Here is a 57,671-nt window from a genome sequence, read left to right on the forward strand (position 1 = left end):
CCATCGAGGGGGACGACACCAGCGTCATCCGCCTGTCGACCGGCCGCGGGATCCGCGTCACCTCCGCGCTGACCCTGTGCGCCGTGCAGGACGAGGACCCGTACGTCCTCATCCGCGGCACCCGCGGATCGGCGAAGTTCTTCTACACGGAGGACATCGTCGAGACCGCGGACCGTCGCGTCGAGTTCGGCCGCGTCGACCTCGTCGAGAACCTGCTCGACCACCGCGACCACGGCACGCCGATGCTCGCTCCGCTGCACGAGACGGGAGCCTTCGTCCGCGTGATGGACGCCGTCGCCGACACCGAGCCCGTCGCGATCGACGCGGCTCATGTGACCTGGAACGACGCCGGCCCGTCGCCGCGGGCTGTCATCACGGGCGCGCGGGACGCCGTGGAGCGGGCGGTGGACGCCGAGGCGACCTTCGCCGAGCTGCACGTGCCGTGGGCAGCGAAGACCGAGCCCGCTGTGCTGGCCGACCTCGCAGCGTCGGGCGAGTCGCGGCATCCGGTCGCCGTCCTCGTCGACGGTGCGGACGTGACCCGCTCGTCGAGCCCGCGCCCCTACCTGCACCCGGTGCGCACCCCGAGCGGCGTGGTCGTGTCGGACACGCACCCCGCCGACCACGACTGGCACCTCGGCATCAGCGTGACGCTGCAGGACGTCTCGGGCGTCAACTTCTGGGGCGGCCGCACCTACACCCCCGGGCGCGACTACGTCTGGCGCGACGACCACGGACGCATCGTCGCCACGCGCGTCGAGGGAGCGGCATCCGCTCTCGAAGCCGAGTTCGCGTGGATCGGCCGCGACGGTGCGCACATGCTGACCGAGCAGCGGCGGATGACGGTGGCCGATGCCGGGCCCCGCGCGAGCGCCATCGACCTGACGTTCTCCCTCGAGACGCGGTCCGGCACGCTGCACCTCGGCGGGCCGGGCAGCAACGGCCGGGTCGGCGGCGGCTACGGCGGACTCGCCTGGCGCCTGCCGGCCGCGACCGACGTCGACGTGCGCACGGCTTCGGCGCGCGGCGAGGACGCCGTGCACGGCACCGTCGCGCCGTGGCTCGCCTGGTCGGCGGGGTTCCCGACCGGCACCGCGACCGTCGCGATGGCGCCGCTCGACGAGGCCTCCGCCGCCGACCCCTGGTTCGTCCGGGTCGCGGGCTACCCCGGGATCGGCGCCGCTTTCGCCTGGGACCGGGCGGTCACCCTGACGCCCGGCATCCCCGTCGCCCGCTCGTACCGCCTGCTCGTCGCCGACGGCCGCCTCTCCGACGCCGAGGTCGTCGCCGCCCTTCGCCTCAGGTGAGCCTCGCGCGCGCGCGGGCGCGGCGCGGGCCCGGGGCGGGGCGGCGTGAGGCGGCAGGGCGTGCGAGGCGCGCCGGGGCGGGCGAGGCGCGCCGGGACGGGCGGGCGCGCGCGAGGCGCGCCGGGGCGAGCGGCGCGAGGCGTGCGAGCGGGCGCGCGGGGGCCACTCCCCCGTGTCCACATCATGTGCTCGCGCCGAGAACACACGTTCTGCACCGTGCACGACGTGTGTTCTCGTCGAGAGGACATGATCTGGACAGCAGGATGCCGCCCACGCCCGAACCCCGCGCACGCCCGAACCCCGCACACGCCCCGAACCCCGCGCACCCCGCGAACCCCGCGCACATCCCAACCCCGCACACGCCCGAACCCCGCACACGCCCGAACCCCGCGCACGCCCCGAACCCCGTGCACGACGAAGGCGGCGACCCCGAGAGGTCGCCGCCTTCGCGTTCGGGCTTACTTGATGCCGGTGGTGGCGATGCCTCGGATGAGGAAGCGCTGACCGAACAGGAAGGCCAGGAACACCGGCACGAGCGACACGACCGACATCGCGAACATCCCACCGAAGTTCGATGCCCCCTGCGCCGACATGAACTGCCGGAGCGCCAGCGGCACCGTGAACAGGTCGGGGTTGTTCAGGTAGATGAGGGCGCCGAAGAAGTCGTTCCACACCCAGACGAAGGTGAAGATCGCCGTCGTCGCGAGGGCCGGGGTCATCATCGGCAGCAGGATCTGCAGGAAGATGCGTGCGTGTCCGGCACCGTCGATGCGGGCGGCCTCGTCGAGGTCGCGAGGGATGCCGCGGATGAACTGCACCATCAGGAAGATGAAGAACGCGTCGGTCGCGAGCGCCTTCGGCAGGATGAGCGGCCAGAACGTGTTCACCATGCCCAGCTGGCTGAACATGATGTACTGCGGCACGATCACGATGTGCACGGGGAGCATGATCGTCACGAGCATGATCGCGAACATCGTGCGCTTGAAGTGGAAGTTCAGCCGGGCGAACGCGTACGCCGCCATCGAGCACGAGATCAGGTTGCCGACGATGGAGCCGGCGACCACGACGATCGAGTTCCACAGGTACGTGCCGAACGAGGGCGAGAGGGCGTTCCAGCCTTCGGTGTAGTTCGACACCTCGAACGACAGCGGCCAGAGGCCCGGCAGGCGGAAGATCTCGTCGTTGGGTCGCAGCGAGCTGACGACCATCCACAGGAGCGGATAGAGCATCAGCGCTGACGTCGCGATGAGGAAGACGTGGCGGGCGACGACGCTCACCTTCGAGCGTCCGCCGAGGCCGGCGTTCTGCCGCCGCCGGATGCGCTGCCGTTCCTGGGCGAAGCGCCGGTCGCGGGTCGTGATCAGTTCAGTCGTCATAGAACACCCACAGCTTGGAGAGAGCGAAGTTCACGGCCGTGAAGCCCGCGATGATGGCGACCAGCAGCCAGGCCATGGCCGAGGCGTAGCCCATGTCGAACGCCGTGAACCCCTTCTGGTAGAGGTACAGCGTGTAGAAGAGGGTCGAGTCCGACGGTCCGCCGGATCCGCCCGAGATGATGAAGGCCTGCGTGAAGGCCTGGAACGCGCCGATCATCGACAGCACGAGGTTGAAGAAGACGATCGGGCTCAGCAGCGGCAGCGTGATCGAGAAGAACTGGCGCGCGGGGCCCGCACCGTCGACGGATGCCGCCTCGTAATACATGACCGGGATCTGCCGGAGGCCCGCGAGGAAGATGACCATCGGGGCGCCGAAGCCCCACACGCTCAGCAGGATGATGGTCGACAGCGCGGTGTCGGGGTTCGAGATCCAGCCCGGCCCTTCGATGCCGAAGACGGCGAGGAACTGGTTGACGATGCCGTCGACGCCGAAGATCTGCTTCCACAAGATGGCGACGGCGACCGACGAGCCCAGCAGCGACGGAAGGTAGAACATCGAGCGGTAGAACGCGAGCCCGCGCAGCCCCTTGTCGAGCAGCAGCGCGACGCCGAGGGCCGCAGCCATCGCGAGCGGGACGCCGACTAGCACGTAGACGAAGGTCACACCGAGGGATGCCCCGAGTCGGGGATCCTGCGACATGCGCACGTAGTTGTCGAGCCCGATCCACTCCGGAGCGTTGAACAAGTCGTACTTCGTGAACGACAGGTAGAGTGACGCGAGGATCGGCAGCACCGTCACGAGGATCAGTCCGAGCAGCCACGGGGCCAGGAAGACGAGGGCCGCCTTCGTGTCCTTCGGTCGCTCGCGCGGGCCGCGTTTGCCGCCGCCTCGGCGAATCTGCGACAGCTCGCTGATCGCGCTCATCCGGGTCCTCCTCGACACTTCCGACGATCGTCTGCGACCGCCGTGACCACGCTCAGAAAGCGCTTTCTGTGACGATACACTATCGAGCGGAGCGCACAAGCGATCCCCGAAGACGAGGAGCCGCGATGGCCGATTCCGCCCGTGACGACGAGCAGCCGCAGCGACTCGGCCCCATCGCCGGATACCCGGACTGGCCCGCCTTCCTCGAGCGCGAGCCGGTGCGGCAGAGCGGTCCTGAGATCCGCCGCGTCCTGGCTTCGGTGCTCGGCGTCCGCCACGCCGCGGCGAGCGGCATCCGGGTCGACCGGGAGTGGCGCACGGACGGCGTGCACGGCCGCGAGCTCTCGTGGCAGCTCCCCTACGGCCCCCGCACCCGCGCCTGGGTGCTGCGCCCCGACGACGACCGTCGCGGCCTCCCCGGGCTGCTCGGCCTGCACTGTCACGGCGGCGTCCGTTCGGTCGGCGCGGAGCAGCTGCTCGAGACGGACCAGGCGCCGCACCCGTCGGCATCCCGTCTGCGCGACAGCGTCTACGGCGGCCTCGCTCCCGCGAACGACCTGGCGCGCGACGGCTTCGTCGTCCTCGCGCACGACACATTCTCGTGGGGCAGCCGGGCCTTCGACCTGTCGCACCCGACTCCGCGCCTGTCTGGACTGATCGCGGCGCGCGAAGCGCTGTGGCGCGAGGAGGGCGTGACCCCGACCGAGGCGGAGCGGTTCGATGTCGTCTCGTCGCTGCACGAGGACTCCCTCGCCAAGGCGGCGGGCATGCTCGGCACCTCGCTCGCGGGCGCCGTGATGACCGAGGACATCGCCGCCCTCGACGTGCTCGCCGGCCTCGATGAGGTGGATGCCGACCGTCTCGGCACGTTCGGACTCTCAGGCGGCGGCGGACGCGCCGTGCTGTTGCGGGCGCTGGACGACCGCGTCCGGGCGACCGTGGTGACGTGCATGATGGCGACGTTCGCCTCGCTCGTGCCGCGCGAGCTCGACACCCACTCGTGGCTGCTCAACAGCCCCGGGATCCGGGCGGCGGGGGACCTGCCCGAGATCGCGGCATCCGCTGCCCCGCGCGAACTGCTGGTGCAGTACGGGACGCAGGACCCGCTGTTCCCGATCGAGGGCATGCGGGACGCGGATCGTGCGCTGGCCGGGACGCCGGGCTACCGCGGGACGTTCTTCGACGACGGTCATGTCTCGAGTCCCAGGATGCAGGACGAGGCGCGGACATTCTTGGCTGCGACGCTCGCGGCGTGACCCAAGCGAGATACAGCGGTCGTTGACAAGGTCGCGGCTCCGGCGCTACCGTCCGTCAGTAAGCGTTTTCTCAGTGGTGAGGGAACGCGCGAGAAAACGTTTGATCCGCGAAGGAGCGGCATGACCTCGATCACCTCCGGCCCGACCCGACTCGAACGCACGGCCGCCGGTCGATCGACACTCCGCTCTGCCCGGATCATCCCTGTCCTGCTGCGCGCCTTCCGCCGCCGCACCGTCTGAGAGGAACCCCATGAAGAACCGACGCCTCCTCGCCTTCGCCGCTGCCGGCGTGGCGCTGGCCGTCACGCTGACCGGTTGCGGCGGTGGATCCGGAGCCGGAAACGGCGACGAGCAGATCACCCTCCGCTTCGCCTGGTGGGGCAGCGACGAACTGAACGCCATCAAGGCCGAGCAGATCAAGCTGTTCGAAAAGGCGAACCCGAACATCAAGGTCGAGGGCGAGCCCAGCGAGTACAACGGCTACTACGACAAGCTCGCCACGCAGGTCGCCGGTGGCGGCGCCCCGGACGCGCTGCAGATCACGTACGACGCCCTGCCGCTCTACAAGAGCAAGAACGCGATCGCCGACATCACGGGCGACATCGATCAGTCGAAGTTCCAGGCGGGTTCGCTCGACGCCGGCATCATCGACGGCAAGCTCTACGCTCTGCCGACCGGTGTCGGCTCGCGCGGCATCATCGTCAACCCCGCTGTGTTCGAGAAGGCGGGCGTAGCGATCCCCGACGACACCTCCTGGACGTGGGACGACTACATCGAGATCGCCAAGGAGATCTCCGACAAGGCCGGTGACGGCACCTACGGCTCGTCCGCCATCTCGAACGACCAGTCGCTCATGGCGTTCGCACGCCAAAACGGCGAGGACCTCTACACCGCGGACGGCAAGTTCGGCGTCAGCGAGGCCACGGCCGAGAAGTTCTTCGAGTTCTCGAAGGATCTGCAGGACTCCGGCGGCTCGCCCGACGCGTCGACCGCTGCTGAGGACGCGTCGGCGTCGCTCGAGCAGAGCCTGATGGGTCAGGGCAAGGTCGGCATGACGTTCGCACCGCTGAACTTCATCGGCATCTACGCGGGCGCCGCGGGCCAGGAGCTGAAGATCCTGAACGTCCCCGGTGACAGTGCCGGCAAGGTGGGTCTCGTCATCCAACCGACCGTGCAGTACGCGGTGTACTCGAAGTCGAAGTACCCGAAGGAGGCGGCCAAGCTGATCGACTTCCTGCTGAACAGCGAGCAGGCCGGTCCGCTCAACAAGCTGACCCTCGGCATCCCCGCCGACCCGACCGTGCTCGAAGCCATCACGCCCGATCTGACCGACTCCGAGAATGAGCAGGTGGCCTTCATCGACCGCCTGTCGAAGGCCGGTGGCACGCCGCAGAACCCGATCGCGCTGCCGACCTCGCAGCTCGGCCCGATCATCACGAAGCTGCTCGACGACGTCACGTTCGACAAGACGACCCCCGCGGATGCCGCGAAGGAGCTCGTCTCGCAGGTCGAGACGGCACTCGCCGCGAGCTGATCGACGGATGCGGCGGTCGGGATGTCCCGGCCGCCGCATCGCCATGTGCGGGATGAAAGAGGGATGCCGATGACCTACCACCTGGCAGGAGACTCGACCGTCGCGCCGATGAAGGCGGGTGAGGAGCCCATGGCCGGCTGGGGCGAATGCCTCGACGAGTTCGTCTCGGAGGAGGTGCGCAATCACGCGTTCGGTGGGGCGACGACAGAGTCGTTCCTCGCGAGCGGGGCGTGGGATGCGCTGCTGACCGATGTCGTCCCTGGCGACACCGTCGTCATCCAATTCGGGCACAACGACCAGAAGCAGCCGGAGTCGCTCGCCTCGCGCGGCGGCTACACCGATCGGCTGCATCGGATGGTCTCCGAGGTCCGCGCTCGCGGGGCCCGACCGGTACTCTGCACGTCGTGCGAGCGGCGCTGGTTCGACGGGGATCGCGTGACGCCGACGCACGGCGACTATCCGAACGCGGTCCGCGACCTCGCTGCCGCCGACGGCGTCGACCTCATCGACCTCACGGCGTTCACGACCTGGCTCTACGAGGACCTCGGGGATGAGGCATCCGCTCGTCTGCTCTCGCACTACGCGCCGGGCGAGACCGCGGCCTGGCCGGACGGTCTGATCGACGACACGCACTTCCGCGTCGACGGGGCACGACGCATCGCACGGTTCGTAGCGCAATGCCTGCGTGCGATCGAGCGACGCGACGGGGATGAACCCGCGAAGGGGTCGACCTTCACGGCGTGACCAGCATGGCCCTATGGTGACAGCATCATCCACATCCCGGAGGAAACCCTGATGCGCACCATGGTCGGCACCGCCCTGATCCTCGTGGGCCTCGCGCTCGTCGTACTCGCGCAGGTGAACCTCTCCGCCCAGATGGACCGCGTCGACCGCGAGGGCACCGCGGGCAACCTCTTCGCGCTCGACGTCTTCTGGCTCGGCCTCGCCGGCGTCGTCGCTGTCGTCTTCGGCGTCGCAGCGCTCATGGCGCGCGGGCGCGCAGCTGCCTCGACGGCCTGACGTCGTCGGCGCCGGATTCGGAGATGTGTCTCGGATTCGGATGGCCGGGCCGGTTCTGATCCGAGCTCGACGCACGTGTCCGAATCCGCGGCGCGACGCCCACTCCGCGCGCCCGCGCCGCGCACGGCACTTCGCGCCCCGAACGCAGCCTCAGCCGAACGCGCGCGCCACCGGCCGCCGCACCCCGGCGAACTCCACCGTCGGCCACGCCGGATCCACCGTCAGCACCTCGATGCCCGACTCCGTGACGAGCACGGTGTCCTCGACCTTCGCGCCGGGCGCGCTCGGGTTCCATGCGAACGCGTGGTTCGACACGACGGCATCCGTCGTCAGGGTCGTCGCGCGGGGGTCGCGTCCGGCGTACCCGGTCGGTCCGCCCTGGTGGTGCTTCGTCCACTCGTCCGCATCGAACCCGGATGCCGCGTATCCGGCGGTCCCGGCCGCGAAAACGTCGTTCAACCGGGCACCTGGACGGGTCGCGGCGAAGAACGCCGCCTCGACCTCGAGGATGCGCGCATCGTCGACCCCCGCCTCGCCGACCCAGCGGGTCGCGTTCGCGATGAGCCCGTGACGCCGGCCGCACACGACGAGCATGGCGCGGCGCCCGAGCACGCCGACGGTGGGGAGCGGATGCCGGTGGGGCAGCCGCTCCTCCCCCGCGACGAGGATCACGAGCGGGTCGATTCCCCGCGCGGCGAGTCCTGACGCGAGCTCGGCGGCGGCGGCGCGTTCCGTCGACGACGCACTCAGCCCGGTGGCGACCGCCGTCAGCACCTCCGCCGTCTCTCGCCCCAGATCCCGGTAACGATCGGCCTCCGCGGGCAGGAGCGACGCCCGCGCCGCGCGCAACGCCGGAGCGACCTCGGCCTCCGTCATCCCCGACCCGGCCGCTTCGAGCACGGGCTGGTGCCACGGCACACGGACCACTCGGTCGGCATCTTCCGGCAGCAGTTCCTCCGCGATGAGACGGTCCGCCTCGTTCGCGCTCACGAACAGGGTGTCACCGTCGTCGTCGATGCGCACGGCGAGGACCGGCGGGCCGGCGAGGGACACGTGCGTGCGGGCGCCCTCGAGGTACCAGGCGAGCGCTTCGTGCGACGAGACCACGAGCGGGCGACCACCGGCATCCCGCCGCACACCAGCCATCCGCTCACGTTTCGCGGCGCGGTCAGCAGCAGATCCGGACATCGTCGTCTCCCGTCATAAAACGTTTCCTCGCATAGTATGGCCAGACTGGCGCACGCACGGCGCACGCCGGAAGGCGCGAAGGGGAGCCGATGGCAGGGCAGAAGCAGACCACGATCACCGACGTGGCCAAGCACGCCGGCGTCTCGCTGGCAACCGTCTCCCGCGTGATGAACGGCAATGCGACCGTCGATCCGGCTCTCGCCGAACGGGTCCGCGCCTCAGCCGCAGAGCTCGGCTACTCCGCGAACCCGCTCGCCCGCAGCCTCGTCCTCGGCAAGACCCAGACGATCTCGGTCGTCGTCCCCGACCTCTCGAACCCGACGTTCCAGGGCATGCTCCGCGGCCTCAGTCGCGCCGCCGTTGCCGACGGCTACCACGTGCTCGTCGCCGACTCCGATGAGCACGAGGACCAGGAGCGCCTGCTCGCCCTCGAGTCCCGCCGCCGCTCCGACGGCCTCGTGCTCTGCGCTCCCCGCATGTCGGATGCCGCCCTCGCCGAGGTCCTCGCCGAGGTGGCGCCCGTCGTGCTCGTCAACCGCGCCGGCGACGCCCCCAGTGTCGCGGCCGACTACCGCACCCCGCTCCGCGAGGTCATCGACCACCTCTACGGTCTCGGCCACCGCCGCATCGCCTACCTCGCCGGCGCCAAGCGCAGCGCGTCGAACGCGCAGCGCCTCGCCGCGCTCGACGACGCGCGGGCCACCCTCGACGGCTGCGAGATCGTCGAAATCCCGGCGGGCGTCGACTTCGCGGCCGGCGCAGGCTCTCTGGACGCCGTGCTCGACTCGGGCGCGACCGCCGTCCTGGCCTTCAACGACCTGTCCGCGATGGGCCTGCTCAGCGCCGCGACCGAGCGCGGCCTGTCGGTGCCGGGCGACCTCTCGATCGCGGGCTTCGACGACATCCCGTTCGCGCGCTACACCTCCCCCGCGCTGACGACCGCCGCCGTGCCGACAGCTGAGCTCGGCGCCCTCGCGTGGCGAGCACTCCGCGCCCTGCTGCAGGGCGAGTCGCCCGACGCGACGCACACCGTCGTCCCTGAGGTCATCCTCCGCGGAACGACTGCCGCGCCTGCTCGCTGAACTGGGCGCCTGAAACGATCCACAGGGCGCCGAGAACATTCCTCGCAGTCCTGTCGATATCCGTGCTACCGTCTGAGAAAACGTTTCCTGAGCCTATTTCCCGGCTCGGAGGAGTCCGGCACGAAGGAGAGCCATGACCACCCGGTACGCCCTCGTCGGCGCAGGCCACCGCGCACAGATGTACGTGGACGCCATCGCCGACGACTACCGCGACCGCGCCGACCTCGTCGCGATCTGCGAGCCGAATCCGACCCGCGCGCAGTTCTACGTTGACCGCCTCGCCGGCCACGGCCTCGCCGCTCCGAGCACCTGGCAGCCCGACCAGCTCGAGGAGATGATCCGCGCCGAGCGCATCGAGCGGGTCATCGTGACGGCGCGCGACGACCTGCACGCCGAGCTGATCGTCCGATCGATGGATGCCGGGGCCGACGTCGTCGTCGAGAAGCCCCTCACCATCGACGCGGCCAGCGCCGCCGCGATCGAGGCGGCCGCTGAGCGCACCGGACGGTCCGTCGTCCTGACGTTCAACTACCGCTACGCGCCGCGCAACACCGCCCTTCGCCAGGTCATCGCCGAGGGACGCATCGGTCGCGTCACCTCCATCGATTTCTCCTGGATGCTCGACACCCAGCACGGCGCGGACTACTTCCGCCGCTGGCACCGCGAGAAGGAGCACTCCGGCGGCCTTCTCGTCCACAAGTCCAGCCACCACTTCGACCTCGTCAACTGGTGGATCGGGCAGCGCCCGCGCCGTGTCTTCGCCTCGGGGGCCCTGCGCTTCTACGGCGCCGAGAACGCCGCCGCCCGCGGCCTCGGCGACCGCCCCGACCGCGGCACGCACGACGGCGAGCGCGATCCGTTCGAGCTCGACCTGCGCGGCGACGAGCGCCTGCGCGCTCTGTACCTCGACGCCGAGCAGCACGACGGCTACGTCCGCGACCGAGACGTGTTCGGCCCGGGCATCACGATCGAGGACAACCTCGCCCTCGTCGTCGACTACTCGGAGGGGGCGACCCTGTCGTACTCCCTGAACGCGCACGCCCCCTGGGAGGGGTACCGCGTCGCGATCAACGGCACCGAGGGCCGCGCCGAGCTCGAGGTCGTCGAGCGGGGCGCCGTCCTCGTCGGCGACGGACTCCACCCGGTCGTCGACCCCAGTGCAGTGCAGGATGCCGAGACGTCGAGCCTCCGCCCCATGGGCGAGCGCCTGCTCGTGCAGCGGCACTGGGAGGAAGCCGTCGAGGTCCCGATCGTCTCGGGCGAATCCGCCCACGGCGGCGGCGACGCCCTGCTCCTGGCCGACGTCTTCGCCGGCCCCGTGGACGACCCGCTGGGGCGCCCAGCCGACTGGACCGACGGCGTCCGTTCGATCGCCGTCGGCATCGCCGGCAACCGCTCGCTCGAGACGGGCCTGCCCGTGCAGGTCGCCGACCTCGGCGTCGCGATCCTCCGCGATCCTGCAGCCGGACACACCTCATGAGCCGCGTCGTCGTCACCGGCGGCTCCGGCAGGCTCGGCCGCAATCTCGTCGCCGGCCTCGCGGCCCGCGGGCACGAGGTCGTCTCGCTCGACCGCGCCCCCTCCGACGACCTGGACATCGACGGGGTCGAGCAGATCTCGATCGACCTGCTCGACGCTGAGGCGACCCGGAGTGTGCTCTCCCGAGCGAAGGCCGACTCGCTCGTCCACCTCGCCGCGATCGCCGTGCCGTTCAGCGCCCCCGAGGACATCATCATGCGCACGAACACGGGACTCGCGGTCTCCGTCCTCGGCGGAGCGGTGGATGCCGGCATCGGACGCATCGTCGCGGCATCCAGCCCCACCGTGCTCGGTTACGGCAACCCGTCGGGCTGGCTGCCCGACTCCCTGCCGCTCGACGAGGAGACCCCGGCGCGGCCGTGGAACGCCTATGCACTGTCGAAGCTCATGATCGAGCAGACCGTGTCGATGCTGCACCGCCGCACCGGCGACGACGTCCGCTACGCGACGTTCCGCCCCTGCTACGTCATCGCGCCCGAGGAGTGGGCGGGCGCCCCGACCCAGCAGGGCCACACGGTCGCCGAGCGCATCGCCGATCCGGCGCTGTCGGCTCCAGCGCTGTTCAACTACGTCGACGCCCGAGACGTCGCGTCGTTCACCGACCTGCTGCTGGCGGCGCTCCCCGACATCCCGAACGCCGAGGTGTTCTTCGTCGGCGCCGACGACGCGCTGGCCGATGCTCCCCTGGCTGAGCTCCTGCCCCGTTTCGTCCCCGGAACCGACGACCTCGCTCGCGCACTCACCGGAACCTCCCCCGCGTTCTCGAACGCGAAGGCCGCGCGCGTCCTCGGCTGGCGACCGCAACACTCTTGGCGCGGCGAGCTCGCCGCAGCGTCGTCCACCCTCGATCGAAAGGACGTGCCGGTATGAACTTCGACGGCATCCTCTTCTTCCCCGTCACCCCCTTCGACTCGGATGACCGCGTCGAGACCGACCTCCTCACGCAGCACGTGAGCGCAGGGGTGGATGCCGGTGCCGGCGGCGTCTTCCCCGCGTGCGGCACGGGCGAGTTCCACGCCCTGTCCGCCGGCGAGTCGGCGCTCGTGGTCCGCACCGCGGTCACCGCGGTCGCCGGTCGCGTCCCCGTCATCGCCGGAGCCGGCGGCCCTCTGGGCCACGCGATCGAGGTCGCGCGCTCCGCCGCCGACGCCGGCGCCGACGGGCTGCTCGTCCTGCCGCCGTACCTCGTGGGCGCCCCGCAGCGCGGGCTCATCGCCTACGTCGAGGCGATCGCCGCGGCATCCGATCTGCCCGTCATCGTCTACCACCGCGGGTCGGCGGCGTTCACGGCCGAGTCGATCCGCACGCTCGCCGCGAACCCGAAGGTCGTCGGTTTCAAGGACGGCGTCGGCGACATCGGCGCGACCCAGCTGATCGTCCGCGCCGTCGCGGATGCCGGGCGTGAGGATTTCGCGTTCTTCAACGGCCTGCTCACCGCGGAGCTGACGCAGGGTGCGTACCGCGGGATCGGCGTGCCGCTCTACTCGTCGGCCGCCTTCGCGATGATCCCCGAGGTCGCGAACGCCTACTACCGCGCGTACGTCGACGGTGACGAGGCGCGTCGGATGGCGATCCTCGACGGCTTCTACGCCCCGCTCGTCGCGCTCCGCGACGAGACCCCCGGCTTCGGCGTCTCGCTCATCAAGGCGGGACTGCGTCTCGAGGGGCTGCCCGTCGGTTCGGTCCGCGCTCCGCTGGTCGACCCGACCCCGGCGCAGGAGGCCCGACTGGCCGAGATCCTCGCGGCGGGCCGCGCACTGCTGTGACCACGATCGCCTCCTTCGACGCCCGGCTGATCAGGGTGCCGCTGACGCGCCCGTGGGCGGCGGACGTCACCTCGGTCGGCGTCATCGCGACCCACGTGGTGCGCTCGGACGGCGCCGAGGGGTGGGGCTTCTCGTGGACCCCGCAGATCGGCGCTGAGGCGGTGCTCGCACTCCTGCAGCACGACATCCCTGCCTTCGCCGTCGGCCGCTCGGCCGAGCCGGCGGAGGTGTGGCTCGAGCTGTGGCGACACCTGCACGAGGCGGGTGGCGGCGGTCTCACGACGATCGCGATCGCGGGGCTCGACCTCGCGCTGTGGGATGCCGCGGCGCGCGCCGCCGGCACCTCGGTGTCGACGTCGATCGGTCGGCGCCGTGAGTCGGTGCGCTCCTACGGGAGCGGCATCAACCTGCACTACGAACTCGACGATCTGCTTGCGCAGGCGCAGCGCTGGGTGGATGCCGGTTTCGACGCCGTGAAGATGAAGGTCGGCAGCCCCGACCTCGCCCGCGACGTCGACCGCGTCGCCGCGGTGCGTGACGTCATCGGGCCCGACCGGGCGCTCATGATCGATGCGAATCAGCGGTGGGACCTCACCCGGGCGACGACCGCCGTCGAGGCACTCGCGGCATCCGGTATCGCCTGGATCGAGGAGCCGCTCCGCGCCGACGACCTCGCCGGCCACATCGAACTCGCTCGTCGCCTTCGATCCGGGTCGGCCGTGCCGATCGCCCTCGGCGAGAACGTGCACACCCGCTACCGCTTCGACGACTTCGTCCGCTCGGGCGCTGCGCAGGTCGTGCAGCCGAACATCGTCCGCGTCGGCGGGATCACCCCGTTCCTCGAGATCGCGAGCGACGCGCACGCCGCCGGCGTCGACCTGCATCCCCACCTGCTGCCCGAGCTCTCGGGCCAGCTCGCAATGACCCTGCCGCAGGAGGTCCTCGTCGAGGACATCGAGGATGCCGCGTTCGGCGCCCTCGGTGCGCTCGACGCCCCCTCCCCCGTCACCATCACCGACGGAACGCTGACCGAGGTGCCCCACGAGGGTCTCGGCCTGCGCTTCACCGACCCGGAAGGACTCCGATGACCACGTCACCCGAAGAACTCGCCCGCCTCACCGACGCCGCCGCGGCCGCCGCGCCGATCTGGCGCACGTCGTCCGCCGACGATCGCGCGCGCTGGCTGACGGCCGTCGCCGACGCCCTCGACGCGCACGCCGACGAACTCGTCGCGATCGCCGACCGCGAGACCCGTCTTGGGGCCGTCCGCCTTCGCGGCGAGGTCGGCCGCACGACGGGGCAGCTGCGCCTGTTCGCCTCGGTCGTCCGCGAGGGCTCTTACCTCGAGCTGACCGTCGACGACGCGGATGCCGCGGCCACTCCGCCCCGGCCGGAGCTGCGTCGCCTGCTCGTCGGCGTCGGCCCGGTCGCCGTGTTCTCGGCATCCAACTTCCCGTTCGCGTTCTCGGTCTGCGGTGGCGACACCGCCTCGGCGTGGGCGGCGGGCAACCCGGTCATCGTGAAGGCGCACTCGGGGCACCCCGAACTGTCGGAGCGCACCGCCGCGATCGCGATCGACGCGCTGACGGCCGCGGGCGCTCCCGCCGGGTCGCTCGCTCTCATCGAGGGCCGCGAGGCGGGCAACGCGCTCGTGCAGCACCCCGTCATCCAGGCCGCCGGGTTCACAGGCTCGCTCTCGGGCGGACGTGCACTGTTCGACCTCGCGAGCGGGCGCCCCGACCCGATCCCGTTCTACGGCGAACTCGGCAGCGTGAACCCCGTCGTCGTCACGACGGGCGCCGCAGCGGCTCGCGGCGCGGTGCTCGCGACTGGACTCGTCGGCTCGTTCACGCTCGGCGCGGGGCAGTTCTGCACGAAGCCCGGTGTCGTGTTCATCCCGCGGGATGCCGGTATCGAGCAGCTCGTGGCGGACGCCGTCGCCGGTGCTGCCGGTGGACCGCTGCTCACCGAGCGCATCACGACGGCCTTCCCCGACGGCATCCGCGAGCTCGAGGCCGACCCGTCGGTCGAGGTGCTCGCCCAGGGCGCCGAGACGCCCGACGGTGCCCGCCCCGTGGTGTTGACGACGGATGCCGCGGCGGTCGCCGACCGTCCCGAGACGCTCATCGCAGAGGTCTTCGGGCCGGTCACCCTGCTCGTCCGCTACAGCGACGAGCACGAGCTCGTCCGCGCGCTGCGCGCCGTGCCGGGAAGCCTCACCGCGACCCTGCACAGCGAGGCAGGCGAGGACGTCGCCGAGGTGCTCGAGCTGCTGCAGCTGCGCGCCGGACGCGTGCTGTTCGCGGGCTGGCCGACCGGCGTCGCGGTGACCTGGTCGCAGCAGCACGGCGGACCGTGGCCCGCGACGACGTCGCTCCACACCTCGGTCGGCGCCACGGCGATCCGCCGGTTCCTGCGGCCGGTCGTCTTCCAGGATGCGCCCGACGCGCTGTTGCCCGAGGCGCTCCGTGACGCGTCGCTGGCGCGGCTGCCGCACCGCCGCAACGGCGTGCTGCAGGTGCCGTCCGCATGAGCGCGGCGTTCGACCTCGTCCGCGGGCACGTCGATGCGGGCCGGCTGCCGTCGGCCGTGCTCGGTGTGGCCACGGCCGAGGGGACGGTTGCGCTCGAGGGCTTCGGGGCCGCGGCATCCGATCGGTACCCGCTCTTCTCGATCACGAAGCCCCTGCTGGGGATCGCCGCGGCGCGGGCGATCGAGCGCGGGCTGCTGACGACCGAGACGCCGCTTCGGGATGCTGTGCCGGAGTTCGGCGCGGGGCGCGACGACATGGTGCTGCTGCGTCACCTCGCCTCGCACACCGCCGGCATCGCCGAGCCGCCGCTCGACCCCGTGACGCCGCTGCGTGAGGAGCTCGTCACCCGCGGTCGGGACTTCGCCGCGGGCAGCGCCTCGCGCTACTCGTCGCTCGCGTTCGAGGGCATCGCGGCGCTCGTCGAGCACACGACTGGTCGCGAGTGGGCGGATGCCGTGGGTCAGTGGGCCGGCGAGATCGGCGCCGACGGCCTCAGCCTCGACCACGCGGGCTCGGTCGAGGTCGTCGACGCTGCGGCGTCGGGCGTCGACATGGCCCGGTTCGCCGCGGTGCGGCATCCGGGCGCCGGACTCGTCGGCCGTGCCGAGGACCTGCTGCGGCTGGGGTCGGAGTTGCTGCGCATCGAGGGCGGGGCGACCGGCGGCATCCTGCAGCCGGCAACGCTGGCGATGATGCGACGGCCGCTGACCGGCGACATCCCGCGGCTCGAGCCGTACACCGCGGAGCGCGGGCAGGACTGGGGGTTCACGTGGAACCTCCGCTCGCGCGCGCCCGGCCTCATCGACCAGGACGTCTACGGCCACGGCGGCTGGGCCGGCACCGAGTTCTGGGTGCACCCGACCGCCGGCGTCGCCTGGGTGCTGCTCACGAACGCCGTCTCGCGCCCCGGCGTCGACCTCGACGCGATCGACAACGCGGTCGTGTCCGGGCGCTGAGGGTGTGCGCGTGGGCGCGGCGTCCTTCGCGTCCAGATCATGTTCTCTCGCCGAGATCACGTGTCGTGGACGTTCGTCGCGTGTGCCTTCGGCGAGAGGACATGATCCGGATGCCGCATGGCAGGCCCGGCGACAGCCACCCCGCCTTCGCTATCGGAAGGCGAAGACGAGGATCAGGACGGGCACCACGACCAGGTAGCAGACGCCAAACGCCAGGATGACGGCTGTTCGCCGCGAGGTCACCTCCCGCAGGCGCCGACCGTCATCGCCCACGCCGGGCGGCGGGGTGAGGACCTCGGGGATCTGCTCCCCCGCGGAATCCGTCCCCGCGAGGTTGTCGTCGCGCCACCGAGCCCACTGATCGACCTTCTTGCTGAGCGCGCGGACAGTGGCCAGCAGCCACGTCCACGTGTCGGGGTCGACGGTGACGAGCGGCCCTTTCGCGTACAGGAACAGCCAGTCGTCGATGATCTCGGCATCCAGTCGCGCCGCGGTGTCGATGAAGCGAGCCATGATGTCGGGCGCGAACAGGTACAGCGCGTCCCTCTCGTAGCCTGCCGGACAGTACAGGCCGAAGTGCTGATCGAACTCGCCCTCCAGACGCAATCGCTGGTCGGGGTCGGGGACGAACATCGATTCGCGGCCGCCGACCACACCGCGCTCGGCGAGGCCGTCGAGCACGATGTGCGGCAACGGAGCGTCGAGTCTGATGGCGACGTATCCACGTCCCGAGTAATTCGCGATCTCCACGAAGCGGCCGCCAGGAAGGTGGATCGTCGGATCGGCCGCCTTCGAGCGCCACTTCGTGAAAAGGATGCCGGGATATTGCGGCTCGTACTCGCGGCCTACGTAGATGAGTCCGTTCGCCTTGGTGAACTCGTGGACACGGTAGGGGGATTCCACTCGCGGATCCCAGGCGGAATTCACGTATCGCCACGTCACCGGGATGGCCACGGCCGCCAGGGCCGTGATCATGATCTCCCACAGCTCAGGCCAGGTCCAGAGGTCCAGGTGAGCGAGGATGAGCACCGGAACGAAGAACACGAACCACACCGCTGAGAGCGTCATCATGATCAACGCGACCGTCAGCAGCGGCGCCCCTCGCCCAACGGACCATCGCGGGATGTGCCTCTTGTTGTAGGCCTTCACCGCAGCTCGATCCACCGGGTCCGTGAGGGCCGAGAAGTCCATGCGGCCACGCTATCGAGGGACGATCCGTCATGCCCGCCTGAACCCTGGCCCTTGCGCACGAGCCGGCCCTGTGGTCAGGGTGCGCAGAGGAGTGGTCTCGGGACGCCACGGGGATTCGGCGAAGAATGCCGGCCGTGCCGGATCAGAGGCGCCGTCGGTCTGACGGGGCCGGAACGGGGCATGGCAGGGCTCCCGCGCCGCGACATTCCGTCACGGACGGTCGCTTCGCGCCGCGGCATCCCACCCTCCGCGACGGAATCTCGGCAGCTTCCCCCGCGTCGACATCATGTTCTCTCGCCGAGGTCACACATTCTGCGCGGGCGGAGCGTGTGCGTTCGGCGAGAGGACATGATCCGGAGGGGGTGCGAGCGGATGCCGCACGGTTCGGAAAGCGCTTCCCGGTGGCGCAGGATCTCGCTAGGGGGGGCGGGTGACTTCCAGGTTCGCCATCGGCGAGACCGACTTCCTCCTCGACGGTCAGCCGCACCGGATCATCTCCGGCGCCCTGCACTACCCGCGCGTACACCCCGACCTCTGGCGCGACCGGATCCGCAAAGCGCGGCTCATGGGGCTGAACGCGATCGAGACCTACGTCATGTGGAACGCGCACGAGCCCGTCCAGGGACGATGGGATGCCACCGGCGCGCTCGACCTCGGCCGCTTCCTCGACATCGTCGCGGAAGAGGGGATGCACGCGATCGTCCGACCCGGCCCGTACGTGTGCGCCGAATGGCACGGCGGCGGCCTGCCGACCTGGCTGACCTCCGACCGCGACCTGCGGCTGCGCAGCTCCGACCCGCGCTACCTCGCCGCGGTGACCTCGTACCTCGAGAAGGTCAACGCGATCGTCGCGCCCCGACAGATCGACACCGGCGGCTCGGTCATCCTCGTGCAGATCGAGAACGAGTACGGCGCCTACGGGTCGGACAAGGACTACCTCGCAGAGCTGATCCGCGTCACCCGCGCCGGCGGCATCACCGTCCCGCTGACGCAGGTCGACCAGCCCATCCCCCACATGCTCGAGGGCGGTGCGCACGAAGGGCTCCACAAGACCGGCTCCTTCGGCGGACGCATCGACGAACGGCTCGCCGTGCTGCGCGAGCACCAACCGACCGGGCCGCTGATGTGCATGGAGTTCTGGTGCGGCTGGTTCGACCACTGGGGCGAGAAGCACCACACCACGACCTTCGCCGACTCCGCCGCCGACCTCGACCGCCTGCTGGCGGCCGGCGCGTCGGTGAACATCTACATGGTCCACGGCGGAACGAACTTCGGGCTGACCGCGGGCGCCAACGACTCCGGCCGGTACCTGCCCATGGTCACGAGCTACGACTACGACTCACCCATCTCGGAGTCGGGCGACATCACCGAGAAGTTCCGAGCCTTCCGTGACGTCATCGCGAAGCACGCCCCTGTGCCCGACGAGCCCCTGCCCGAGCCGGTCGACGCACCGACCCCGACAGTGCGGCTCGAGGCCGTGGCGTCGCCCCTCGACCTCGTCGCCACGAGCCGTGGGGAGTTCGCGGCGCCGCCGACGATGGACGAGCTCGGTGCCGACGTCGTCCTCGTCGAGTACCGCGTCGACGCGCCGCTCGACCGCCCCGCCGTCCTGCGCGCCGAGGTGCGCGATCACGCCTGGGTGCGGCGGGACGGAACCCTCGTCGGCCGGCTGCAGCGGACGCTCGGCGACGACACCCTCATCGTCCCCGCCGGCAGCGAGCTCAGCCTGCTCGTCGAGGAGACCGGCCGCGTCAACTACGACACGAAGATCGGCGAACCGAAGGGCCTCATCGGCGACGTGCAGCTCGACGGGGCACCCGTCACCGGTCCGTGGCGGGTGCGGACGATCGACGTCCCCGCCCTGGCGGTCGCCGTCACCGCCGCGGACGCGACCCCGCTGGACGGCCCCGCCGTGGGCCCGGTCGGGCTCCGCGGCGCCTTCGAGTTGGCGGCATCCGCCGATCTGTTCCTCGACAGCCGCGGGTGGGGCAAGGGCTACGCGTGGGTCAACGGCTTCTTCCTCGGACGGTACTGGCGACGCGGCCCGCAGCGCACGCTCTACGTCCCCGGCCCGGTGACGCGCGCCGGGGCGAACCAGCTGGTCATCGTCGAACTCGAAGAGACAGCCGAACCGACGGCGCGCTTCCTCGCGCGCCCCGACCTGGGACACGAGGTGGAGTGATGGCCTACGCCGCTGCATTCGATCTGGTCGCACGCCACGTCACGGAGGGCCGACTGCCCTCCGCGGTGCTGGGCGTTGCGACCGCCGAGGGCACGATCGCCCTCGACGCCTTCGGCGCCGACACGGCCGACCGGTATCCGCTGTTCTCGATCACGAAGCCGCTCGTCGGGATCGCGGCGGCGCGCGCCGTCGAGCGAGGGCTGCTCACGGCGGAGACGCCGCTGTCGGCGGCGATCCCGGGATTCGACGGTGACCGCGAAGACGTCGTGCGCCTGCGCCACCTCGTCTCGCACACCGTCGGGATCGCCGACCCGCCGCTCGATTCCGCCATCCCGCTGCGCACAGAGCTCACCACACGCGGGCGGGACTTCGCCCCGGGAGCGGCCTCGCGCTACTCCACCCTCGCCTTCGAAGGCATCGCCGCGCTGCTCGAGCACACCACCGGCCTCACCTGGGATGCCGCCGTCGCGGAGTGGAGTGGGGAGCTCGGTGCGACCGGACTCAGCCTCGACCACGCCGATGCAGCGAACATCGTCGACGCCGCCGAGGCGGGCGTCGACATGGAGCGCTTCCGCGCCGCGAAGAACCCGGGCGCAGGGCTCGCCGGCCGCGCCGACGACCTGCTGCGGCTGGGAAGCGCGCTGCTACGCATCGGCGGGGGCGAGACCGGCGGCATCCTGCAGCCGGCGACGCTCGCGATGATGCGTCGGCCGATCACCGGCGACATCCCCCGCCTCGAGCCCTACGTCGCCTCGCGCGGTCAGGACTGGGGATTCACCTGGAACCTGCGCACCCGTGCGCCGGGACTCATCGACCGCGACGTGTTCGGGCACGGCGGTTGGGCAGGCACGGAGTTCTGGGTGCACCCGTCCGCGGGCGTCGCATGGGCGCTGCTCACCACCCGCGTGCAACGCGACGGCTTCGACCTCGACGCGCTCGACAACGCCGTCATCGCCGCCCGCTGAGCCGGCCGCACCCGCGCGGTCGCCCCGCGGAGGCGCGTCAGCGCCGGAGACGAAACGCCCGACTCGCGGCAGGCGTTTCGACTCGCTGCGCACGCTCAACGACCGGAGGTAAGCCTGCGGTCGCCCCGCGGAGGCGCGTCAGCGCCGGAGACGAAGCGCCCACCATCAGCAGGCGTTTCGTCTCGCTGCGCTCGCTCAACGACCGGTGGTAAGCCTGCGGTCGTTGAGCGAGGGAGCGCAGCGACCGAGACGAAACGCCCGACCCGACGTGGCAGCTCAACGACCGGTAGCCGCGGCGCGCCCCTCGAGCTGCGCGCGCTCGATCGCCGCGCCGACGGGCGCATCTGCAGGGAAGTGCACCGCCGCGGCCGGGGGACCGGGCAGAATCTCGACGCGCAGCGACGTCGCCCCGGCGCGCGCCTCGGCGGGGATCCGCCACGGCCGGCCGGTCCACAGCGCATCCGCCACGAGCCGATCGCCGTCCCACATCCGCGCGACGTCGCCGTGCCAGTCGAGGGCGAGTGTCCGGTCGTCGTCCGGCGCGACAGAGACCTGCACGACCGCGGCATCCGACCAGTCCAGCGGCACCGACGCCCGTCCCGACGCGCCGACCACGGCCGACGGCACCGACCCCGCCTCGCGTTCGATCGTGCAGGTCACGGCTTCGTCGTCGACGGATGCCGCGGGCGCGACCGCCCGCCACCCGGCATCCGTCAGCATCTCGATCTTCGACGGCCCGGCGAACGTGACCCGACCGTCAGCCGAGACCACACCACCGGGCGCCCACACGAGCTCGTCGTCGACGATCGCGACGGCGTCGGCGTCGACCTCGGCGAGCAGCAAGACCCGCGCGACGACCATGCCCCCGCGGGAGAGTTCGACGAGCCGACCACGACCGCCGGGCTCGACCTCGACGATGTCGGCATCGGCATCGAGCGCGCCGCGGATGCCGGGGGTCTCGGTCGCGACGAGGAGCGGCACCTCTCGCCAGACGAGCTCGGTGACCGGCTGCGCCGTCATCCAGGTGAGGGTCGCATCGCCGACAGCCAGTCCGAACGGCCACGCGAAGGCCGCGCCTGAGGGGATGTCGACGGCGGGGAAGGTCGCGATCCCGCCGATCTCGAACGCCACGCCCTCGTGGGGTGGGAGCTCGACACCAGGCTGGCGGTTCACGACGAACACGAAACCGCTGCGCCCGTCGGAGCGAACCGACCAGCGCAGGCCCGTCACGTCCGGCGAGTCGACCGCGTCCACGGGGAACGACGCCGGCATTTCGGCGAGCGCGGCACCCCAGCGCTTCAGCAGCAGATGCTGGCGCCGCAGCGCGAACCAGCTCGGGCGCACCATGCCGTCGACCTGCACGGGCGCGCCGAAGTCGTAGGCGAGCTCGACGAAGTCGTTCGGCGCGCCGGTCTCGTGCGACTCCTGCAGGTGGCGCCGCGGGTTCCGGCCGTCGGCGTACATGTAGTACCCCTGCCAGACGCTCCCCGAGGCGAGCTTCGCGAGGGCGAGTGCCGAGACATCGGATGCCGGGACGTCGAGCCGCCGGTGGTACGCCGAAGCCATCCCGCCGCCGAGCTCGCAGGTCGCGAACGGGTACGGCTCGACCGCGTCGCGGGCGGAGACGACTCCGCCCCCGCGGTGATCGGCGCCGATCGAGTCGTCGTCGCGCCGAGGTGAGGGGTAGAAGTTCGAGAAGCTCCGCAGGTCGGGTCCGGCGTCGGCGTCGGCCCAGAACGACTCCGGATAGCCGCCGTACACCGGCAACGCGCCGGCGGGCACCTGCGCGCCGCCCCACGCGGTGGCGGTCCAGATCGGCGCGCCGATCCCGTGCGCCTCGGCCATCTCGCGGAGCCGCTCGAGGTGCGCTGCACCGTCGTACAGCTCGTTGTCGACCTGCACCGACAGCAGCGGGATGCCGGCGACCTCGACCGCGAGCCGGGCGTACCAGGCGTCGACGACCGCGAGGTAGTCGGGGTCGTTCGTGCGCAGCGGCATCCCGGAGTCGGCGAGCCAGTCGGGCAGGCCGCCGTGCCGCGCCTCGGCGTGGGCGTAGGGACCGATGCGCAGGATCAGTCCGAGCCCTGCGCGCTGCGCTTCGACGGCGAATGCCCGCAGGTCGAGGTCGCCGGTGAAGTCGACCTCGCCGCGCTGCGGCTCGTGGTGGTTCCACAGCACATACGTGGCGACATGGGTGAGCCCGCCGGCGCGCGCCGCGCGCAGCACCTCGGCCCACCGCGCCCTCGGCACGCGGCTGTAGTGCATCTCACCCGAGACCGGGAAGACCGCGGCATCCGCTTGCCGAATCGCCCTCGTCGTGACCGTCACCCCCGACGCATCGCCCGCGCTCGGACGGACGTCGGCGGCGGGCGCCGGGCTCGGCACCGGGACATCGATCCAGTGGGTGCGTTGCTTCAAAACTTCCCGTGACATCGAAACCCCCATCGGCTCAGTCGCGATCGCGTCCCTCGAGCCTACGAACCGCGGATGCCGCTCCAGCGACGACCAGCGAATCGTCCAGGCATGCCGCGGCATCCGCCATGCCGGGTGATCGGCGCACGGGGCGAGCCTGACGAGCGGTCGTCGGAGCGAGTTCCGCTGACTCGAGCCCCAGGCCTATTGAGATCCTTCCCGCGTCGCCCGCGATCCCATCGATGAACGAGGCATCCCTGAGGCGGCATAGGGCTTCGGCGAAGACTGCGCGAATCGAACGTGCACGAGCCGCTACCAAACTCTGAACCAGATCCGCCCGCCTATTCCCGACGCTGATCCGCCACGCCGCCGGCGTGTCCCCTCTTCGGGGGACATTCGCGGTTTTCGATTGCAATCGGCCTATTCGGGCCTTTACGGTCAGGATCAGACGAGGTATCCCTCGTCGAAACCAAGCGGGGGGAAATTGTGAACAAGGCACGAATCAAGGCGTCTGCATTGGCTGTCGCGGCGCTGGTAGTCGGCTCGGTGGTGGCTCTTGGCGCACCAGCGTCGGCGAACTCCGACTCGAGCACGAAGAGCTACCCAGGCGGGAAACTCACCGCGTACGTGTACATCCAAGACTGGTCGGACGCAAACAATTGCGGTTCATTCACGACTCGTGCGTCGTCGACGAAGACACTGTCTTACATCAGCAACCACGTCGACTGGGATCCGATCGGGATCGGCGCAAGCGCGAGCATCAAGGGCGTCGGCAGTGTTTCAGTCTCTGGAAACAACGGAGCTTCTCCGTCAGCAACCGTGACGAACAAGTCGGCGAAGACAGCTGGAATCTCGGGGATCGTGTGTATGTCGTGGTCCACGATCTACCTTGGGGTCTTTTCGACGGCTGAGACCAAGGTGGGTGGCGTCCTCTACCCCATCTCCGCGCACGTCTAAGTGAGCCATCACCGACCCGGGAGGGTCCAGTCCGCCTGGGCCCTCCCCCTCATCGTCATCACCCTGTTCACGGGTTGCTCAGCGGAACCGGTGGTAACCGTGGATGCATCTCTCGCTCGCGTGCAGCAGACCTTGGCCGATGACTACGACGCCCTGCTCGACGATGTCGGGCTCGTATACAACCCGACGCGAAATCTGACTGAGCCGGTTGATCTCTATGGATCTGCGCTCCTAATGGAGGGACGCGCTCGCCTGGAGGACGGCCTCGATGGGGTTAGCATCGCTGCCCTCGCTGAAGAAGACATCACTGCATATCGGGAAACGACTCGTACTCCCGACGAATGGGTCACCAGTTCGCTCGCTCGCCTTGAGCTCGCGAGCGGCCAACGCCTCGAGCTCGAACCTGCTCCATTCGAGTTGGCTGTCGCCAGCGATCCCATCGATGAAGCAACTCATGTTTGGCTGTTGGCCCTCGCCGCCAAAGTGGACACATCGATCGCTCGACCCCCCATTCTGGAACGCGCGAGGGCGCTCGCCGAGCTGGGACGCGGCGGGGTGCTGGCTGCTTCACGAACGCTGTCGAGTTGTGAGCTTCTCGGCGGTTCCTGTGAATGGCACGGACAGCTCACCACCTCAATGGATTTCTCGACGATTGAAGGAATCCTCGAGGTCGAGGCCGCCGGAATTCTCGATGCGCGCGGCGAGGTCGTTGATGGGTGGGACGCAAGTGCCGCGGCTTTCGACGCTGACGCGGCCCTGCGCCAACTCCGCGAAGGAGAGGATCTCCTCGCCGCGAGCTTGTCCAGCATCCTCGATTCGGCGGGCGCCGACCAAGACTCTTTCGAAGCGTACTTGCAGCGAGCGGCCCCTCGCATCGACCCGGGCACGGGGCTTTACCGACTGGTTGTACATGAACAGGGGACCATCTACGGCACATACGAGGCGCTGGCAACCCTTGGGGATGAGTTTCGAGACCTGGTAGCCGACCAGCCCACGGCGGACTACCTCAAGAAGCTCCTAACGGATGGCACCAGTCTTTCCCCGGTAGACAGAGCTCGCGCGCTCGCGATAGTTGCTGCCATCGAGCCTCTCGACTCGGAGCTGCAACGCCAGGTGTCGGAAACGAGTGAGACCTACGCGGGCACCCACCTCGGCCGGGACAACGCGCGAGAAGTACTCGATGTCCTCGATGCTCTCGCATGGCTGGAGGCGCAGCCAGGAGATGTAATTGTTGAGCCGTGGCCGCTCGTAGAGGAAGACGAACAGACTATTGATGCAATGTTGATCACCGCGCAGGATGGAGTGTTCGCAAACTCCGATGAGGTACTCACGGCCTATGCCGATCATTTAGACGATCTTGTGGCGTCGACCATCGCGCTTCAGGACGATAGCCCCCTCTTTCTTCACCGCCTTAGCGTCATTGCTAACCAGCCCGACGCACTCACGGGATCGGATGTGAAACAGTTGCGGGCCCGACTCTCCGCGTTGAAGGGGTGCGACGTGTCTACGGAAATGTACCGAGTGACCCCAGACCCATCCTCTCCCTGTGAACTCCAGGTGACGCGAAAAGCAGTCAACTCCGGTTTTGGTCTATAGGGAAATCAATGCTCGAACTTCGCACAGTTAGTAAGTCCTACAATACGGGCGGCACGTATGTGCGAGCTCTTGCGGAAACATCCGTGCTGGCTCCGAACGGTGCTGTCGTTTGGCTGGCTGGCGCGTCCGGTTCGGGCAAATCGACGCTGCTCGGCATCGCCGGCCTGCTCACGCGGCCCGATTCGGGCACCGTGTTGCTCGATGGTGAGGACCTCACAGATGCACCGGACGCACGAAGAACGGACGCTCGCCAGCGGCTGCTCGGCTTCGTCCCCCAGCAGCCGAGGCTGTTTGGAGATTTGACGGTGGAACAGAACGTGTCGCTCGCCCACACGCGCACGCAGCACGACAGGATCGCGTCGTCCCTTGCGTTAGTCGGAATCTCCCATCGCGCCCGGAGCCTGGCCAAGACGCTCTCTGGCGGGGAGCAGCAACGGGTCGCGATAGCGAGAGCCGTACAGCATGCACCCGCCGCCGTGCTCGCGGATGAGCCGACGTCCTCACTCGACGACGAGAACGCGCAGACGGTGCTGGGATTGTTCCGGCGATTGGCCGACGAGGGGCGATGCGTATTGATCGCATCGCATGATGCTCGTGTCGGAAGTATCGCCGACGCGATAGTCAATCTCATGGCAGGTGCAAGGTGAGGCCGATTCGCCTCGCGGGGTGGCTCATTCCCGCAGCCGTGCGCCGCGCGGCAACCGCTCTCACCATTGGCGCCCTCAGCGTGGGACTGTTTGGCGTCGCGCTACCGGCCATCGCGCACTCCGCGACAGCCACCGCGGAACGATCCGACGGACTTGGAGCAGCCGTGCTTCGGACCGTCGAAGTGGGTGCGTTCGGCATGGAAGCCGACCCGAGACCGCTGACCCGTGAGAACCTCGATGCCCTCGCAAACAAAGACGGGGTGGAATCGGTACAGGGCTGGGTGCAGGTGGACTTCGTCATCACGTCTGCGAACGGGTCAGTCTCAGTATCATTGACGCCTCGAATCTCCGCGGTACAGCCACCCCTGATAGACGGGCGGGAACCTGCGGGCCCTGGCGAGGTCGTCATCTCGCAGGGGGCATCGACCGAACTTGGCGTCGCAGTCGGCACAACTGTCGAGACTCAACACATTCGGCGCGACGCTGGTGGTGTGGGATCCGGAGTCGACTCGACCGCGGAAGTCGTCGGCATCTACGACGACCGTGTCGCAGGCGTTGACGGCCCAAGCGCGGGCTACGCAATCGACAGAATGGTGATGGGCTCCGTAGCCGATGCCGGTGGACACACTCTCGATTGGGTCGACGCGAATTTCACCTACCCAAAGGCCTACGTCGTGTTGCGCGACGTTGCCAACGTCCCCGAGTTCGTCGGAGAGCTTCAGAACGATGGGTATGCTCCCTCAAGCCTCGCTTCCATGCTCACGGGAGTCACGTCCGCGCAAAGCTTCTTGCTGGGGCTTCGACCTATCCTCACGGCGGTCGTGGTCCTCCTCCTCGTGATACTCGGGTGGACGACGTCGGCGACCGCACTCGCAGCACGTAGAGGGGAAATCGGCGTGCTTCGAGCGCTCGGCTGGCGACGGCGCGAAGTCGTTGGTACTTTCATCCTCCAACTGGGCGCCCAGGGCGCCGCCGTAGGAATCATCGGAGCATTGCTGGCCGCATTCGGGGGCGCCACGCTTCACCTTGCCGGGGGCGTGACCTTGTTCGGGGTATCTGTGACGCTCCCGCTTGACGCTTCGTTCGCGGGAACGCTTGGGTGGCTCGCTTTCGGCGCGATCATATGTTTTACGTTAGGGGCGCTGGTCCCTGCGGCGCGCGCCTCCTCCTTCGAGCCCGACGAGGTTTTGCGCGACCTGCCGCGATAGCAGCAAGTGCCGCGCCCGCGGCATCCGCTCACCCCTTGCGGTGCTCCCGGTAGGCCGTCGGAGCCACCCCGTGAGTGATGCGGAACCGGCGGGAGAAGTAGAACGGGTCGTCCATGCCGACGCGGCGGCCGATCTCGGCGACGGGGAGGTCGGTGGTGTCGAGCAGGCGCCGTGCGCGCGCCATCTTCAGCGCGAGGTGGTGCGCGACGACGCCGCCCCCGGTCGCCTCGCGGAAGAGGGAGGCCAGGTGCGACGGCGACACCCCGACCATCGCGGCGAGCTCAGGGACGTGGACGCTCCCGTCGACGCGGTCCTCGAGATAGCGGAGCGCGCGCTCGAGTGGGGTGCCGTGCTCGGGGAGCAGTCGGTCGACCGCGAGCTGCGTGAGCAGCCGCCACGCCATGCCGGACGTCGCAACCAGACGCGCGGGCGTCGTGTCGCGCTCGAGCGACGTCGAGATCTCGTCGAGCATCGCCGTCGCCCGGTCGGCTCCGCGCAGCGACAGCGTCACGCGCGCCGGTGAGATGTCGGCTGCGTCGAGCAGCTCCGCGACGTCGGAACCGCGCACATGGCACCACCAGATCGTCCAGGGATCGTCGGCGGACGCACCGTATGAATGCGGGATGCCGCCGGGCAGCACGATCGCGGTCGACGAGCCGACGCGCGTGCGCTGTCCACCCGCCTCGACCCACCCGCTGCCGTCGACGCAGACGATCACGATTGTCTCGGCCGCGCCGTTCGGGCGGTGGCGCCCATGGTCGGCGGCGCGTGGGAAGTAGCCTGCATCCGTCACGACGATCCGACGCGTGACCGGCCTGAGCAATGCCGCCTCGACGAGCGGTCGCGGGACGACGCTCAACCTCTGCCGCTCGAAGCCTTCCGCCCGTTCCACGACCCCATCCTGCCACCCAGCGGCCACCGCGTCGCTGACCATCGGATCGTCCATGCCCACGCGGCGATCGGGCATGGAGCGCCGACCCCGCCGACCGTAGATTCGCCTCGTGACCGACGACGACACCCTGCCCCGCCGCGCCACCAGCCGGATCGACCTGCCTGCCGCGCCGGCCGACCAGCAGGCGATCCTCGACGCCGGCGGTGTGGCCTGCTGGGCGGACGACGTCGAGATCGACACGTACGAGCCCGGCACTCCCGACCCGTACCCGGCGTTCCTCGAACGGCGCGTCTATCAGGGCTCGAGCGGGAGGGTGTACCCGCTGCCGATGACCGAGACGATCTCGCACACCAAGCGCCCGCGCTTGTGGCGCGCGATCCACCTCGAGAACGCCTACGTCCGGTTGATGCTCCTGCCCGAGATCGGCGGCCGCATCCACATCGGCTACGACAAGGTCGCCGGCTACGACTTCTTCTACCGGAACAACGTCATCAAGCCCGCGCTCGTCGGGCTCGCCGGCCCCTGGATGTCGGGCGGTGTCGAGTTCAACTGGCCGCAGCACCACCGCCCCGCGACGTTCCTGCCGGTCGATTCGCGCATCGAGCGCGAGCGCGACGGCGGGGTCGTGGTCTGGCACAGCGATCTCGATCCGCTCCAGCGGATGCGTGGGCTCCACGGCATCCGACTCCGTCCGGGCTCGTCGCTCATCGAGCTCGACGCGCGCCTGCACAACCGCACCGACGTGCCGCAGACCTTCCTCTGGTGGGCGAACGTCGCCGCGCGCTCACACGAGCGGTACCAATCGTTCTTCCCCGACGACGTCCGGTTCGTCGCCGACCACGCCCGCCGCGCGATCACAGCCTTCCCGCGCGCCGACCGTCCGTACTACGGCGTCGATTACCCGGCCCTCGCCGCCGAGCGACCTGACGCCGACCGCATCGACGTCTACAGCAACATCCCGGTGCCGACCTCGTACATGATCACCGACACCGAGGACGGCTTCTTCGGCGGGTACGACCACACCGCGGACGCCGGGTTCGTCCACTGGGCCGACCCCGCAACCTCGCCCGGCAAGAAGCAGTGGACCTGGGGCGACGGACCCATTGGCCGCGCGTGGGACGACCAGCTGACCGACACCGACGGCCCGTACGTCGAGCTCATGGCGGGCGTCTACACCGACAACCAGCCCGACTTCGCCTGGCTCGTCCCCGGCGAGACGAAGACGTTCCGGCAGTACTGGTACCCGATCCACGCGACCGGTCCGGTGCGGCAGGCGACGACGGATGCCGCGGTGTCGGTGTCCGGTTCACGCGTCTCCGCGATCGCCACCAGCGCGTTCGACGCCCGCATCGCGATCACGCTGACCGACGGCTTGACGATCGACGCGGCGACGCCGCTCGGACCGGACGCGCCCTGGGCCACCGAGGTGGCCGGCGAGGTCGACGGGGTGACCATCCACGCCGACGACCGCGAGCTCGTGGCGTGGCGCCGCCGCGACGACGATGCCGGCGAACCGTGGGTCGCCACGGCACCGCCGCAGCCGACCGAAATCGACGCGGCCGACGAGCTGTACGCGACCGCGATGCACCTCATCCAGTACCGGCATCCGACCCGGTCGCCGCTGCCGTACCTCGACGAGCTGCTCCGCCGCGATCCGGGCGACATCCGCGCCCGCACCGCGCTCGGCGCGTGGCACCTGCACCGCGGCGCGTACGCCGCCGCGCGGGAGCACCTCGAGATCGCGGTGGCGCGCGAGACCCGTCGCAACCTGAACCCGCGCGACGGCGAGGCGCACGCGCTGCTCGCGCTCGTCCTCGAGCGGCTCGGCGACGCCGCCGGCGCAGACCGCAGATGGGGTCGCGCCGGCTGGAACGCGGTCTGGGCGGCGCCCGCGGCGCTCGGCCGCGCGCGCATCGCGCTTCGGGCCGGGCGGCCCGGCGACGCGCTGCGGCTCGCCGAGGCGGCGGCATCCATTCCCGAGGCGGGACGGGTGCGGGTCTTCGCGCTCCGCGAGCTCGGCCGCGAGGAGGAAGCCCGCGAGACGCTCGACGCGCTCGTCGCGGCCGACCCGCTCGACCCCGTGACCATGCTGCTCGCGGGAGCGGGCACGCCGGCCGACCCGCGCACCGCGCTCGATGCGGGCGCGGAGTTCGCCCGAGTCGGTGCATGGCGCGAGGCGCTCGAGGTGACGGCAACGACGACGACGGGGCCTGCCGGGTTCGGCAACGTCGAACCTACGCGCCGCCTTCTGCGCGCAGCATGGGCGGATGCCCTCGGCGACGCCGGCACAGCGGCGACCGAGCGTGCGGCGACCGATGCGCTTGACCTCGATGGCGCGTTCCCCGCCGGCCTCGACCAGTACGACGCGTTGGTCACCGGTGCAGCACGGGGGTCGATCGCGGCGGCGAGCCTGCTGGGCTCGTGGCTCATCGATGCCGGGCGCGACGCCGATGCTCGCGATGCCCTCCAGCGCGCGGTCGACGGCGGCGCCGCCGACCCCGTCACCCTCCGGAACCTCGCACTCGCGACGGTGCGCGCGGGCGGGGATCCCGCCGACGCCGCCGACCTCTACGAGCGGGCGCTCCACGCCCGCGTCGATGGACGGCTCGTCCTCGAGCGCGACCTCGTCGCACAGCTGATGGGGACGGATGCCGCGACCCGACTGACCCTGATCGAGCGGCACCGCGATGTCATCCCGGCGCGCGACGACCTGTCCGTCGTGCATGTCGGGCTGCTTCTCGACGCCGGGCGCATAGACGAGGCGTGGGCCATCGTGACGACGCGCACTTTCCGCGCGTTCGAGGGCGGCGAGGGTGTCGTCCTGGCCGCGTACGACCGGGCCGCGTGCGCGGTCGCGCGACGGCTCCTCGCCGTCGGCGACGCCGCCCCGGCGGTGGGTCTGCTCGAGGCGGGCGTCGTCGCGCCCGCGAACCTCGGCGAGGGGCGGCATCCGTCCGTCCCGCTCGCGGAACGACTCGTCCTGCTCGGCGACGCGCGCCGTCTTGTCGGCGATGCGCCGGGAGCGGATGCCGCGTGGCAGGCCGCCCGCGCTGCGACGCCGCTCGCGGTCGCGCCGCGACCCGCGGACGCCGCGACGTACTGGATCGGAGTCGCGCACACCCGGCTCGGCGAGCGCGAGCTGGCGGCCGCCGCCTGGGACGCCCTCGACGCGCGGGCCGCCGAGATCGACGCGGCGCCCGACGCCGTGGACTACTTCGCGACCTCACTCCCGGAACTGCTCGTGTTCGATCTCGACACCCCCGCGCGTCGCCGCGCGCACGCCGAGGCGCTGCGCGCTCTCGCTGCGCAGGGTCGCGCGGATGCGGCATCCGCGACAACACCCGAGAGGATGGACGCATGACCGAGCGCTACCTGGGTTCCGGCACCGTCGCCGCCGACAGGAGCGGCCTCACCGGTCCGGTTCCGGCGCACCTGCCGGAGCGCCTGGCCATCACGCTGTGGGACTTCTCCTGGTACACCCGCGCCGGCCACGGCGATGTCTACGCCGACCTGGATGCCGCGTGCGCCGACGCCGCCGCGCTCGGCTACAACGCGATCCGCATCTGCGCGGCGCCGATGCTGCTGTTCGGCGGGCTCGGGCTCGACGACCTCGCCCGGGACCTCGACGTCGAGGGGCTGGGCGCCGCGCCCGGCGGCGGGTACTACGGGCAACGGACCCGCTGGTACGACACCCCCGGCGGCTACCGGATCGACCTGATCACCCACCTGGCCGAACTGTTCGCCGCCGCTCGGCGTCACGGGCTCGTGCTGATCCTCGCGAGCTGGGAGTACCAGCAGTCGCCGTCGTTCGCGCGGTCGCCGCGGTGGTTCGAGGCGATCGACGCCGTCCCGCTCGCGGAGCGCTACCGGGCACTGGCCGACGCCTGGGACCGGATGCTCGCCTGGATCGATGCGCAGGGATTCCGCGACCTGGTCGCGCTCGTCGAGCTGCACAACGAGGTCGACTTCTCGATCCTGCCGGCACTGAAGGACGGCGGTGCCGACAAGGTCGCGCGCCTGCGATCGCGGCATCCAGACCTTCTGATCACCGCCAGCTACGGCAAGCCTCCGCACCTCGCGATGCACCGGGTGCCGGATGGGCTCGGCGCCGCGCAGTTCCACGTGTACAGCTACGGGGTGCTCGACGCGCTCCAGCAGCGGATCGACATCCGGTCGGAGGGAAGCGAGGGGTTCCCGAATGCGGAACTGCGCGCGCTGCTCCTGCCGGACGCGCCGACGACCGCCGAGTACGGCCGGCCGGCCGAGTGGAAGCTGCGGGCGACCGTCGTGACCGACCAGATGATCTACGGCTACGACTGGGTCGACGTCGACGCCTGGGATGCGTGGCTGGGCAGGGAGTATCCGCGGTACGCCGAAGTGATGCGCCGCGAGATCGAGTCCCGCGTGATCGCGATCGCGGAGTGGGCGCGCTGGCAGGGCGTCCCAGCGCTCGTCGGCGAGGGATGGGTCGGCTACACGCCCCTGCACGGCACGTTCGAGGAGGGCGAGGTCGGTCGCGGCCTCGCCGAACACGGCATCCGCACCGCCCTCGACCACGGCGTGTGGGGCGTCCTCCCCTGCTCGAACGCAGCGCCGCACCACCCCATGTGGCAGCTGCGCGACTGGCAGCGCAAGGTCAACGCCGTCGTCCGCGGAAGCTAAGCCCTTTCCACCCCGTCGACATCATGTCCTCTCGCCGAAGCGGCACGATATGCGCGCGCACGTCGTGTGCGTTCAGTGAGAGGACATGATCCGGACGGTGGGAGGCCGCGCACCCGAGTGCGCCCGCTCGTGCCGAACGCGCCCACTGTTGGAGGGCAACAATGGGCGCGTTTGGCATCAGGCGGCGCGCTCGGCGAAGGCCGGGCTCAGCGCCCGCGCTTCGATCCGAGCGGCACGTCCTCGAAGGACATGTCGGACGCCAGGTAGAAGTCCGTGTACGCGGGCTGGTTGTACGTCGTCTGCTGACGCGCGATCTCGGCCCGGTACTGCGGGTCGTGCATGAGCGTGTAGAGCTTGTGCTCGGTCGGCTCGGTCGAGACGTAGATGCGCAGGGCCGACGAATCCGCCGTGCGCACGAGCAGTTCCTCGCGCCAGTCCCCGAAGACATCTGCCACGAGGGACGGGTTGCCCTTCGTGCCGTTGTTGGTGAGGGTGCCTGATGCCGTGAGCATCGTCCCGCGCGTCCAGTCGTCGATCGTCGGGGTCGCGGTCTGCGCCCCGTTCACGATCTGCGTGGTCAGGTCGCCGGCCCACCGGATCGACATGTTCGTGCCGGGATTGGTGGGCTGCAGGATGTCTCCCGCGGCGGAGAGAAGACCCGAGGCATCCGTCCCTGCGGGCATGCTCGACCAGGCCTCGATACCCGGGACGTCGGGGCGGACGTCGCCGACCATGCCGCGGCCGGTGTCGCGGCCGGAGTAGGCGCCGAAGAGCACCTCGCCCGTCGCGGCATCCCGCATCGCCGTCCCGTACGGGGCGTACGCGCCGCCCTCGTGGACGGTAAAGATCTCCTTGCCGGGGCGGTTGGGGTCGAAATCGCCGACGTGCATCGCGTCACCGTGTCCGAGGCGCACGTTCTCGCCCGGAGTCGCACTGCCCTCGGGCATCGTGTCGAACGACGAGTAGAGCAGGCTGCCGTCGTCGTCGAGCGTCGCCGAGCCGTAAACGATCTCCTGCTTGCCGTCGCCGTCGACGTCCGCCGCGCTCAGACTGTGGAAGCCCTGCGTCGTCAGCGTGCCGTACTCGGGGTCGGTGCCGTCGCGGCCGTGCGGACCGTCGTTGAAAGGGTTCGTCATCGGGACGTGCCCGCTGTCGACGAACCAGCGCTTCGTCAGATGCTTGCCGTTCCAGTCGTACGTCGCGACCGTCGAACGTGTGTAGTAGCCGCGGGCGAACACCGCGGACGGACGCTTCCCGTCGAGGTAGGCGACCCCCGAGAGGAAGCGGTCGACACGGTTGCCGGGCTCGATTCGCGACATGGCGTAGTCGCCCCACAGCAGGCCGTCGTCACCGCGGCCCGGCTCGTAGCGCACGGTCTCGAGCTCCTTGCCCGTCTTGCCCTCGAACACCGTCAGGTACTCGGGCCCGTCGACGATGAAGCCCTCGAAGTTCCGCAGCACGTTGCGGGCCGAACGCGACGGGGCGTAGACGTCGATGAAGTAGTCGACGAGTTCCTCGGCGTCGGCGCGGGAGAGCGGGTAGTCGTGCGTCGGTTCGGTGCCGAGCGCCTCTTCGAGGGTCGCGGGCCACTGACCCGAGACGACCTCGGGCCGCTCCGACCAGCCCTGGAAGACATCGGCCAGGTGCGACGCGTAGTCGTCGGCGCTCAGCCGATAGTCGTCGGAGTGCGAGTAGCCGGCCTTACGATCGGCCTTCGGCATCGTGACGTATTCGGACTTCTTCGCCTTGCCCTTCTTGTACTCCGTGCTCTTGGTTCCCGGAGCCGTCTTCATCATGATCTCGGCCTTGCCGTTCCCGTCGAAGTCGTAGACGAGGAACTGCGTGTAGTGAGCACCGGCGCGGATGTTGACGCCCAGGTCGATGCGATTGAGCAGCGTGCCGTCCAGCTTGTAGGTGTCGATGTAGACCGGTCCGGTGTAGCCGACCTGCGAGACATCCTTGGAGTTCGACGGGTCCCACTTGACGACGTACTCGTACGCGCCGTCGCCGTCCACGTCGCCGACCGACACGTCGTTCGCCGAGTAGGTGTAGGCCTCACCCGCCGGCGTGACACCGTCGGCGGGCTTCGTGAGCGGGATGTCGAGGAACGGCGACCCCTGCACCGTCACCTTCTCCGACGGCTTGCCCTCGCGCTTGCCCTGCAGCGGCGAGACCGTGTAGCGCGAGCGTTCGGTGCCGTCCGGGTCGACGTACGTCGTCGAGTCGGTGACCGTCGCGATGCGCTTGCCGTCGCGCTTCACGACGAAGTCGGTGCCGGTGAGGCCGGTCGCGGAGGCGCCGGTCGCTTCGCTCTTGAACAGGCGCCACGTGAGGTGGATGCCGCCGTCGCCCGGCAGGGCGACGAGGCCGCGGTCGAGCTTCTCGAGCTGCGGTGAGGCGGCCGGCTTCGGCTTGCCCGGGCCATGGCCGGGGTGCGCGACCGCGGCCTGCGCCGGGACGACGAGGGCCGCTGCGGCGAGCGCGGCGACGACGGACGTGCGGACGGGTCTTCTCATGCTGTTCACCCTTGAACTCGTGATGGAATGCGTTTTCCCAGTCGTCCGCCGAGCCTAGGCGCGGTGTTGAATCGTGTCAATGGATGCCGGATTGTCGAACCGCGGGGGCGCGGGAGCCCCGGCATCTCGCACCCCTTTTGATCCAGATCATGTGCTCCCGTCGAGCGCACACGTTCTGTACGCGCATAGCGTGTGGTCTCGACGAGAGAACATGATGTGGACACCAGCGGCGGGTGGCAGGCCGCGCCGAGCACCCGGCTTCCGCGGACAGTCCGCGCCGCGCGTCAGCCCGCGGTGGACGCCCGGACGACGAGCTCGGGGCGGAAGCGGATGCGCTGCGGCGCGGCATCCGGATCCGACAGCGTCGCGAACAGCGCGTCGACGGCCGCGGCACCGATCTCGCGTGCGGGCTGGCGGATCGAGCTCAGGGGCACGACCGTCGACTGCGCGAAGTCGATGTCGTCGTAGCCGATGAGGGCGAGGTCCTCGGGCACGCGCAGCGAACCGAGGATGCCGGCACCCTGCAGCACCCCGACGGCCAGCAGGTCGTTCGCGCAGAACACGCCGTCCGGCCGCTCGGTCGCGTCGCGTCGGGCGAGCTCCTCGCCGACGAGGCGCCCCGCGAGCACCGTGAGCTCGTCGGTCGTCGCCACCTCGAGGGTCGCATCGGTCACCTCCGCGAGCGCGCGCCGCGCACCCTCGAGGCGGTCCGCCACCTGGCGGACGGATGCCGGGCCTCCGGCGAACAGGATCCGGCGGCGCCCCTGCTGCAGCAGGTGCTGCACGGCCAGGTATCCGCCTTCGACGTCGTCGACGGCCACCGAGGGCAGGTCGCCGTCGGCCTCGGCATCGACGAGCACGATCGGCACGCCCGCGGTCTCGAGGGCCTCAGCGCGCGCCTCGTCGAGGGCGAGCGGCGTGAGCAGCACGCCGTTGACCCGTTGCTCGCGGAACAGGTCGAGGTAGGCGTTCTCACGAGCCGCCTCCTGGCCGCTGCTGCCGAGCAAGACGGTCACCCCGTGCTCGGCGGCCCTCTCTTCGGCGCCGCGGGCGACCTCGGCGAAGAACGGGTTGGCCGAGTCGAGGACGACGAGCCCGACGGTCCGACTGCGTCCTGCCCGCAGTTGACGCGCGGCGTCGTTACGCACGAAACCGAGTTCGGCGATGGCCGCGTGCACGCGTTCCACCGTCGCCGGGGAGACTTTTTCGGGCCGGTTGAGGACGTTCGACACGGTCCCCACCGACACTCCCGCCGCGCGAGCGACGTCCTTCACACTGACTGCCACGTGACCTGCCTTGACGGATGCTTCGGACCCACGTTACTGTTCAAGATCTTGAATCGTTTCATGAAACGCTTCCCGATTCTCGACCTCGGCCTCACGAAGGAGTGACATGACCCGCGTCGCCTTCCAGCTTCAGATCGACCCCGCCCTCATCGACGAGTACGTCGCGCGCCACACGCCCGTGTGGCCCGAGATGCTGACCGAGATCGAGGCGGCGGGTCGGCGCAACTACTCGCTGTTCCTCGGCGACGGCGGCCGGCTGTTCGGCTACTACGAGGTCGACGACGACACCGCGGCGCAGGCATACCTCGCCGCCTCGCCGATCGCCGCGCGATGGGAGGCCGAGATGGCCCACTTCTTCATCGGGCTCGACGGCCGCCCGGATCAGGCGGCAACGCCGCTGGCCGAAGTCTTCAACCTGCACGACCAGCTGGCGACAGCCGCCGCATCCTCAGAAAGCGACTCCTCATGACCACGCTGTCCTCCGACATCCTCACCCAGCTCGAGGGGCAGGCCATCGAACTGCCCAGCTGGGCGTTCGGCAACTCCGGCACCCGGTTCCGCGTCTTCGCGACGGCCGGCACCCCGCGGGATCCGTTCGAGAAGATCGCGGATGCCGCCGAGGTCAACCGCTACACCGCTCTGGCTCCCACCGTCGCCCTGCACATCCCGTGGGACAAGGTCGACGACTACGCCGCCCTCCGCCGTCACGCCGAGGATCTCGGCGTGCAGCTGGGCACGATCAACTCGAACACGTTCCAGGACGAGGACTACAAGTTCGGCGCCCTCACCCATCACGACGAGGCGATCCGTCGCAAGGCGATCGACCACCACCTCGAGTGCATCGACATCATGCACGAGACGGGGTCGCGCGACCTCAAGATCTGGCTCGCCGAGGGGTCGAACTACCCCGGCCAGAACGACATGCGCGGACGCCAGGACCGCCTGCAGGACTCGCTGCAGCAGATCTACGCCCGCCTCGGCGACGCGCAGCGCCTCGTGCTCGAATACAAGTTCTTCGAACCGTCGTTCTACCACACCGACGTTCCCGACTGGGGCACGTCCTACGCCCAGGTGGCCGCTCTCGGCGACAAGGCGATGGTGTGCCTCGACACCGGCCACCACGCGCCGGGCACGAACATCGAGTTCATCGTCATGCAGCTGCTGCGCCTCGGGAAGCTCGGCTCGTTCGACTTCAACTCGCGCTTCTACGCCGACGACGACCTCATCGTGGGCTCCGCCGACCCGTTTCAGCTGTTCCGCATCCTCACGGAGGTCGTCCGCGGCGGCGGGCTGAACAATCCCGATGTCGCCTTCATGCTCGACCAGTGCCACAACATCGAGGACAAGATCCCCGGCCAGATCCGCTCGGTGCTCAACGTGCAGGAGATGACGGCGCGGGCGCTGCTCGTCGACCGGGAGGCGCTCACCGCCGCGCAGCTGGCCAACGACGTGCTCGGAGCCAACGGCATCCTCATGGACGCCTTCTACACCGACGTTCGTCCCGCTCTCGCCGAATGGCGCGAGTCGCGCGGGCTTCCCGCCGACCCGATGGCCGCGTTCGCGGCATCCGGTCACCTGCAGAAGATCGCCGACGAGCGCGTCGGCGGCACGCAGGCCGGCTGGGGTGCATGATCGACCGATGAGCGAGATCCCCACCCCCTACGGAGCCGCCGGCGGCCTCGTCCGCGTCTACCCCGCCCGCGTGCTCGAGCGCCCCACCCCGGGACTCGTGTGGCTGCACGGCGGCGGATTCGCCGCCGGCGACATCGACATGCCGGAAGCCGACCACGTCGCAGGCACGTTGGCGGATGCCGGGACCACGGTCCTCTCCGTCGACTACCGCCTGGCGCCGCTGCCCGACGGGTGGGAGGCCCCCGCAACGGAGCCCGGCCGCGAGCGCGCGGGGTACCCCGCGGCATCTGACGACACCCTCGCCGCCTGGGATTGGCTTCTGGCCGAGGCCGCGACGCTCGGAGTGGATCCGGCGCGGCTCGCGATCGGCGGAGCGAGCGCGGGAGCGAACATCGCGACCGGCGCCGTCCTGCGCCTCATCCAGAACGACCGGCACCTGCCCGCTCTCGTCCTGCTCGCCTACCCGACGCTCCTGGCAGAACAGCCCGCACCCGAGGGCGAGTTGCGCGCCGCGCTCGACGCCCGTCCGGCGGCCGACCGGTTCGGGCCGGATGCCGTCCGCGGCATGTACGAGAACTATCTCGGCGGATCGGTCGTCGACGCGCCCCTCGCAGCGATCCCCGGGCTCGCGTCAGCGGACGACCTCGCCGAGTTCCCGTCGACGCTGATCGTCGCGGGGGACGTCGACGAGCTCCGCGTCTCGAGCGAGCACTTCGCCCGGACGCTCTCGGCCGCGGGCCGCGACGTCGAGCACGTCATCGAGCCCGGCACCGACCACGGCCACCTCAACCGTCCCGATGAGGGGGATGCCGCCTCCCTCACGCTGGCCCGCTTCGCCGCGCGCCTGGCCGCCCTCACCCCGTGAGCGTCGCGCGCGGCACCGTCGCCGCCGTCGACCTCGGGGCGACGAGCGGCCGGGTGATCGTCGGTCACGTCGGCGCGGACACGCTCGAAACGGCGACCGTCGCGCGCTTCGCGAACGACCCGATCCGGATCGCCGACGGGCTGCACTGGAACGTCCTCGGCCTCTACGGCTCCGTGCTCGACGGGCTCCGCGAGGCGCTGCGCGGCGACACCGAGATCGCCAGCATCGGTGTGGACTCCTGGGCCGTCGACTACGGCCTGATCGCGCGTTCACGCCTTCTCGGGGAGCCGTTCCACTACCGCGACGAGCGCACCGCGCGCGGCGTCGGGGCGGTCCATGCGACGCACCCGCACGCGGAGCTGTTCGCCCGCAACGGCCTGCAGTTCCTGCCGTTCAACACGCTCTACCAGCTCGCCGCCGAGGACCGCTCGGTGCTGCGCCTCGCCGAACACGCCCTGCTCATCCCCGACCTCATCGGGTTCTGGCTCACCGGCCAGGCGCGCGCCGAACGCACCAACGCGTCGACGACGGGTCTCCTCCGGGCCGACACGGGCGAATGGGATGCCGACCTGACGGCCGCCCTCGGTCTGCCGCAGCACCTGCTCGCGCCTCTCATCTCCCCCGGCGAGCCCCTCGGACGCCTCACCGCCGATGTCGCCGCGAGCCTCGGCGGACCCCGCACAGCGGTGACAGCTGTCGGGTCGCACGACACGGCATCCGCTGTCGTCGCCGTTCCGATGGCGTCGAGCGACGCGGCGTACATCTCGTGCGGCACGTGGGGGCTCGTGGGCGTCGAAGTCGAGCGCCCGGTTCTCACCGACGGGGCCCGCGAGGGGAAGTTCACGAACGAGGGCGGCGTCGATGGCCGTACTCGCCTGCTCCGAAACGTCATGGGTCTCTGGATCCTCAGCGAGACGGTCCGCGGGTGGCAGCGCGACGGGCACGAGGTCGAACTCGGCGAGCTGCTCGCCGCGGCGGCCTCGGTACCCGGACCGGTCGCAGTGTTCGACGTCGACGACGCCCGCTTCCTGCCTCCGGGCGACATGCCGACGCGCATCACCGCGTGGTGCGAAGAGCACGGGGTCGCGGCGCCGCAGAGCCGGGCCGAGATCGCCCGGAGCATCGTCGAGTCCCTCGCGCAGGCCTTCGCCGACGCCGCGCACGAGGCCGGCCGTATCGGCGGGGTCGACGTGCGCGTCATCCACATCGTCGGCGGCGGTTCGCTCAACGAGCTCCTCTGCCAGCGCACCGCCGATCGGGCGGGCGTCCCCGTTCTCACGGGCCCGGTCGAGGCGACCGCGCTCGGGAACATCCTCGTGCAGGCGCGCGCCGCCGGTCTCGTGACCGGCTCGCTCGAGGCGCTCCGCACCCTCGTCGCCCGGACGCACGAGCCCCGACGGTACGAGCCGGCCGCGAGCTGACCGCCGGTGAGCCGGGTCGCCGGTCACCTCTAGGCTGAAAATCATGTCTGCGCCGACCCTGAACCGCGAGATCCTGCGCCTCGCCGTGCCGGCGCTCGGTGCGCTGATCGCCGAGCCGATGTTCCTCATCGTGGATGCCGCCCTGATCGGCCATCTCGGCGTCGTCCCGCTCGCGGGCCTCGGCATCGCCGGTGCGGTGCTGCAGACGATCGTCGGCCTCATGGTCTTCCTCGCCTACTCGACCACTCCCGCTGTCGCCCGCCGATTCGGAGCAGGCGACAGCAAGAGCGCCGTCAGCGTCGGTATCGACGGACTCTGGCTCGCCCTCGGCCTCGGCGCCCTGCTCGCGCTGTTCGGCACGCTCGCGACGCCGTGGCTCGTCGACCTCTTCGGCGCCAGCCGCGAGGTCGCCGAACAAGCGGTGACCTACCTCGCGATGTCGATGTGGGGCCTGCCCGCCATGCTCATCGTCTTCGCCGCCACCGGACTGCTGCGCGGCATGCAGGACACCGTCACCCCGCTCTGGATCGCGGGCCTCGGCTTCGGCGCGAACGCCCTGCTCAACTGGCTGTTCATCTACGGATTCGGCTGGGGCATCGCCGGGTCCGCCGCCGGCACCGTCGCCGCGCAGTGGGGCATGGTGGCGGCCTACGTCGTCGTCATCGGACGGCTCGCGCGGCGCCACGCGGCATCCGTCCTCCCCCAGCGCGACGGGGTGCGCGGGTCGGCGCGCTCGGGCGGCTGGCTCTTCCTGCGAACGGTGTCGCTGCGCGCCGCGTTCCTCGCCACGGTCGCGGTCGCGACGGGGCTCGGCACCGCGGAGCTCGCCGGCTGGCAGGTCGCGTTCACGATCTTCTCGACCGCGGCATTCGCGCTCGACGCCCTCGCGATCGCGGCACAGGCTCTCATCGGGCGCGGGCTCGGCGCGCAGGACGAGCCGTTCGTGCGACGCGTCCTGGGACGCACCGTCGCCTGGGGCGCGTGGTTCGGCGTCATCGTGGGCGTGCTCATCGCCGCGCTCTCGGGCGTGATCGGCCTCGCTTTCACGGGAGACCCCGACCTGGCGGCCCTGATCGTGCCCGCGCTCCTCGTGCTCGCGATCGCGCAGCCCGTGTGCGGCGTCGTGTTCGTCCTCGACGGCGTCCTGATGGGCGCGGGCGATGCGAAGTACCTCGCGATCGCGGGCGGCCTCAACCTGGTGCCGTACATCCCGGCGCTCGCGGTCGTCTCGGCGCTGCACCCGGGCGGATCGGGCGGACTCGCCTGGCTCGCCGCGTGCTTCTTCGGCGTCTACATGCTCGCACGCCTGGGCACCCTCGGGTGGCGAGTGCGCCGCTCGGAGTGGATGACCGCGACGGTCTGAGACTCCTCGTCAGCCGAGGACGGCGAACCCGAGCGTGTCGTCCTCGACCGAACCCCCCGCGAACGGGAAGGGCGACACGACGAAGAGCTCCCCGCTCGGCAGCGAGCCCGGATACCCGTACAGCCACAGCCACGCCTGACTGACGGCCACGGTCGCCCCGACGACCACGACGATGACCGTGACTGCCCGCGACAGGATCCGCCCGCCCTCATCCGCCGTCCGCGCCGTGCGGAGGACGCGGGCGATCGAGAGGACGAGGACGAGCGCGAGAACCGCGAACACGATCGGGCTCGGCTCGAGATGGATCGTCGCGCAGAACTCCTGCGGAGCGTTCGGCGGGATCGCCCCGACCCACCACGAATCCGGGATCGGCGTACACAACCGCCGGGACGTGCTCGTCGCCGCCCACACGACCGCGACGGCGGCGGCGGTGACGATGACTGCTCTGAGAACGTCGCGCACGATCGGTGCGCCGACGAGCGGCGAGCGCTCGGAAGACTGCAGTGACATCGCTCCCCCATACCCTGCGCACCCCCAGAGCACGCACGGTTCACCGTAGCGGCATCCCCCGCTCCGGGAACGCGGGGCCGCCCGGCCTCAGGCCATCAGCGGGATGGAACCGACGAGCACGCCCACGGCGAGCATCACGAGCGAGACGATCGCGGCGCGCCACAGGACCTTCTTGTGGTGGTCGCCGAGGTTGACGCCCGCCAGCGAGACGAGCAGCAGGATCGCGGGGACGAGCGGGCTCTGCAGGTGCACCGGTTGACCGGTGATCGACGCGCGCGCCATCTCGACGGGATCGATGCCGTAGGTGGTCGCGCTCTCGGCGAGGATCGGCAGGATGCCGAAGTAGAACGCGTCGTTCGACATGAAGAAGGTGAACGGGATCGAGAGGATGCCGGTGATCACCGCCATGAACGGTCCGAGCGACGGCGGGATGACCTCGGTGACCCAGCTGGCCATCGCCGACACCATGCCGGTGCCGTTCAAGACGCCGACGAGGACGCCGGCGGCGAGGACCATCGAGACGACGCCGACGATGCTGGGGGCGTGGGCGACGATCTCGTCGGCCTGCGTCTTCAGCCGCGGGAAGTTGACGATGAGCGCGACGGCGGCACCGACCATGAACACGTAGGCCAGCGGGTAGATGTCGAGCACGAGCATCACCATGACGGCGAGGGTCAGCACGAGGTTGAACCAGATGAGCTTGGGTCGGAGGGTCGCGCGGTTCGGATCGAGCAGGGTGTCGGCCATGGCGGTGTCGGCCGTGTCCACGAGCTTCGCGGCGTCGACCGCGGTGCGCGCACCGCGGACGGTGACGATGTTGCCGGTGCGGAGGTGCGCGAGAGCTCCGGGCTTGTTCTCCGCGCCGCGGAACAGGCGCGGCGCGCCGAGGCGTCCGTCGCCACCCGCACCCTCGAGGCGCGAGGTGTCGACCGTCCCGGCGAGGCGGCGTCGCTCGGAGAGGCCGAGGAACCAGGCGAACAGCAGCGAGATGACGAGGCCGGTCGCCAGCGAGGGCAGCATGGGGACGAAGATGTCGGTCGGCTGCAGGCCGAGCGCCGAGGCGGCGCGCACCGTGGGGCCGCCCCACGGGACGATGTTCAGCGTGCCGTTCATGAGGCCCGCGACGCAGGTCAGAACCACCGGGCTCATGCCCAGGCGCAGGTAGATCGGCAGCATCGCCGAGGTCGTGATGATGAACGTCGTCGACCCGTCGCCGTCGAGCGAGACGGCGCCGGCGAGGATCGCCGTGCCGAGCACGACCTTCGCGGGGTCGTCGCCCAGCAGGCGCGTGATGAGGCGGATGAGCGGGTCGAACAGGCCGACGTCGATCATGATGCCGAAGTACATGATCGCGAACATCAGCAGCGCGGCCGTCGGTGCCAGATCGCCGATCGCGTCGATGACCATATCACCGAGGCCGAGCCCCGCGCCCGCGAAGAGGCCGAAGATCGTCGGGACGGTGATGAGCGCGACCATCGGCGTCAGACGCCGCGTCATGATGAGCGCCATGAACGTCAGCACCATCACGAAACCGAGGATGACCAGAACGGTGTCCGGCGGCGTGAACGCCACGGGGTACTCGACTGCCTCGGTATGCACGATGCTCATCGCGACTCCTTCGTCGTGAAGCGGCTCCGGCGGGTTCGGTGCCTGGTCCCGCGATCGTAGGGATGCCGCGAGCCAGGGCGCGCGCTAAGGCTCATTCCCCCGCGTTGTGCGCGTAACGTGGCTTTCGCTCATTGTGCGCAGGAGGTGGTCGGGTGCGGTTCGGGAGCAGGATGCTGGTCCTCCAGTTCGTCACGCAGGTGTGCGTCGTGGCGGCGTGCGCCGGCGTCTTCCTCTTCCTCGGGGTGCAGCAGCTGCGCGCCGAAGCGGAGTCCTCGGCGCTGAACATCGCCCGGAGCGTCGCGGCGACCCCCGACGTCCGCGAGCTGGTCGCGGAATACTCCGCCGACCCCGGCACGCCGGATGCCGCGAAGCTTCGCGGCGGCCCTCTGCAGGGGTACGCCACCGCCGTCTCGGACCGTACGGACGTGCTGTTCGTCGTGATCACCGACGATCACGGCATCCGTCTCGCCCACCCCGACCCGGACCGGCTCGGCGATGTCGTGAGCACGAGCTTCGACGACGCCCTCGCCGGGCGCGAGGTCGTGACGTGGGAGTCCGGCACGCTCGGCGAATCCGCACGCGCCAAGGTGCCCGTGTACGCGCCCGGCGACGGCGACCGGCCGGTCGGAGAGGTGAGCGTCGGATTCGAGCGAGCCAGCGTGTTCCGCGATCTGCCCGCCCTCCTCACCGGCATCGCCGTCGCGGTCGTGCTGGCCCTCGCCCTCGGCGCGGTCGCGGCGCTGCTGATGCGTCGGCGGCTCGAGCGCGTGACGCTGGGCCTGCAGCCCGAAGAGCTCGCGGCACTCGTCCAGACGCAGACCGCCGTGTTCGAGAGCGCGGACGAGGGTGTCGTCGCGGTGGACCCGGACGGCACCGTGCGCGTGTGGAGCGAGGCGACGACGCGGATGCTGGGCGTCGCCGCCGCGCCTGGGACCGCCCTTCGCGACGTCCCGGTCGACCCGTCGGTGCGCGATGCGCTCACGGGGGGCGCGCCGTCGGGACTCGCGGTCGGCGACCGCATCGTCTATGTCGACGTCCGCCCGGTGCGTCGCGGTTCCCGCGCACTCGGCACCGCGGCGATCCTCCGCGACCGGACCGATCTGCTCGCCCTCACCGAGCGTCTTGACGGCGTCCGCACCCTGACCGACGCGCTGCGCGCGCAGCGCCACGAGTTCGCGAACCGCCTGCACGCGGCATCCGGTCTGCTGGACGCGGGCCGCGGCGAGGAGGCCCGCGACTTCCTGCGCGAGGTCTCGGGTCGCGGCGCCGTCGACCTGCGGGTGGCCGGGCTGGATGCCGTGACTGACCCGGTCCTGCAGTCGTTCCTCGGCGCGATGGCCGAGAGCGCCCGCGAACGCGGCGTCGAGTTGCGCGTCGGGCCCGACACCCTGCTGCGCAGCACGCTGCGCGAGGTGGAGGACACCCTCGCCGTGATAGGGAACCTCGTGGGGAACGCGATGACGGCCGCGGCATCCTCGTCGGCGGACGCCTGGGTAGAGGTGACCCTCCTCGACGAGCTCGACGGGGGCGAGCTCGTCCTGACGGTGGCGGATTCGGGAGGCGGCGTGACGGAGCCCGGCGACGTGTTCGCCGCGCGCACGGTGTCGGAGACCGAGACGGCGGTGCACGGCCACGGCATCGGGCTGCCGCTGTCCCGTGAGCTCGCGAGGCGACGCGGGGGCGAGGTCTGGATCATCGACGCGGGCGGCCGCGACGGCGGCGCGGTCTTCGGGGCTCGTCTGCCCGCGGTGATGGGTCCGGCGGGACCGGGTGAGATCGAGGAGAGCGACGATGAGTGACATCCGTGTGCTGATCATCGACGACGACTTCCGCGTCGCCGGCGTGCACCGCGACATCGTGACGGGGGTGCGCGGATTCACCGCGCTCGAGCCGGTCCGCACCGCGGCCGAGGCGCTGGCGGCCGTGCGGGCCGACACCCCCGACCTGATCCTCGCCGACGTGTACCTGCCCGACGGGGACGGCATCGAGGTGGTGCGCTCGTGCGGCGTCGACGCGTTCGTGCTGAGTGCGGCGACGGACGCGCGGACGGTGCGGCGCGCCTTCCGCGCCGGCGCCCTCGCCTACCTCGTGAAGCCGTTCGACGCGCGAACGCTGGCCGATCGCCTCGACCGGTACGCGCGCTACCGCAACCTGCTATCCGACGCCGCCCCGCTCACGCAGGACCAGATCGACCGCGCGGCGACGGCGATGCGCGCTGCCTCCGACCAGGCGTCGGTGTCGCGGTCGGCGACGGAGCGGACCATCCTCGGCGCCCTCGCCGACGGCGAGGCATCGGCGAGCGAAGTCGCCGAGCGCAGCGGCATCTCACGCGCGACGGCCCAGCGCCACCTCACCGCGCTCGCTTCGCGCGGGCTCGTGGAGATCAGCCTGCGATACGGCACGACGGGCCGCCCTGAGCACCGCTTCCGCGTGGCGGATGCCGCGGGCTAAGGTGACACCACGCCACGACGGCCGTGTCGCGCAGGAACCGCTCGGGGAACGGACTCCACCATGACGAACACAAGCCGGATCACACTCGCGACCGCTCTGATGGCCGCATCGGGTCTCGCACTGACCATCGGAGCCACGGCACTCGCGACCTACCTGCTGACAGCGGACGGCACCTTCGCCGAGCTCGTCGTGGTCGCCGGCGCCGCCGGCACCGCCATCGTCACCGGCATCGTCGGCGTGTGGCTGCACCGGTTGAGCACCGTCGTCTCCGCCATCGCGACGGTGGGATACCTGGTCGTGGGGGCGACGATTTTCCTCGGCGCCGTGACGACCCTCCAGGATGCTGCGGCGGGAGGATTCGCGAACATCGGAGCGGGACTGCTCCTGCTCGTCGGCTCGGTCCTCGCTGTGCCGGCAACCGCTCTCGCCGTGACGCTCGCCGCCTTCTACCTGCGGTCCCGCCGGTACGCCGTGGCCTGACGACGCGGGCTCATGCGAAGCGGCGGCACCATTCGTACATGACGACCGCCGCGGCGGCCGAGGCGTTGATCGATCGGGTCGAGCCGTACTGGGTGATCTCGATGACTCCGGATGCCGCTGCCAGCGCCTCGGGCGACAGCCCGGGTCCCTCCTGCCCGAACAAGAGGACGCACCGCTCCGGCAGGTCCGCCCGATCGACGGGCACCGACCCGTCGACGTTGTCGATGGCGAGGACGGGCAGACCTGCGGCATCCGCCCACGCGGCGAAGGTCTCGACGTCCTCGTGGTGGCGGACGTGCTGGTACCGGTCGGTGACCATCGCGCCGCGCCGGTTCCAGCGCCGCTTGCCGATGATGTGCACCTCCGCGGCGCCGAACGCGTTGGCGCTGCGCACGATCGAGCCGATGTTCATGTCGTGCTGCCAGTTCTCGATCGCGACGTGGAACGGATGCCGCTTCTCGTCGAGGTCCGCCACGATCGCCGCCATCGTCCAGTAGCGGTACTGATCGACGACGTTCCGGCGGTCGCCGTTCTCCAGCAGGTCGCGGTCGTAGCGCGGGTCGTCGGGCCACTCGTCCGGGCCGCCCGGCCACGGTCCGACGCCGACGGGGAGCTGCGGCTCGGCGTCGCCGGCGGCGGGATCGATCGGCTCTGGCACCGGTCCAGGTTAGTCGGGGGACACCGGCACGAAGACGGCGAAGCGGGAGCCGACGCCCACCTCGCTCGTGACCTCGACCGAGCCGCCGAGCGCCTGGCTGAGCCCCTGCACGATCGACAGCCCGAGTCCCGAACTCTCGCCCGACCGCGTACGCGCCGGATCCCCCCGCCACAGACGGTCGAACACGAACGGGAGGTCGTCGGCGGCGATGCCCTCGCCGTCGTCGATCACCTCGAAGCGGACGGTTCGCCCCATCGCCCGCGCGCCGACGCGCACGGACCCGCCCGGAGGAGTGTGGCGCAGAGCGTTGCCTACGAGATTGCTCAGGATCTGCCCGAGGCGCCCGGCGTCGGTGCGCATCGGCAGGGCGCCGTCGGCGTCGGCGACCAGCGTCACGTCGGCGTCCGCGGCCCGAGCCAGATGGGCCGCCACGACGCTCCGGACGACCTCGGCGGCATCCACCGGCGCGAGGTCGACGGCGAGGTCGCCCGTCTCGGCGAGTGCGAGCACCTGCAGGTCGCGCGTGATGGTCTCCATGCGTCCGGCTTCGGTGAGCACGAGACGCCGCAGCTCGGCGTCGCTCATGCCGAGACCGTCGTCGGCGGCCTCGACCCATCCGCGGATGTTCGTCAGGGGGCTCCGCAGTTCGTGGGCCACGTCGCCGAGGAGACGACGCCGGGCGGTCTCGTGACCGGCGATCTCCGCCGACATCCGATCGAAGGCCGCGCCGACGTGGGCGAGGTCGTCCTTCGCACCGAGTCCGCTCCGGCCTGCGCGTTCCCCTGCCGCGAAGCGGTCCGCGGCGGCTTCGAGCCTGCGCGCGCTCCGCAGGGTCGGCGCGAGGATGATGGCGGCCGCTGCGGCGAGGAGAGCGAGGAGCACGACGACGACGATCGCCAGCCGTGCGATCGTCCCCGGGCTCGCGTCGAGCGGGCCGCGGATGTTTCCCCGGAGGTTCGTGAGGACGACCTGGACGGTCGGCGCCGTGAACGCGGAGGCCTGCTCGGCCTGTGCGCGGAGGAGGCATTCGGCGGTGGCATCCGTCGCTGCGGGATCGGTGCGGAACGCGAGCTCCGTTCTCGCCGACGCGGAGGACAGGTCGAGGGCGATCCGATCGATCGCGGGTGCGCCGGCATCGAGCAGGCACCGGTTCGCGAGGTCGCGCAGCTCGTCGAGGGCGCTCTGCTCGGACGGCAGCGGGGTGTCGAGCCGGCTCCGCCCGCAGTCAGGCGCGTCGTCCGCGGCCCACACCACCGGGCGTCCCGTCGTCCAGACGGTCGAGCCGAGGACGGACTCACCCAGGCAGGCGCGGACATCGGCGGCGCGCTCGGTCAGCGCCGCCTGCTGCGCGTCGCTGAGGCCGAACGGCCCGACGATCCCCCGGTGCAGGCCCAACTCCAGGGTGCCCGGATCGGCGACCTCCTCGAGCGGATCGAAGGTCAGGGTCGACTCCTCCGGTCGCGGCAGAGTCGGAGCGCTGTCGGCGATCAGCTCTCCGTCACCGCCCACGAGCGCGATACGCCTCCCGGTGTCGTGCGCGAGTTCCAGTAGCTCCGGTCCGACGCCGTCCCAGGTGGGATGCCGGCCGGCCCAGAGCGTCAGTTCCTCGAGGATCTGCTCGTTCCGGGCGAGGGCGGCATCCGATGACTGCTGGTCGAAGCGGTACTCCGCCGTCTGCGCGAGCCACAGCGTACTGCCGACCGACGCGACGACCAGGAGGAGGCCGGCGGCGAGGTACCGCAGGAGCAGACGCGGCGTCCGTCGCCGCGTCGCCTGCTCATTCGATCGCACGCTCATCCCGTCGGCAATGCTCTCACCCGCCCCGCCTCTCATCCTGCAGCGAGCGCAGCGGTCGGCGATTGCCGTGCCGCATGGATCGACGGCGCCAGCCCGGCGAGAGCGCCTGTCACCAGGGATGCGGCGACGCCCAGGACGATCGTCGCTACCGGGATCACCACCGGCCACCCCTGCGTCGCACTCCACAGCACCGTGCCGAGCAGCCCGAGCGAGACCCCCAGGAGCCCGCCCATCGAGCAGAGGACCACCGCTTCGACGAGGAACTGCGCCCGGATCTGCCCTCGATGCGCGCCGAGCGCGCGTCGCAACCCGATCTCGCTCCGGCGCTCGAGCACCGAGACGAACATGGTGTTCGCGATCCCGATCCCGCCGATGAGGAGGGCGATCCCCGCCAGGGTCAGGAACAGTCCGTCGAGGTTCGCCTGCGCGGCATCCTTCGCGGCCAGTACGGCGGACGGACGACTGACCTGCACCATGCCCGCGGCTCCCGGCGAGAGCGTCGCCGCGACGACGGGGCGGAGCGCCTCGATCTGCGACTCGATGCCGGTGAGGTAGGCGACCGTGGGGGCGCCGTCGAAGTCGAGCCATTGCCGGGCGGCGGCGTCGCTGACGAGGACGGCCGACTGCAGGTCGGGAGCGAGAGGGGTGTCCTTCAGGACGCCGACGACCTGGAACGGGATGCCGTCGAGGTCGATCGACACCGCGCGGCCCGGGAGCCGCGAGAGTCCGAGCCGGTCCGCGGCATCCGAGCCGAGGACGACGACCGGCAGCGGATCGTCGCCGAGCCATCGTCCTTCCGCCAGCTCGCCGCGCAGCACGCCCAGCAGGTCGCCCTCGACGGCGAGGGTCGTGATGCCGCTCTCGACGTAGTCCCGGAGCGCGTTGCTCCGGACTCCCGCGTGAGCGTTCCCGACCGTCGCGGCATCCGAGACGGGACCGATCCGCTGCAGCATGCCGCGCGACTCGGGCGGGAGCGGAATCGGCTCACCGTCGACGCCCACCCTCGGGTCGGCGCGCAGCAGGTTCGCGCCGAGCTTCGTGAGTTCCTGATCGAGTGCGGCCTGCGATGACGCGGGCAGAGCGGTGACCGTCACGAGGGTGGCGATGCCGATGGCGACTCCGAGCGAGGCCAGCACGGCGCGCAGCGGGCGGGTGAACAGCCCCACAGTTCCGAGCGTGAGAAGATCCCGGATGCCGAGGCGAGGCCGACGTTCAGACATGAGCGACCTCCTCATGGACGGGCGCGGCGGTGTCCGACACGATCCCCCCGTCGCGGAGCTCGATGCGGCGCGGCATCCGTGCGGCCAGAGCCGTGTCGTGGGTGATGATCACGACGGTGGTGCCCTCCCGGTTGAGTCGCTCGAGGAGGTCGACGATGCGTTCGCCGTTCGCACTGTCGAGTGCGCCGGTCGGCTCGTCGGCCAAGACCACGAGCGGCTCGGTGACGATCGCGCGGGCTATCGCGACCCGCTGACGCTCCCCGCCGGAGAGGTCCCGAGCCCGGTGCGAGAGGCGGTGCGCCAGTCCGACCCGCTCGAGCGCCGCGCGGGCGCGATCGCGTCGGAGTCGCCGCGGCACGCCGCTGTAGAGGAGAGCCGTCGCGACGTTGTCCTCGGCGCTCAGACCGTCGGTGAGGTGGAAGCTCTGGAAGACGAAGCCGATCGTCCGCCCCCGCAGGGTCGAGAGCGCCCGGTCGTCGAGGTCGTCGGTGTCGATCCCGCCGACGCGGACGGTTCCGCTCGTGGGCCGGTCCAGGGTGCCGAGGACGTTCAGGAGCGTGGACTTGCCGGCACCGGATCGTCCGACGATCGCGACGATCTCGCCCGCGTCGATCCGGAGCGACACGTCGCGCAATGCAGCGACGCCGCCCGGATGGACGCGACCCACGCGATCGAGCTCGAGGGCGGGGGTGGTCATCGCGCGGTCACCACCGTCATGTCGGCGGTGATGCCGTCGCCGGCCACTTCGACGCGGCCGTCCGCGATGAGCCCGATCGTGACAGCGTGCAGCCGCCCGGACTCGTCCTGCAGCGCGTAACCGCCCTCGGCGAGCGCGATGAGCGCGGGGACGGGGGCGATGAGCACGTCGGTGACGGTCTTCGTCACGACGCGGACGACGACGGCCCCGGCATCCAGGTCGGCGACAGCCTTCTGGTCGGCGATCTCGACCGTGGCGCGCACCTGGGACTGCGCCCCCTCGCCCGCCGTGCCGACGTCGCGGATCGTTCCCTTCAGCACCCGGCCGTCAGGCAGCTCGATCTCCGCCGCCGCCCCGGCGCCCACGAGTCCCGCGTCGCCGGCAGGCACGGCCGCTTCGACGATCCTCGTGGTGGTCGACGCGGTGAACGGCGTCCCGGTCGCGGCGTCGCCGAGCCGCGCCGTCACCTTCGCGACGCGGCTGTCGGCGGTCAGGACGACGACGTCCGTCGGGGCGATGTCGCCCGTCCGCTCCAGACCGAGCGAGGTCTGCCAGGCGCGGACGGCAGTGCGGAAAGCGCCGTTCGTCCGCGCGTCCTTCGAATCGGCCCGGCGGAGGTAGCCGAGCTCCATGAGGTTCTCCGCGACCATGCTGACGTCGGCACCGGTCATGCCCCACGAGGTCAGGGGACGGTAGAGGGCGGTCTTCCCGATGAGCACCGGGACAGGGCGGTCGTCGACGCGGAGTGCCGTCGCCCCGCGACCGAGGTCGGAACCGGGTGCCGGCAACCAGGTGATCGTCCCCTTCGCTTTGACCGACACGGGCTCGGCGGCGCCGAACCCGATCGAGCCGTCCAGGGTCGCGGTCAACGACAGGTCGCCCCGCTCGATCACGGCGGTCGCGCGCTCCGTCTGCGGCGACGGCGCACCCTTCGGGGACTGCTCGGTCGCGCTCGTGACGGCGACCATCCCGCCCGCGGCGAGGAGGAGAGCCGCCCCGACGGCGGCCGCCGCGATGGCGAAGGTACGGCGTCGGCGGTCGCGGCTCATCGGGCGCCGCCCGAAACGTCGGCGACGCATCCGTCCACCTTCGCCATGCCGAGCGAGATCGACGCCGAGTCGTTCTGCTCGCCGCCGAAAGCGAAGTTGATCTGCCCGAACTCGTCCGCCGGGGTGATCTCCACGTGACGGACGCCCTCAGCGTGCAGGCAGTCGACCACCTTCTGCGCGAACCGCAGCGCGTCGGGATTCTGCGCGTCGAGCTCGTGCGGCGGCAGCGGCGCGAATCTCATGCAGAATGCCTCCGCCTCCGCAGCGGCCTCGGGGTCGTCGTTCGTCGCGACGCCCACGCCGCTGTCCTGGCCGCCCGTGATCGTCGCCTTCGGCATCCGATCGGCGAGGCATCGCTCGCGGGGCTGCCACGCCGCCTCGCCCTCCTCCTCGGTCATGTCGAGGCGGAGCCGAACCGGCTCGCCGTACTCGGCGATGAGCGGGTCCTCCGTCGCCGTCTTCTCGGGCGCCGCCGTCTCGAGACTGGCGATCTGATCGTCGGGAACAGGGGCGGCATCCTCACCCTGCGGGGCGGTGCCGGCTGCGCAGCCGGTCGCGAGCAGCACGGTCAGGGCGATGCCGACGAGGGCACCCAAGGGGCGGGTCGAATGGCGGGACATGATTCTCCGATCTCTGTCGTCGCCTTCAGCGTGATCGCCGGTTGTGAGCGGATTGTGAGGATGCCGTGCCGAGACCGTCGGCGCTCCGGTCGCCCGCCTACAGTCGATGGCGTGGCCCGCATCGTGATCGTCGAAGACGACGACCTGCAGTCCGAGCTCATCCGCCGCTACCTCGAGCGGGAACGCCACGAGGTGCAGGTCATCGGCGACGGAGCGGCTGCGCTCGCCGCCGTCAGGGAGACCTCGCCCGATCTGCTGATCCTCGACGTGATGCTGCCGGGGCTCGACGGACTCACCCTCTGCCGCACCCTCCGCGAGGAGATGTACGACCTGCCGATCCTGATCCTCACGGCCCGATCGACCGAGAACGATCTGCTCCTCGGTCTCGAACTCGGCGCCGACGACTACGTCACCAAGCCGTACAGCCCTCGCGAGCTCGTCGGTCGCGTCCGAGCGCTGCTGCGACGGGTTCTGCCGGTCGCCCCGACCCGCCCCGAGGTCGTCGTGGGAGACCTCGCGATAGACCCCGAACGCCGGACGGTCACCGTCGACGCCCGACCCGTGGAGCTGACGCGCGCCGAGTTCGATCTGCTGCTCGTGTTCGCCACTCAGGCGGGACTCGTCCTCAGCCGGTCGCAGCTCCTCGACCGGCTGCACGGCTCCGACCGCTGGATCGGGCCGCGCACCATCGACACCCACGTGAAGAACCTGCGGCTGAAGATCGAGAGCGACCCGCAGCATCCCGCGAAGATCGTCACCGTGCACGGCGTGGGGTACAAGCTCGAGTCCTCCTCGGCCTGAGCGCCGTCGGAGCGCACGGCGCTTCCCGGCATCCGCCGGTCCTGTTAGATTTTTCGGTATGCCGAAAAATCCCGCCGCCGCAGGCCCGCGCACGCGCGCGGCGTGGCTGCTCGGACCGGCTCTCGTCGCAGGCGTGGCCTACCTCGATCCCGGCAACGTCGCGAGCAACATGACCGCCGGCGCTCGGTACGGTTACCTCCTGGTCTGGGTCGTCGTCCTCGGCAACGTCATGGCGTGGCTGATCCAGTACCTGTCCGCCAAGCTCGGCATCGTGACGGGGCAGAGCCTGCCCGAACTCCTCGGCGCCCGGTTCCGAACCCACGCGGCCCGTCGCGCGTACTGGCTGCAGGCGGAGCTCGTCGCGATGGCGACCGACGTGGCCGAGATCATCGGCGGTGCGGTCGCACTCTGGCTGCTGTTCGGCGTTCCCCTCCTCTGGGGCGGGCTCATCACCGGAGCCGTCTCGATCGTGCTCCTGCTCATCCAATCCCGCCGCGGCGCGCGCAGCTTCGAGTTCGTGATCATCGGACTGATGGCGATCATCGCGCTCGGTTTCACGTACGGCGTCTTCATCGGCCCGCCCGACGCGTCCGGTGTCGCCGGAGGCCTCCTGCCGCGCTTCGACGGGACGGACTCGGTGCTGCTCGCGGCATCCATCCTCGGCGCGACGATCATGCCGCACGCCATCTACGCGCACAGCTCGCTCGCGCGGGACCGCTTCCGCCCGTCCGAGAACCGTCGGAAGGATGCCGCGGCCGCCGACGCGGCGATCGACACCCGCCGCGTGCTCCGCGCCACGCGCTGGGACGTGACGATCGCCCTCGCCATCGCGGGGACCGTGAACCTCTGCATCCTGCTGCTCGCCGCGGCGAACCTCGCCGGCGTTCCCGGCACCGACAGCCTCGAGGGCGCGTACGCTGCGCTGCAGTCCGGGATCGGGCCCGTCGTCGCGACGCTGTTCGCCGTCGGACTGCTCGCCAGCGGCCTGGCCAGCAGCGCCGTCGGCGCCTACGCGGGCGCCGAGATCATGCACGGCCTCCTGCGCATCCGCATCCCGCTCCTCGTGCGCCGCCTCGTGACCCTGGTCCCCGCCCTCGCGATCCTCGCCATCGGCGTCGACCCGACACTCGCGCTGATCATCAGTCAGGTCGTCCTGAGCTTCGGCATCCCGTTCGCCCTCATCCCCCTCATCGCGCTCACCGCGAAGACCGACGTGCTCGGCGCGTACCGCAACCGGGCGTGGACGACGGCCGCCGGCATCCTCGCGTCGGTCTTCCTCGTCGCACTCAACGGCCTGCTGCTCTGGCTGACCCTCTTCGGCTCGTGACGGGAGGCCGGTCGGCTGTCACCGCCGCCGGGCCGTCAGCGACTCCCAATTGCCGGAGCCGATCGCGACCTTCTGCTCGTGCGTGAACGGCGAGTCCTCGAGAAAGCTGCGGCCGACGCCGTCGGAGGTGTCGAGGAAGGGGAATCCGCCGGGGCGGCTACCGAACGTATAGGGGTAATCAGTGGAATAGACCATGCGCTCGGTGCCGACGACCTCCGCGGTCCAGCGCAGGTAGCGATCGGACACGGTGCCGCTCCCCGCGATCCAGAAGTTCTGCGTCCAGTAGTCCAGCAGCGGGCGCTCGAGGTCCGCGTTGTGAGCCATGATGCCGGTGTGATCGAGGTAGAACATCACCAACTCTCCCCAGTGCCCGGCGACGACCTGCAGATCGGGATGGCGGTCGAAGACGCCGCTGAAGATCATGCGCATGTACTGGATCCCGAGGTCGTAGTACCAGCCGAGGCCGGCGGTAGCGAGGCCCATGCCGGCCGGGCCGAGGCCCGAGTAATAGGACTCGATGACCCCGGGCGTGGGCACCTGCGGGTGGAAGTGCAGGGGCACGCCGAGTTCCACGGCCTTCGCGTAGAGCTCGTCGTGGGCGGGCGAGTCGGCCAGGACGTCGCCGGTCCTGCCGTACAGCATCGCTCCGACGAAGCCGAGCCGATCGACCGCCCGCTCGAGCTCGGCCGCGGCTGAGATCGGATCGGCTGTGGGGATGGCGGCCCACGCCTGGAACCGATCGGGATGTTCGGACACGATCTCGGCGAGGTGATCGTTCGCGTCGCGCGCGACGACGGGCGCGTCCGCCGCGGACAGGTTCTGGACCCCCGGTGAATTCAGGGACAGGACGGCCACGTCGATCCCCTGATCGTCCATGTCGGCCAGGCGCTCCGCACCGGTACTCCGGAGCCGCCTCGCGAACGGGTCATCTCCCCACCCCGAGTGCGGGTTCGGTCGGACTCCCGAACGCTCCCAGGCATCCAGCACGAGCGGGAGCGCGATGTGCTCTTCGAGCCCGACGATCTTGATCTTCTCTGCCATGACGACCTTCCCAGTGTGTAATCAGCGGTAACTCGATAGTGTTATCGCCGGTAATAGCGACAGTAACACCGGCGAGGTATCGTTGTGAAGATGGGCACGGGAGACGAGGAGACACAGCGGCATCGCGTACGGGAGACGATCCTCGCGGCCGCCAGTGAGCTCATCGCCGAGGGCGGCGCGGCCGCGATGACCACCCGCGCCGTTGCGGTGCGGGCGGGCGTGCAGGCTCCCACGATCTACCGCCTGTTCGAGGACAAGCAGGGGCTGGTTCGAGCGGTCGCCGCGCACGTCCTCGAGACCTACGCCCGATCGAAGGATGTCGCCGACGACGACGCCGACCCCGTCGTCGCTCTGAGGGCAGCATGGCGAGCGCACATCGACTTCGGCCTCGCCAACTCTGGGCTGTACCTCCTCATGAACGACGGCACGCGAGGGACCGAGCACCATGCGCCGTCGGGCATCCCCGATGTCCTCACGACGCGCGTGCGAGCGATCGCATCCGCCGGCATCCTGACGGTCCCGGAGGAACGCGCAGTCGACCTCATCCGCGCTGCGGGCGACGGAGTGATCCGCGCGCTTCTCGCCGCGCAGGCCGACGCCGAGCATGCGTCCGTGCTGTCGGACGACATGATCAACGGCGTCCTCGCGCAGATCGTCCACAGCCGGGGCGAGACCCCTTCGCGCCCCGTCGACACTCTCCTCATCCAGCTGCGAGCCGTGACCGACGAGCTGACGGACCTCAGCACTGCGGAACGCGCGCTCCTTCGCGAATGGGTCGGCCGCAGCATCGACCGGCGAGGATCAACGGCGCGGAGCGCTGCCTCCTCCGACGGCCGCTAGTTCTTCGCGCCCGGAGCGGCTGATCCGGTTCGGCCCGCGACAGGAGGCCGGATAATCTGGGGTCCGTGCCCGCGTCCACGGTCGACGACTACCTGAAGACGATCTACCACTACACCGAGTGGCAGAGCGATCCCGTCACCCCCTCGGTGCTGGCCGCCGAACTTCGGCTCGCGCCGTCCTCGGTCACCGAGATGGTCAAGAAGCTCGCCGCGCAGGGCCTCGTGTCGCACCGCCCGTACGGTCCGATCTCACTGACGGATGCCGGGACCCGCCGTGCCACCGCGGTGATCCGCCG

The 57,671-nt window shown here is 70.6% G+C and carries 48 protein-coding genes (2 of these 48 cut by a window edge); 31 read left to right on the forward strand and 17 right to left on the reverse strand.

Annotated features, from left to right (window positions below; translation table 11 throughout):
• On the forward strand, positions 1-1,307 hold the 3' portion of the coding sequence (locus tag BBA86_RS07960) for a DUF6807 family protein (protein WP_065571073.1). Its footprint begins 652 nt before the window's first position; only the last 1,307 of its 1,959 coding nucleotides appear in the window; the start codon falls outside the window, past its left edge; its stop codon occupies positions 1,305-1,307.
• Positions 1,308-1,765: 458 nt separating this feature from the next.
• Here the strand turns inward: BBA86_RS07960 and BBA86_RS07965 are convergent, their stop codons facing one another.
• Complete coding sequence (locus BBA86_RS07965; protein WP_065571074.1) at positions 1,766-2,683, reverse strand: carbohydrate ABC transporter permease; 918 nt, start codon at positions 2,681-2,683, stop codon at positions 1,766-1,768.
• Entirely contained in the window at positions 2,673-3,608 is a 936-nt protein-coding gene (locus tag BBA86_RS07970) for a carbohydrate ABC transporter permease (RefSeq protein WP_065571075.1), read from the reverse strand. Before BBA86_RS07970 ends, BBA86_RS07965 begins: the two co-directional genes overlap by 11 nt.
• A 125-nt stretch (positions 3,609-3,733) precedes the next feature.
• On the opposite strand from BBA86_RS07970, the gene BBA86_RS07975 reads away from it, so the two are divergent.
• The 4 genes from BBA86_RS07975 to BBA86_RS07990 all read left to right on the forward strand — a co-directional run bounded on the left by BBA86_RS07975 (position 3,734) and on the right by BBA86_RS07990 (position 7,418).
• Positions 3,734-4,864: an acetylxylan esterase gene (locus tag BBA86_RS07975; RefSeq protein ID WP_065571076.1), complete on the forward strand. Its 1,131-nt coding sequence runs from the start codon at positions 3,734-3,736 to the stop codon at positions 4,862-4,864.
• Positions 4,865-5,114: 250 nt separating this feature from the next.
• Positions 5,115-6,398 (forward strand): ABC transporter substrate-binding protein, encoded by a 1,284-nt coding sequence (locus tag BBA86_RS07980; RefSeq protein ID WP_065571077.1) that lies wholly within the window; start codon positions 5,115-5,117, stop codon positions 6,396-6,398.
• Between the two features lie 69 nt (positions 6,399-6,467).
• Positions 6,468-7,142, forward strand: a complete 675-nt coding sequence (locus BBA86_RS07985) for a rhamnogalacturonan acetylesterase (RefSeq protein WP_065572223.1) — start codon at positions 6,468-6,470, stop codon at positions 7,140-7,142.
• Positions 7,143-7,193: 51 nt separating this feature from the next.
• Entirely contained in the window at positions 7,194-7,418 is a 225-nt protein-coding gene (locus BBA86_RS07990) for a hypothetical protein (protein ID WP_065571078.1), read from the forward strand.
• A gap of 150 nt (positions 7,419-7,568) precedes the next feature.
• Here BBA86_RS07990 and BBA86_RS07995 read toward each other — a convergent pair whose 3' ends face one another.
• Complete coding sequence (locus tag BBA86_RS07995; RefSeq protein ID WP_065572224.1) at positions 7,569-8,525, reverse strand: M24 family metallopeptidase; 957 nt, start codon at positions 8,523-8,525, stop codon at positions 7,569-7,571.
• A gap of 170 nt (positions 8,526-8,695) precedes the next feature.
• Between BBA86_RS07995 and BBA86_RS08000 the strand changes: the two genes are divergently transcribed.
• The 7 genes from BBA86_RS08000 to BBA86_RS08030 all read left to right on the forward strand — a co-directional run bounded on the left by BBA86_RS08000 (position 8,696) and on the right by BBA86_RS08030 (position 16,482).
• Positions 8,696-9,688 carry a LacI family DNA-binding transcriptional regulator gene (locus BBA86_RS08000; protein ID WP_065571079.1) on the forward strand — a complete coding sequence of 331 codons (993 nt, stop codon included), beginning with the start codon at positions 8,696-8,698 and terminating at the stop codon, positions 9,686-9,688.
• A gap of 133 nt (positions 9,689-9,821) precedes the next feature.
• Positions 9,822-11,168: a Gfo/Idh/MocA family protein gene (locus BBA86_RS08005; RefSeq protein WP_065571080.1), complete on the forward strand. Its 1,347-nt coding sequence runs from the start codon at positions 9,822-9,824 to the stop codon at positions 11,166-11,168.
• A complete protein-coding gene (locus tag BBA86_RS08010; RefSeq protein ID WP_065571081.1) occupies positions 11,165-12,097 on the forward strand; it encodes an NAD-dependent epimerase/dehydratase family protein in 933 nt (310 codons plus the stop codon). The genes BBA86_RS08005 and BBA86_RS08010 overlap by 4 nt, the downstream gene beginning before the upstream one ends.
• Complete coding sequence (locus tag BBA86_RS08015) at positions 12,094-12,993, forward strand: 5-dehydro-4-deoxyglucarate dehydratase (protein WP_065571082.1); 900 nt, start codon at positions 12,094-12,096, stop codon at positions 12,991-12,993. Before BBA86_RS08010 ends, BBA86_RS08015 begins: the two co-directional genes overlap by 4 nt.
• Positions 12,990-14,081 (forward strand): mandelate racemase/muconate lactonizing enzyme family protein, encoded by a 1,092-nt coding sequence (locus BBA86_RS08020; RefSeq protein WP_065571083.1) that lies wholly within the window; start codon positions 12,990-12,992, stop codon positions 14,079-14,081. The genes BBA86_RS08015 and BBA86_RS08020 overlap by 4 nt, the downstream gene beginning before the upstream one ends.
• Positions 14,078-15,526 carry an aldehyde dehydrogenase (NADP(+)) gene (locus BBA86_RS08025; RefSeq protein ID WP_065571084.1) on the forward strand — a complete coding sequence of 483 codons (1,449 nt, stop codon included), beginning with the start codon at positions 14,078-14,080 and terminating at the stop codon, positions 15,524-15,526. Before BBA86_RS08020 ends, BBA86_RS08025 begins: the two co-directional genes overlap by 4 nt.
• Positions 15,523-16,482 (forward strand): serine hydrolase domain-containing protein, encoded by a 960-nt coding sequence (locus BBA86_RS08030; RefSeq protein ID WP_065571085.1) that lies wholly within the window; start codon positions 15,523-15,525, stop codon positions 16,480-16,482. Before BBA86_RS08025 ends, BBA86_RS08030 begins: the two co-directional genes overlap by 4 nt.
• A 150-nt stretch (positions 16,483-16,632) precedes the next feature.
• On the opposite strand, the gene BBA86_RS08035 is transcribed toward BBA86_RS08030, so the two are convergent.
• Entirely contained in the window at positions 16,633-17,673 is a 1,041-nt protein-coding gene (locus BBA86_RS08035) for a hypothetical protein (RefSeq protein WP_065571086.1), read from the reverse strand.
• A 430-nt stretch (positions 17,674-18,103) separates the two neighbouring features.
• Here BBA86_RS08035 and BBA86_RS08040 point away from each other — a divergent pair, with 430 nt between their 5' ends.
• Positions 18,104-19,855 carry a glycoside hydrolase family 35 protein gene (locus tag BBA86_RS08040; protein ID WP_065571087.1) on the forward strand — a complete coding sequence of 584 codons (1,752 nt, stop codon included), beginning with the start codon at positions 18,104-18,106 and terminating at the stop codon, positions 19,853-19,855.
• Positions 19,855-20,820, forward strand: a complete 966-nt coding sequence (locus tag BBA86_RS08045) for a serine hydrolase domain-containing protein (protein WP_065571088.1) — start codon at positions 19,855-19,857, stop codon at positions 20,818-20,820. Before BBA86_RS08040 ends, BBA86_RS08045 begins: the two co-directional genes overlap by 1 nt.
• A gap of 276 nt (positions 20,821-21,096) precedes the next feature.
• On the opposite strand, the gene BBA86_RS08050 is transcribed toward BBA86_RS08045, so the two are convergent.
• The gene (locus tag BBA86_RS08050) at positions 21,097-23,253 is read right to left on the reverse strand and encodes a beta-galactosidase (protein ID WP_065571089.1); all 2,157 of its coding nucleotides are present in this window, start codon (positions 23,251-23,253) and stop codon (positions 21,097-21,099) included.
• Between the two features lie 1,056 nt (positions 23,254-24,309).
• Between BBA86_RS08050 and BBA86_RS08060 the strand changes: the two genes are divergently transcribed.
• The 3 genes from BBA86_RS08060 to BBA86_RS08070 all read left to right on the forward strand — a co-directional run bounded on the left by BBA86_RS08060 (position 24,310) and on the right by BBA86_RS08070 (position 27,640).
• A complete protein-coding gene (locus tag BBA86_RS08060) occupies positions 24,310-25,785 on the forward strand; it encodes a hypothetical protein (RefSeq protein WP_141677855.1) in 1,476 nt (491 codons plus the stop codon).
• A gap of 8 nt (positions 25,786-25,793) precedes the next feature.
• Entirely contained in the window at positions 25,794-26,432 is a 639-nt protein-coding gene (locus BBA86_RS08065; RefSeq protein WP_065571092.1) for an ABC transporter ATP-binding protein, read from the forward strand.
• A gap of 164 nt (positions 26,433-26,596) precedes the next feature.
• On the forward strand, positions 26,597-27,640 hold the full coding sequence (locus tag BBA86_RS08070) for an ABC transporter permease (protein WP_083199504.1): 1,044 nt from the start codon (positions 26,597-26,599) through the stop codon (positions 27,638-27,640).
• Positions 27,641-27,668: 28 nt separating this feature from the next.
• Here BBA86_RS08070 and BBA86_RS08075 read toward each other — a convergent pair whose 3' ends face one another.
• Positions 27,669-28,532, reverse strand: a complete 864-nt coding sequence (locus BBA86_RS08075) for an AraC family transcriptional regulator (RefSeq protein WP_065572225.1) — start codon at positions 28,530-28,532, stop codon at positions 27,669-27,671.
• 109 nt (positions 28,533-28,641) lie between these two features.
• On the opposite strand from BBA86_RS08075, the gene BBA86_RS08080 reads away from it, so the two are divergent.
• Both BBA86_RS08080 and BBA86_RS08085 read left to right on the forward strand, forming a co-directional pair.
• The gene (locus BBA86_RS08080; protein ID WP_223247052.1) at positions 28,642-31,893 is read left to right on the forward strand and encodes a DUF5107 domain-containing protein; all 3,252 of its coding nucleotides are present in this window, start codon (positions 28,642-28,644) and stop codon (positions 31,891-31,893) included.
• The gene (locus BBA86_RS08085) at positions 31,890-33,194 is read left to right on the forward strand and encodes a cellulase-like family protein (protein ID WP_065571094.1); all 1,305 of its coding nucleotides are present in this window, start codon (positions 31,890-31,892) and stop codon (positions 33,192-33,194) included. The genes BBA86_RS08080 and BBA86_RS08085 overlap by 4 nt, the downstream gene beginning before the upstream one ends.
• Positions 33,195-33,400: 206 nt before the next feature.
• Here the strand turns inward: BBA86_RS08085 and BBA86_RS08090 are convergent, their stop codons facing one another.
• Positions 33,401-35,710 carry a rhamnogalacturonan lyase gene (locus BBA86_RS08090; RefSeq protein WP_411267690.1) on the reverse strand — a complete coding sequence of 770 codons (2,310 nt, stop codon included), beginning with the start codon at positions 35,708-35,710 and terminating at the stop codon, positions 33,401-33,403.
• Between the two features lie 284 nt (positions 35,711-35,994).
• Entirely contained in the window at positions 35,995-36,996 is a 1,002-nt protein-coding gene (locus tag BBA86_RS08095; protein ID WP_083199506.1) for a LacI family DNA-binding transcriptional regulator, read from the reverse strand.
• Between the two features lie 106 nt (positions 36,997-37,102).
• Here BBA86_RS08095 and BBA86_RS08100 point away from each other — a divergent pair, with 106 nt between their 5' ends.
• The 5 genes from BBA86_RS08100 to BBA86_RS08120 are packed head-to-tail and all read left to right on the forward strand — an operon-like array spanning position 37,103 to position 42,277.
• Complete coding sequence (locus BBA86_RS08100; protein ID WP_065571096.1) at positions 37,103-37,465, forward strand: L-rhamnose mutarotase; 363 nt, start codon at positions 37,103-37,105, stop codon at positions 37,463-37,465.
• Complete coding sequence (gene rhaI / locus BBA86_RS08105; RefSeq protein WP_065571097.1) at positions 37,462-38,628, forward strand: L-rhamnose isomerase; 1,167 nt, start codon at positions 37,462-37,464, stop codon at positions 38,626-38,628. Before BBA86_RS08100 ends, rhaI begins: the two co-directional genes overlap by 4 nt.
• A 7-nt stretch (positions 38,629-38,635) precedes the next feature.
• Positions 38,636-39,493 carry an alpha/beta hydrolase fold domain-containing protein gene (locus tag BBA86_RS08110; RefSeq protein WP_065571098.1) on the forward strand — a complete coding sequence of 286 codons (858 nt, stop codon included), beginning with the start codon at positions 38,636-38,638 and terminating at the stop codon, positions 39,491-39,493.
• Complete coding sequence (locus tag BBA86_RS08115) at positions 39,490-40,914, forward strand: rhamnulokinase (RefSeq protein WP_065571099.1); 1,425 nt, start codon at positions 39,490-39,492, stop codon at positions 40,912-40,914. The genes BBA86_RS08110 and BBA86_RS08115 overlap by 4 nt, the downstream gene beginning before the upstream one ends.
• Before the next feature lie 43 nt (positions 40,915-40,957).
• Positions 40,958-42,277 (forward strand): MATE family efflux transporter, encoded by a 1,320-nt coding sequence (locus BBA86_RS08120; protein WP_065571100.1) that lies wholly within the window; start codon positions 40,958-40,960, stop codon positions 42,275-42,277.
• Between the two features lie 9 nt (positions 42,278-42,286).
• On the opposite strand, the gene BBA86_RS08125 is transcribed toward BBA86_RS08120, so the two are convergent.
• Together BBA86_RS08125 and BBA86_RS08130 are read right to left on the reverse strand one after the other, a co-directional pair.
• On the reverse strand, positions 42,287-42,787 hold the full coding sequence (locus tag BBA86_RS08125; RefSeq protein WP_065571101.1) for a hypothetical protein: 501 nt from the start codon (positions 42,785-42,787) through the stop codon (positions 42,287-42,289).
• An 87-nt stretch (positions 42,788-42,874) separates the two neighbouring features.
• On the reverse strand, positions 42,875-44,395 hold the full coding sequence (locus BBA86_RS08130) for a CitMHS family transporter (protein ID WP_065571102.1): 1,521 nt from the start codon (positions 44,393-44,395) through the stop codon (positions 42,875-42,877).
• Positions 44,396-44,565: 170 nt separating this feature from the next.
• Here BBA86_RS08130 and BBA86_RS08135 point away from each other — a divergent pair, with 170 nt between their 5' ends.
• The 3 genes from BBA86_RS08135 to BBA86_RS08145 are packed head-to-tail and all read left to right on the forward strand — an operon-like array spanning position 44,566 to position 47,326.
• Positions 44,566-46,194, forward strand: a complete 1,629-nt coding sequence (locus BBA86_RS08135) for a sensor histidine kinase (RefSeq protein WP_065571103.1) — start codon at positions 44,566-44,568, stop codon at positions 46,192-46,194.
• Complete coding sequence (locus BBA86_RS08140) at positions 46,187-46,846, forward strand: response regulator (protein ID WP_065571104.1); 660 nt, start codon at positions 46,187-46,189, stop codon at positions 46,844-46,846. The genes BBA86_RS08135 and BBA86_RS08140 overlap by 8 nt, the downstream gene beginning before the upstream one ends.
• A gap of 60 nt (positions 46,847-46,906) precedes the next feature.
• On the forward strand, positions 46,907-47,326 hold the full coding sequence (locus BBA86_RS08145; RefSeq protein WP_065571105.1) for a hypothetical protein: 420 nt from the start codon (positions 46,907-46,909) through the stop codon (positions 47,324-47,326).
• Between the two features lie 10 nt (positions 47,327-47,336).
• On the opposite strand, the gene BBA86_RS08150 is transcribed toward BBA86_RS08145, so the two are convergent.
• The 6 genes from BBA86_RS08150 to BBA86_RS08175 are packed head-to-tail and all read right to left on the reverse strand — an operon-like array spanning position 47,337 to position 53,367.
• Positions 47,337-47,984, reverse strand: a complete 648-nt coding sequence (locus tag BBA86_RS08150) for a TrmH family RNA methyltransferase (RefSeq protein WP_065571106.1) — start codon at positions 47,982-47,984, stop codon at positions 47,337-47,339.
• Positions 47,985-47,993: 9 nt separating this feature from the next.
• Entirely contained in the window at positions 47,994-49,781 is a 1,788-nt protein-coding gene (locus BBA86_RS08155) for a sensor histidine kinase (protein WP_065571107.1), read from the reverse strand.
• Positions 49,782-49,813: 32 nt separating this feature from the next.
• The gene (locus BBA86_RS08160) at positions 49,814-51,001 is read right to left on the reverse strand and encodes an ABC transporter permease (protein WP_065571108.1); all 1,188 of its coding nucleotides are present in this window, start codon (positions 50,999-51,001) and stop codon (positions 49,814-49,816) included.
• Complete coding sequence (locus tag BBA86_RS08165; RefSeq protein ID WP_065571109.1) at positions 50,994-51,698, reverse strand: ABC transporter ATP-binding protein; 705 nt, start codon at positions 51,696-51,698, stop codon at positions 50,994-50,996. The genes BBA86_RS08160 and BBA86_RS08165 overlap by 8 nt, the downstream gene beginning before the upstream one ends.
• Positions 51,695-52,747, reverse strand: a complete 1,053-nt coding sequence (locus tag BBA86_RS08170) for a peptidoglycan-binding protein (RefSeq protein WP_189318440.1) — start codon at positions 52,745-52,747, stop codon at positions 51,695-51,697. The genes BBA86_RS08165 and BBA86_RS08170 overlap by 4 nt, the downstream gene beginning before the upstream one ends.
• On the reverse strand, positions 52,744-53,367 hold the full coding sequence (locus BBA86_RS08175) for a hypothetical protein (RefSeq protein WP_141677856.1): 624 nt from the start codon (positions 53,365-53,367) through the stop codon (positions 52,744-52,746). The genes BBA86_RS08170 and BBA86_RS08175 overlap by 4 nt, the downstream gene beginning before the upstream one ends.
• Before the next feature lie 111 nt (positions 53,368-53,478).
• On the opposite strand from BBA86_RS08175, the gene BBA86_RS08180 reads away from it, so the two are divergent.
• Entirely contained in the window at positions 53,479-54,168 is a 690-nt protein-coding gene (locus BBA86_RS08180; RefSeq protein ID WP_223247053.1) for a response regulator transcription factor, read from the forward strand.
• 58 nt (positions 54,169-54,226) lie between these two features.
• The gene (locus BBA86_RS08185) at positions 54,227-55,495 is read left to right on the forward strand and encodes an Nramp family divalent metal transporter (protein WP_065571113.1); all 1,269 of its coding nucleotides are present in this window, start codon (positions 54,227-54,229) and stop codon (positions 55,493-55,495) included.
• A gap of 18 nt (positions 55,496-55,513) precedes the next feature.
• Here BBA86_RS08185 and BBA86_RS08190 read toward each other — a convergent pair whose 3' ends face one another.
• Positions 55,514-56,536 carry an amidohydrolase family protein gene (locus BBA86_RS08190; RefSeq protein ID WP_065571114.1) on the reverse strand — a complete coding sequence of 341 codons (1,023 nt, stop codon included), beginning with the start codon at positions 56,534-56,536 and terminating at the stop codon, positions 55,514-55,516.
• A gap of 90 nt (positions 56,537-56,626) precedes the next feature.
• Between BBA86_RS08190 and BBA86_RS08195 the strand changes: the two genes are divergently transcribed.
• Together BBA86_RS08195 and BBA86_RS08200 are read left to right on the forward strand one after the other, a co-directional pair.
• A complete protein-coding gene (locus BBA86_RS08195; RefSeq protein WP_065572228.1) occupies positions 56,627-57,376 on the forward strand; it encodes a TetR/AcrR family transcriptional regulator in 750 nt (249 codons plus the stop codon).
• Positions 57,377-57,441: 65 nt separating this feature from the next.
• Positions 57,442-57,671: the start of a metal-dependent transcriptional regulator gene (locus BBA86_RS08200; protein ID WP_065571115.1), read on the forward strand. The gene runs 409 nt beyond the window's last position; 230 of the gene's 639 nt are visible here — the first part of the coding sequence; it begins with the start codon at positions 57,442-57,444; the stop codon falls past the right edge of the window.

Source organism: Microbacterium oleivorans (assembly GCF_001691565.1).
GTDB lineage: Bacteria > Actinomycetota > Actinomycetes > Actinomycetales > Microbacteriaceae > Microbacterium > Microbacterium oleivorans_B.

Bases quoted from the DNA above. Each gene is read 5' to 3' on its own strand.
- BBA86_RS07965 (WP_065571074.1), bottom strand. From the start codon at position 2,683: ATGACGACTGAACTGATCACGACCCGCGACCGGCGCTTCGCCCAGGAA.
- BBA86_RS07970 (WP_065571075.1), bottom strand. From the start codon at position 3,608: ATGAGCGCGATCAGCGAGCTGTCGCAGATTCGCCGAGGCGGCGGCAAA.
- BBA86_RS07975 (WP_065571076.1), top strand. From the start codon at position 3,734: ATGGCCGATTCCGCCCGTGACGACGAGCAGCCGCAGCGACTCGGCCCC.
- BBA86_RS07980 (WP_065571077.1), top strand. From the start codon at position 5,115: ATGAAGAACCGACGCCTCCTCGCCTTCGCCGCTGCCGGCGTGGCGCTG.
- BBA86_RS07985 (WP_065572223.1), top strand. From the start codon at position 6,468: ATGACCTACCACCTGGCAGGAGACTCGACCGTCGCGCCGATGAAGGCG.
- BBA86_RS07990 (WP_065571078.1), top strand. From the start codon at position 7,194: ATGCGCACCATGGTCGGCACCGCCCTGATCCTCGTGGGCCTCGCGCTC.
- BBA86_RS08000 (WP_065571079.1), top strand. From the start codon at position 8,696: ATGGCAGGGCAGAAGCAGACCACGATCACCGACGTGGCCAAGCACGCC.
- BBA86_RS08005 (WP_065571080.1), top strand. From the start codon at position 9,822: ATGACCACCCGGTACGCCCTCGTCGGCGCAGGCCACCGCGCACAGATG.
- BBA86_RS08010 (WP_065571081.1), top strand. From the start codon at position 11,165: ATGAGCCGCGTCGTCGTCACCGGCGGCTCCGGCAGGCTCGGCCGCAAT.
- BBA86_RS08015 (WP_065571082.1), top strand. From the start codon at position 12,094: ATGAACTTCGACGGCATCCTCTTCTTCCCCGTCACCCCCTTCGACTCG.
- BBA86_RS08025 (WP_065571084.1), top strand. From the start codon at position 14,078: ATGACCACGTCACCCGAAGAACTCGCCCGCCTCACCGACGCCGCCGCG.
- BBA86_RS08030 (WP_065571085.1), top strand. From the start codon at position 15,523: ATGAGCGCGGCGTTCGACCTCGTCCGCGGGCACGTCGATGCGGGCCGG.
- BBA86_RS08035 (WP_065571086.1), bottom strand. From the start codon at position 17,673: ATGGACTTCTCGGCCCTCACGGACCCGGTGGATCGAGCTGCGGTGAAG.
- BBA86_RS08045 (WP_065571088.1), top strand. From the start codon at position 19,855: ATGGCCTACGCCGCTGCATTCGATCTGGTCGCACGCCACGTCACGGAG.
- BBA86_RS08050 (WP_065571089.1), bottom strand. From the start codon at position 23,253: ATGTCACGGGAAGTTTTGAAGCAACGCACCCACTGGATCGATGTCCCG.
- BBA86_RS08065 (WP_065571092.1), top strand. From the start codon at position 25,794: ATGCTCGAACTTCGCACAGTTAGTAAGTCCTACAATACGGGCGGCACG.
- BBA86_RS08085 (WP_065571094.1), top strand. From the start codon at position 31,890: ATGACCGAGCGCTACCTGGGTTCCGGCACCGTCGCCGCCGACAGGAGC.
- BBA86_RS08090 (WP_411267690.1), bottom strand. From the start codon at position 35,710: ATGAGAAGACCCGTCCGCACGTCCGTCGTCGCCGCGCTCGCCGCAGCG.
- BBA86_RS08100 (WP_065571096.1), top strand. From the start codon at position 37,103: ATGACCCGCGTCGCCTTCCAGCTTCAGATCGACCCCGCCCTCATCGAC.
- rhaI (WP_065571097.1), top strand. From the start codon at position 37,462: ATGACCACGCTGTCCTCCGACATCCTCACCCAGCTCGAGGGGCAGGCC.
- BBA86_RS08110 (WP_065571098.1), top strand. From the start codon at position 38,636: ATGAGCGAGATCCCCACCCCCTACGGAGCCGCCGGCGGCCTCGTCCGC.
- BBA86_RS08120 (WP_065571100.1), top strand. From the start codon at position 40,958: ATGTCTGCGCCGACCCTGAACCGCGAGATCCTGCGCCTCGCCGTGCCG.
- BBA86_RS08125 (WP_065571101.1), bottom strand. From the start codon at position 42,787: ATGTCACTGCAGTCTTCCGAGCGCTCGCCGCTCGTCGGCGCACCGATC.
- BBA86_RS08130 (WP_065571102.1), bottom strand. From the start codon at position 44,395: ATGAGCATCGTGCATACCGAGGCAGTCGAGTACCCCGTGGCGTTCACG.
- BBA86_RS08135 (WP_065571103.1), top strand. From the start codon at position 44,566: ATGCTGGTCCTCCAGTTCGTCACGCAGGTGTGCGTCGTGGCGGCGTGC.
- BBA86_RS08140 (WP_065571104.1), top strand. From the start codon at position 46,187: ATGAGTGACATCCGTGTGCTGATCATCGACGACGACTTCCGCGTCGCC.
- BBA86_RS08145 (WP_065571105.1), top strand. From the start codon at position 46,907: ATGACGAACACAAGCCGGATCACACTCGCGACCGCTCTGATGGCCGCA.
- BBA86_RS08155 (WP_065571107.1), bottom strand. From the start codon at position 49,781: ATGAGCGTGCGATCGAATGAGCAGGCGACGCGGCGACGGACGCCGCGT.
- BBA86_RS08160 (WP_065571108.1), bottom strand. From the start codon at position 51,001: ATGTCTGAACGTCGGCCTCGCCTCGGCATCCGGGATCTTCTCACGCTC.
- BBA86_RS08165 (WP_065571109.1), bottom strand. From the start codon at position 51,698: ATGACCACCCCCGCCCTCGAGCTCGATCGCGTGGGTCGCGTCCATCCG.
- BBA86_RS08170 (WP_189318440.1), bottom strand. From the start codon at position 52,747: ATGAGCCGCGACCGCCGACGCCGTACCTTCGCCATCGCGGCGGCCGCC.
- BBA86_RS08175 (WP_141677856.1), bottom strand. From the start codon at position 53,367: ATGTCCCGCCATTCGACCCGCCCCTTGGGTGCCCTCGTCGGCATCGCC.
- BBA86_RS08185 (WP_065571113.1), top strand. From the start codon at position 54,227: ATGCCGAAAAATCCCGCCGCCGCAGGCCCGCGCACGCGCGCGGCGTGG.
- BBA86_RS08190 (WP_065571114.1), bottom strand. From the start codon at position 56,536: ATGGCAGAGAAGATCAAGATCGTCGGGCTCGAAGAGCACATCGCGCTC.
- BBA86_RS08195 (WP_065572228.1), top strand. From the start codon at position 56,627: ATGGGCACGGGAGACGAGGAGACACAGCGGCATCGCGTACGGGAGACG.